Annotated in this window: 50 protein-coding genes (2 of these 50 running past the window's edge); 22 read left to right on the forward strand and 28 right to left on the reverse strand. The window is 73.2% G+C overall.

The window, feature by feature from the left end; genetic code table 11:
• On the reverse strand, positions 1 to 181 hold the beginning of the coding sequence (locus ABD208_RS11800) for a hypothetical protein (RefSeq protein ID WP_344102924.1). 518 nt of this gene lie to the left of the window's left edge; only the first 181 of its 699 coding nucleotides appear in the window; its start codon is at positions 179 to 181; its stop codon lies off the left edge, out of view.
• An 86-nt stretch (positions 182 to 267) separates the two neighbouring features.
• On the opposite strand from ABD208_RS11800, the gene ABD208_RS11805 reads away from it, so the two are divergent.
• From ABD208_RS11805 to ABD208_RS11815, 3 genes are all read left to right on the forward strand, one after another.
• Positions 268 to 1218 carry a DNA/RNA non-specific endonuclease gene (locus ABD208_RS11805; protein ID WP_425561101.1) on the forward strand — a complete coding sequence of 317 codons (951 nt, stop codon included), beginning with the start codon at positions 268 to 270 and terminating at the stop codon, positions 1216 to 1218.
• A 69-nt stretch (positions 1219 to 1287) separates the two neighbouring features.
• Positions 1288 to 3981: a phosphoenolpyruvate carboxylase gene (locus ABD208_RS11810; protein WP_344102928.1), complete on the forward strand. Its 2694-nt coding sequence runs from the start codon at positions 1288 to 1290 to the stop codon at positions 3979 to 3981.
• 82 nt (positions 3982 to 4063) lie between these two features.
• Positions 4064 to 4801 (forward strand): sirohydrochlorin chelatase, encoded by a 738-nt coding sequence (locus ABD208_RS11815; RefSeq protein ID WP_344102930.1) that lies wholly within the window; start codon positions 4064 to 4066, stop codon positions 4799 to 4801.
• Positions 4802 to 4916: 115 nt separating this feature from the next.
• Here the strand turns inward: ABD208_RS11815 and ABD208_RS11820 are convergent, their stop codons facing one another.
• Both ABD208_RS11820 and ABD208_RS11825 read right to left on the reverse strand, forming a co-directional pair.
• Entirely contained in the window at positions 4917 to 5687 is a 771-nt protein-coding gene (locus tag ABD208_RS11820; RefSeq protein ID WP_344102933.1) for a VOC family protein, read from the reverse strand.
• 159 nt (positions 5688 to 5846) lie between these two features.
• On the reverse strand, positions 5847 to 6767 hold the full coding sequence (locus tag ABD208_RS11825; protein WP_344102935.1) for a 5'-3' exonuclease: 921 nt from the start codon (positions 6765 to 6767) through the stop codon (positions 5847 to 5849).
• Between the two features lie 236 nt (positions 6768 to 7003).
• On the opposite strand from ABD208_RS11825, the gene ABD208_RS11830 reads away from it, so the two are divergent.
• Positions 7004 to 8107 (forward strand): glycoside hydrolase family 11 protein, encoded by a 1104-nt coding sequence (locus ABD208_RS11830; RefSeq protein ID WP_344102937.1) that lies wholly within the window; start codon positions 7004 to 7006, stop codon positions 8105 to 8107.
• A gap of 267 nt (positions 8108 to 8374) precedes the next feature.
• Positions 8375 to 9355: a glycoside hydrolase family 11 protein gene (locus tag ABD208_RS11835; RefSeq protein ID WP_344102939.1), complete on the forward strand. Its 981-nt coding sequence runs from the start codon at positions 8375 to 8377 to the stop codon at positions 9353 to 9355.
• A 72-nt stretch (positions 9356 to 9427) separates the two neighbouring features.
• Here the strand turns inward: ABD208_RS11835 and crcB are convergent, their stop codons facing one another.
• The 5 genes from crcB to ABD208_RS11860 all read right to left on the reverse strand — a co-directional run bounded on the left by crcB (position 9428) and on the right by ABD208_RS11860 (position 14408).
• A complete protein-coding gene (gene crcB, locus ABD208_RS11840; protein ID WP_344102941.1) occupies positions 9428 to 9814 on the reverse strand; it encodes a fluoride efflux transporter CrcB in 387 nt (128 codons plus the stop codon).
• Positions 9811 to 10341 carry a fluoride efflux transporter FluC gene (locus ABD208_RS11845; protein ID WP_344102945.1) on the reverse strand — a complete coding sequence of 177 codons (531 nt, stop codon included), beginning with the start codon at positions 10339 to 10341 and terminating at the stop codon, positions 9811 to 9813. The genes crcB and ABD208_RS11845 overlap by 4 nt, the downstream gene beginning before the upstream one ends.
• A 44-nt stretch (positions 10342 to 10385) precedes the next feature.
• On the reverse strand, positions 10386 to 10859 hold the full coding sequence (locus tag ABD208_RS11850) for a universal stress protein (RefSeq protein WP_344103246.1): 474 nt from the start codon (positions 10857 to 10859) through the stop codon (positions 10386 to 10388).
• 147 nt (positions 10860 to 11006) lie between these two features.
• Entirely contained in the window at positions 11007 to 12035 is a 1029-nt protein-coding gene (locus tag ABD208_RS11855) for a sigma-70 family RNA polymerase sigma factor (protein ID WP_344102947.1), read from the reverse strand.
• A 111-nt stretch (positions 12036 to 12146) separates the two neighbouring features.
• Positions 12147 to 14408, reverse strand: coding sequence for a SpoIIE family protein phosphatase (locus ABD208_RS11860; protein WP_344102949.1), 2262 nt, complete (start codon positions 14406 to 14408; stop codon positions 12147 to 12149).
• 204 nt (positions 14409 to 14612) lie between these two features.
• Here ABD208_RS11860 and ABD208_RS11865 point away from each other — a divergent pair, with 204 nt between their 5' ends.
• Complete coding sequence (locus tag ABD208_RS11865; protein ID WP_344102952.1) at positions 14613 to 15305, forward strand: hypothetical protein; 693 nt, start codon at positions 14613 to 14615, stop codon at positions 15303 to 15305.
• Between the two features lie 84 nt (positions 15306 to 15389).
• The gene (locus ABD208_RS11870) at positions 15390 to 17483 is read left to right on the forward strand and encodes a penicillin-binding transpeptidase domain-containing protein (protein ID WP_344102954.1); all 2094 of its coding nucleotides are present in this window, start codon (positions 15390 to 15392) and stop codon (positions 17481 to 17483) included.
• Between the two features lie 63 nt (positions 17484 to 17546).
• Here ABD208_RS11870 and ABD208_RS11875 read toward each other — a convergent pair whose 3' ends face one another.
• The 4 genes from ABD208_RS11875 to ABD208_RS11890 form a co-directional block, all read right to left on the reverse strand.
• A complete protein-coding gene (locus ABD208_RS11875; RefSeq protein WP_344102958.1) occupies positions 17547 to 17918 on the reverse strand; it encodes an SHOCT domain-containing protein in 372 nt (123 codons plus the stop codon).
• A gap of 169 nt (positions 17919 to 18087) precedes the next feature.
• Positions 18088 to 18759: a response regulator gene (locus ABD208_RS11880; RefSeq protein WP_344102960.1), complete on the reverse strand. Its 672-nt coding sequence runs from the start codon at positions 18757 to 18759 to the stop codon at positions 18088 to 18090.
• A complete protein-coding gene (locus ABD208_RS11885) occupies positions 18756 to 20459 on the reverse strand; it encodes a sensor histidine kinase (protein WP_344102962.1) in 1704 nt (567 codons plus the stop codon). The genes ABD208_RS11880 and ABD208_RS11885 overlap by 4 nt, the downstream gene beginning before the upstream one ends.
• Positions 20460 to 20713: 254 nt before the next feature.
• A complete protein-coding gene (locus tag ABD208_RS11890; protein WP_344102965.1) occupies positions 20714 to 22849 on the reverse strand; it encodes an NAD(+) synthase in 2136 nt (711 codons plus the stop codon).
• 250 nt (positions 22850 to 23099) lie between these two features.
• Here ABD208_RS11890 and ABD208_RS11895 point away from each other — a divergent pair, with 250 nt between their 5' ends.
• Together ABD208_RS11895 and ABD208_RS11900 are read left to right on the forward strand one after the other, a co-directional pair.
• Complete coding sequence (locus ABD208_RS11895) at positions 23100 to 23315, forward strand: helix-turn-helix domain-containing protein (protein WP_344102968.1); 216 nt, start codon at positions 23100 to 23102, stop codon at positions 23313 to 23315.
• 3 nt (positions 23316 to 23318) lie between these two features.
• A complete protein-coding gene (locus ABD208_RS11900; protein ID WP_344102970.1) occupies positions 23319 to 24677 on the forward strand; it encodes a HipA domain-containing protein in 1359 nt (452 codons plus the stop codon).
• Here the strand turns inward: ABD208_RS11900 and ABD208_RS11905 are convergent.
• A complete protein-coding gene (locus ABD208_RS11905; RefSeq protein ID WP_344102973.1) occupies positions 24672 to 26153 on the reverse strand; it encodes an MFS transporter in 1482 nt (493 codons plus the stop codon). The two genes, ABD208_RS11900 and ABD208_RS11905, sit on opposite strands and share 6 nt — an antisense overlap.
• A 351-nt stretch (positions 26154 to 26504) precedes the next feature.
• On the opposite strand from ABD208_RS11905, the gene ABD208_RS11910 reads away from it, so the two are divergent.
• Entirely contained in the window at positions 26505 to 27647 is a 1143-nt protein-coding gene (locus tag ABD208_RS11910) for a copper resistance CopC family protein (protein ID WP_344102976.1), read from the forward strand.
• 191 nt (positions 27648 to 27838) lie between these two features.
• On the forward strand, positions 27839 to 28120 hold the full coding sequence (locus ABD208_RS11915; RefSeq protein WP_123816084.1) for an HU family DNA-binding protein: 282 nt from the start codon (positions 27839 to 27841) through the stop codon (positions 28118 to 28120).
• A gap of 93 nt (positions 28121 to 28213) precedes the next feature.
• Here the strand turns inward: ABD208_RS11915 and ABD208_RS11920 are convergent, their stop codons facing one another.
• Genes ABD208_RS11920 through ABD208_RS11930 form a run of 3 tightly spaced genes read right to left on the reverse strand, consistent with a single transcriptional unit; the run spans position 28214 to position 33254 of the window.
• Positions 28214 to 30847 carry a lysylphosphatidylglycerol synthase domain-containing protein gene (locus tag ABD208_RS11920; protein WP_344102982.1) on the reverse strand — a complete coding sequence of 878 codons (2634 nt, stop codon included), beginning with the start codon at positions 30845 to 30847 and terminating at the stop codon, positions 28214 to 28216.
• Positions 30848 to 30905: 58 nt separating this feature from the next.
• Positions 30906 to 31694 carry a CPBP family intramembrane glutamic endopeptidase gene (locus tag ABD208_RS11925; RefSeq protein ID WP_344102985.1) on the reverse strand — a complete coding sequence of 263 codons (789 nt, stop codon included), beginning with the start codon at positions 31692 to 31694 and terminating at the stop codon, positions 30906 to 30908.
• Between the two features lie 39 nt (positions 31695 to 31733).
• The gene (locus tag ABD208_RS11930; RefSeq protein ID WP_344102987.1) at positions 31734 to 33254 is read right to left on the reverse strand and encodes a S10 family peptidase; all 1521 of its coding nucleotides are present in this window, start codon (positions 33252 to 33254) and stop codon (positions 31734 to 31736) included.
• An 88-nt stretch (positions 33255 to 33342) separates the two neighbouring features.
• On the opposite strand from ABD208_RS11930, the gene ABD208_RS11935 reads away from it, so the two are divergent.
• Genes ABD208_RS11935 through ABD208_RS11950 form a run of 4 tightly spaced genes read left to right on the forward strand, consistent with a single transcriptional unit; the run spans position 33343 to position 36026 of the window.
• Positions 33343 to 34029 (forward strand): hypothetical protein, encoded by a 687-nt coding sequence (locus ABD208_RS11935; protein ID WP_344102989.1) that lies wholly within the window; start codon positions 33343 to 33345, stop codon positions 34027 to 34029.
• On the forward strand, positions 34022 to 34327 hold the full coding sequence (locus ABD208_RS11940) for a transcriptional regulator (RefSeq protein ID WP_344102991.1): 306 nt from the start codon (positions 34022 to 34024) through the stop codon (positions 34325 to 34327). Before ABD208_RS11935 ends, ABD208_RS11940 begins: the two co-directional genes overlap by 8 nt.
• Positions 34324 to 35238 (forward strand): ABC transporter ATP-binding protein, encoded by a 915-nt coding sequence (locus tag ABD208_RS11945; protein WP_344102993.1) that lies wholly within the window; start codon positions 34324 to 34326, stop codon positions 35236 to 35238. Before ABD208_RS11940 ends, ABD208_RS11945 begins: the two co-directional genes overlap by 4 nt.
• Positions 35235 to 36026, forward strand: a complete 792-nt coding sequence (locus tag ABD208_RS11950; RefSeq protein WP_344102995.1) for an ABC transporter permease — start codon at positions 35235 to 35237, stop codon at positions 36024 to 36026. The genes ABD208_RS11945 and ABD208_RS11950 overlap by 4 nt, the downstream gene beginning before the upstream one ends.
• Before the next feature lie 177 nt (positions 36027 to 36203).
• Here the strand turns inward: ABD208_RS11950 and ABD208_RS11955 are convergent, their stop codons facing one another.
• The 3 genes from ABD208_RS11955 to ABD208_RS11965 all read right to left on the reverse strand — a co-directional run bounded on the left by ABD208_RS11955 (position 36204) and on the right by ABD208_RS11965 (position 39462).
• On the reverse strand, positions 36204 to 38645 hold the full coding sequence (locus ABD208_RS11955) for a heavy metal translocating P-type ATPase (protein WP_344102997.1): 2442 nt from the start codon (positions 38643 to 38645) through the stop codon (positions 36204 to 36206).
• Positions 38646 to 38671: 26 nt separating this feature from the next.
• Positions 38672 to 38980 (reverse strand): heavy-metal-associated domain-containing protein, encoded by a 309-nt coding sequence (locus tag ABD208_RS11960; protein WP_344102999.1) that lies wholly within the window; start codon positions 38978 to 38980, stop codon positions 38672 to 38674.
• Between the two features lie 101 nt (positions 38981 to 39081).
• Positions 39082 to 39462, reverse strand: a complete 381-nt coding sequence (locus ABD208_RS11965; RefSeq protein ID WP_344103002.1) for a metal-sensitive transcriptional regulator — start codon at positions 39460 to 39462, stop codon at positions 39082 to 39084.
• Between the two features lie 256 nt (positions 39463 to 39718).
• Between ABD208_RS11965 and ABD208_RS11970 the strand changes: the two genes are divergently transcribed.
• Positions 39719 to 42451 (forward strand): pectate lyase family protein, encoded by a 2733-nt coding sequence (locus ABD208_RS11970; RefSeq protein WP_486348041.1) that lies wholly within the window; start codon positions 39719 to 39721, stop codon positions 42449 to 42451.
• Between the two features lie 142 nt (positions 42452 to 42593).
• Here ABD208_RS11970 and ABD208_RS11975 read toward each other — a convergent pair whose 3' ends face one another.
• Positions 42594 to 42896, reverse strand: a complete 303-nt coding sequence (locus tag ABD208_RS11975; protein ID WP_344103007.1) for a helix-turn-helix domain-containing protein — start codon at positions 42894 to 42896, stop codon at positions 42594 to 42596.
• A 63-nt stretch (positions 42897 to 42959) separates the two neighbouring features.
• On the opposite strand from ABD208_RS11975, the gene map reads away from it, so the two are divergent.
• A complete protein-coding gene (gene map, locus ABD208_RS11980; protein ID WP_344103008.1) occupies positions 42960 to 43745 on the forward strand; it encodes a type I methionyl aminopeptidase in 786 nt (261 codons plus the stop codon).
• Between the two features lie 36 nt (positions 43746 to 43781).
• On the opposite strand, the gene ABD208_RS11985 is transcribed toward map, so the two are convergent.
• Complete coding sequence (locus tag ABD208_RS11985; RefSeq protein ID WP_344103248.1) at positions 43782 to 44591, reverse strand: NAD(P)H-binding protein; 810 nt, start codon at positions 44589 to 44591, stop codon at positions 43782 to 43784.
• Positions 44592 to 44684: 93 nt separating this feature from the next.
• On the opposite strand from ABD208_RS11985, the gene ABD208_RS11990 reads away from it, so the two are divergent.
• The gene (locus tag ABD208_RS11990) at positions 44685 to 45107 is read left to right on the forward strand and encodes a winged helix-turn-helix transcriptional regulator (RefSeq protein ID WP_344103010.1); all 423 of its coding nucleotides are present in this window, start codon (positions 44685 to 44687) and stop codon (positions 45105 to 45107) included.
• Between the two features lie 77 nt (positions 45108 to 45184).
• Positions 45185 to 45988, forward strand: coding sequence for a hypothetical protein (locus tag ABD208_RS11995; RefSeq protein WP_344103012.1), 804 nt, complete (start codon positions 45185 to 45187; stop codon positions 45986 to 45988).
• A 16-nt stretch (positions 45989 to 46004) separates the two neighbouring features.
• On the opposite strand, the gene ABD208_RS12000 is transcribed toward ABD208_RS11995, so the two are convergent.
• Positions 46005 to 46850, reverse strand: coding sequence for a LysR family transcriptional regulator (locus ABD208_RS12000; protein WP_344103015.1), 846 nt, complete (start codon positions 46848 to 46850; stop codon positions 46005 to 46007).
• Positions 46851 to 46943: 93 nt separating this feature from the next.
• On the opposite strand from ABD208_RS12000, the gene ABD208_RS12005 reads away from it, so the two are divergent.
• On the forward strand, positions 46944 to 47660 hold the full coding sequence (locus ABD208_RS12005) for an SDR family oxidoreductase (RefSeq protein WP_344103017.1): 717 nt from the start codon (positions 46944 to 46946) through the stop codon (positions 47658 to 47660).
• Between the two features lie 67 nt (positions 47661 to 47727).
• Here the strand turns inward: ABD208_RS12005 and hemL are convergent, their stop codons facing one another.
• The 5 genes from hemL to ABD208_RS12030 all read right to left on the reverse strand — a co-directional run bounded on the left by hemL (position 47728) and on the right by ABD208_RS12030 (position 53808).
• Positions 47728 to 49065 carry a glutamate-1-semialdehyde 2,1-aminomutase gene (hemL, locus tag ABD208_RS12010; protein ID WP_344103019.1) on the reverse strand — a complete coding sequence of 446 codons (1338 nt, stop codon included), beginning with the start codon at positions 49063 to 49065 and terminating at the stop codon, positions 47728 to 47730.
• 19 nt (positions 49066 to 49084) lie between these two features.
• Positions 49085 to 50095 carry a porphobilinogen synthase gene (hemB, locus tag ABD208_RS12015; RefSeq protein ID WP_344103022.1) on the reverse strand — a complete coding sequence of 337 codons (1011 nt, stop codon included), beginning with the start codon at positions 50093 to 50095 and terminating at the stop codon, positions 49085 to 49087.
• On the reverse strand, positions 50092 to 50967 hold the full coding sequence (locus tag ABD208_RS12020) for a uroporphyrinogen-III synthase (RefSeq protein ID WP_344103024.1): 876 nt from the start codon (positions 50965 to 50967) through the stop codon (positions 50092 to 50094). The genes hemB and ABD208_RS12020 overlap by 4 nt, the downstream gene beginning before the upstream one ends.
• Positions 50964 to 52067, reverse strand: coding sequence for a hydroxymethylbilane synthase (gene hemC / locus ABD208_RS12025; RefSeq protein ID WP_344103026.1), 1104 nt, complete (start codon positions 52065 to 52067; stop codon positions 50964 to 50966). The genes ABD208_RS12020 and hemC overlap by 4 nt, the downstream gene beginning before the upstream one ends.
• 145 nt (positions 52068 to 52212) lie before the next feature.
• The gene (locus ABD208_RS12030) at positions 52213 to 53808 is read right to left on the reverse strand and encodes a glutamyl-tRNA reductase (RefSeq protein WP_344103028.1); all 1596 of its coding nucleotides are present in this window, start codon (positions 53806 to 53808) and stop codon (positions 52213 to 52215) included.
• 49 nt (positions 53809 to 53857) lie between these two features.
• On the opposite strand from ABD208_RS12030, the gene hemE reads away from it, so the two are divergent.
• Positions 53858 to 54991, forward strand: a complete 1134-nt coding sequence (gene hemE / locus ABD208_RS12035; RefSeq protein ID WP_425561102.1) for a uroporphyrinogen decarboxylase — start codon at positions 53858 to 53860, stop codon at positions 54989 to 54991.
• Entirely contained in the window at positions 54988 to 56487 is a 1500-nt protein-coding gene (locus ABD208_RS12040; RefSeq protein WP_344103030.1) for a protoporphyrinogen/coproporphyrinogen oxidase, read from the forward strand. The genes hemE and ABD208_RS12040 overlap by 4 nt, the downstream gene beginning before the upstream one ends.
• A 192-nt stretch (positions 56488 to 56679) precedes the next feature.
• On the opposite strand, the gene ABD208_RS12045 is transcribed toward ABD208_RS12040, so the two are convergent.
• On the reverse strand, positions 56680 to 57027 hold the final stretch of the coding sequence (locus ABD208_RS12045; protein ID WP_344103032.1) for a cellulase family glycosylhydrolase. It continues 1101 nt past the right edge of the window; 348 of the gene's 1449 nt are visible here — the last part of the coding sequence; its start codon lies beyond the right edge, outside the window — the gene reads right to left on this strand; its stop codon occupies positions 56680 to 56682.

Here is a 57027-nt window from a genome sequence, read left to right on the forward strand (position 1 = left end):
CGCTCCGGAGCGCGGCGATGCCCGCATCGACGTCCGTCCCCTGCACGGTCCACCCGAACGTGTTGACCCAGTCGATCGCGCCGAGCACGAAGGCGATCACCAGCTCGGCCCCGAAGAGGGCCAGCGTGACCGGCCAGTTGTCCGGCCACCAGCACGTGAGCCAGCTCTCGTCGTCGTCCATCCGGAAGCCTCCCCACATATCGGGCCACATCAGATCGTGGATCCGCGCGAGGCGCAACCCCCTTCCGGCCGCTCCCGTCTGCTTGGATGCTGCCTGTGATCGGATACGACGCCGAGTTCATCGGTCCCGGCGAGCTCGCCGTGCCCCTGCCCGTTCCCGCCCAGGACACCCGGCGGCTCGACTACACGCACTTCACGGTGCTGCTGGACCCCGCCCGGCGCCTCGCCGCCGCCACGGCCTGTGCCATCGACGGCGGCAAGCTGGTCGACTTCCCCCGCACCGGCACCTGGCGTCTCGACGCCCGCGTCCCGGTCACGGAGCAGGCCGGCAACGCCCTCTACGAGAACAACTCCTTCGACCGCGGCCACCTCGTGCGCCGCCTCGACCCGGTCTGGGGCGACGCGGCCGCGGCCGGGCAGGCCAACGCCGACACCTTCACCTTCACGAACGCCGCCCCGCAGGTGGACGCGTTCAACCAGTCGAAGGACCTGTGGAACGGCCTGGAGGACCACGTCCTCGAGTACGCCGACGCCCACGACCACCGCATCGTCGTCCTGACCGGTCCCGTCCTCGAGGACGACGACCCGGTCTACCGCGGCGTCGGCATCCCGCGCATGTTCTGGAAGGTGGTCGCGTGGGCGTCGTCGTACGACGACGTCCCGGGGGACGACGACGTCCCGGCGGACCCGGCCGGCCCGCCGTCGTCCGGCCCGCGCCTCTACGCCGCCGCCTTCGTGCTCGACCAGACCCCCCTGCTCGACGAGGCCGAGCTCGCCCGGATCACCACGCAGGCGCTCGCCCGCGACCAGATCCCCCCGCTCGGTCCCTTCCGGACCTATCAGGTCCCCGTGGTCGACGTGGCGTCCCTCACATCGATCGACCTGGGCAACCTCCTCACCGCGGACGTGCTCGGCCTCCAGCCGGAACCGCAGCCGGACGCGGAACCGGGCGAGATCCTCATCCAGCGCGTCCCTCAGGCGCGCCGCTGGACCGAGCTGTCCGGAAGCGACCAGATCCACCTGCGGGCCGGATCGTGACCGATCGGAACCGTTCGTAGAACGGACGCAAAGTTCTCACCAACGCCGGATACCAATAGTCTCAGAGGCGTGAGCGACACAACCACCGCCCGCGGCTCGGCACCCCACGAGGTTCCCGACCCGCTGCGAGACGACGTCCGACTGCTCGGCCGCCTTCTCGGCGAGATCCTGCGCGAGGCCGGCGGGCAGGAACTGCTCGACGACGTGGAGCGCCTGCGTGAGCTGACCATCAGGGCCTACGGCAACGGCCACGACGGCGCGCTCGACGAGGCGTCGGCGCTGGTCGACGGCTTCACCCTGGAACGCGCCGAACAGGTCGCCCGGGCCTTCACCTGCTACTTCCACCTCGCCAACCTGGCCGAGGAGTTCCACCGCGTACGCGTGCTGCGCGCCCGCGAGGGTCAGACCACGAGCGGCCCCGCCGTCATGGAGGACACCCTCCCGGAGGCGTTCGCGCAGCTCACCGAGGAGGTCGGCCGGGACGAGGCGCTGCGCCGCCTCGACGAGCTCGAGTTCCGGCCGGTCCTGACCGCCCACCCGACCGAGGCCCGTCGTCGTGCCATCAGCGGCACGATCCGGCGTATCGCCGACCTGCTCGCCGAGCGCGACGCCGTGACGCTCGGCGGCGTCTCCCTCGTGGAGAACGAGCGCAAGCTGCTCGCCGAGATCGACACGATGTGGCGCACCTCCCCGATCCGGCAGTCCAAGCCGTCGGTGCTCGACGAGGTCAAGACGATCATGGGCGTCTTCGACGCCGTCATGGTCGACGTCTTCCCGGACGTGTACCGCCGTCTCGACGACTGGCTGCTGGCCGACGACGCCGGGCGGGTCGCGCCCGTGGCCAAGCCGTTCGTGCGGCTCGGCTCGTGGATCGGCGGCGACCGCGACGGCAACCCGAACGTGACCGCCGACGTGACGCGCCAGGCCGCGACGCTCGCCTCCGAGCACGCGCTCGCCGCCCTGGAGCGGGTCGCGACCGACGCCGGCCGCCGGCTGACCCTCGACGAGGCCGACACCGCGCCGTCGTCGGACCTGGTGAGCCTGCTGCAGCGGCAGAAGCAGCTGTCCGCCGAGCTCGCCGGCCGCGCCGCGGCGGCGTCGCCGCGCGAGCCGCACCGCGCGGCGGTGCTCGCGATCGCGGAGCGGATCGCCGCGACCCGCACGCGCAACGCCGACCTCGCCTACCGCGACGCCGAGGAGCTGGAGCAGGACCTGCGCATCGTGCAGGACTCGCTCGCGGCCGCCGGGGCGTCGCGTGCGGCGTACGGCGACCTGCAGCGGCTCGTGTGGCAGGTGCAGACGTTCGGCTTCCACCTCGCGGAGCTCGAGATCCGGCAGCACTCGCAGGTGCACGCCGCGGCGCTCGAGGAGATCCGGGAGAAGGGCGTCCGCGGGGCGCTCTCGGAGCGCACCGTCGAGGTACTGGACACGTTCCGCGCGCTCGGCGCGGTGCAGAAGCGGTTCGGGATCCGGGCGGCGCGGCGGTACATCGTGTCGTTCACGCAGGAGCCCGCGCACCTCGCCGCCGTCTACGAGCTGGCCTCGCTGGCCTTCGACCAGGCGGACGACGCGCCGGTGATCGACGCGATCCCGCTCTTCGAGACCTTCGCCGACCTGCAGAACTCCGTGGACATCCTGGAGTCGATGCTGGAGCTGCCCGTGGTGCAGAAGCGCCTGGCGGACAACGGGCGCCGGGTCGAGGTCATGCTCGGCTACTCGGACTCGTCGAAGGACGTCGGGCCGGTCTCGGCGACGCTCGCGACCGACCAGGCGCAGTCGCGGATCGCGGAGTGGGCGGCGCGGCACGACATCACGCTCACGCTGTTCCACGGCCGCGGCGGCGCGCTCGGCCGCGGCGGCGGCCCCGCGAACCGCGCGGTGCTCGCGCAGCCGCCGCACTCGGTGGACGGGCGGTTCAAGCTGACCGAGCAGGGCGAGGTCATCCTGGCCCGCTACGGCGACCCGACGATCGCCGCGCGGCACATCGAGCAGGTGGCGGCGGCGACGCTGCTCGCCTCGGCGCCGTCGGTGGAGAAGCGCAACGCCGACGCCGCGGCGGAGTTCACGGAGCTCGCCGTGCGGCTCGACGCCGCCTCGCGGACCCGGTTCCACGAGCTGGTCAAGGCCGAGGGGTTCCCGCAGTGGTTCGCGCAGGTGACGCCGCTGGAGGAGGTCGGCATGCTGCCGATCGGCTCCCGGCCCGCCAAGCGTGGCCTGTCCGTGAACTCGCTGGACGACCTGCGGGCGATCCCGTGGGTGTTCTCCTGGTCGCAGGCGCGGATCAACCTGGCCGGCTGGTACGGCCTGGGCACGGCGCTGCGCGAGTTCGGGGAGAGCGAGGGCGGGCTGGAGCGCCTGCGCGACGCACGCAGGCAGTGGCCGCTGTTCGCGACGCTGCTGGACAACGTCGAGATGTCGCTCGCCAAGACCGACGAGCGCATCGCGGAGATGTACCTGGCGCTGGGCGACCGTGACGACCTGGCGCGGCTCGTGCTGGAGGAGCTGCGGCTCACCCGCGAGTGGGTGCTGAAGATCTCGGGGCGGGCGTACCCGCTCGAGGGCCGGCGCGTGCTGGGCCGCGCGGTGCAGCTCCGCTCGCCGTACGTCGACGCGCTGAGCCTGCTCCAGGTCCGCGCCCTGCGCGGCCTGCGCACGGGCGCCGACGGCGCGTCGAAGGTGGACGAGAGCTACCGCGCCCGCCTGCAGCACCTGCTGCTCCTGACGGTCAACGGCGTCTCGGCCGGCCTGCAGAACACGGGCTGACCCGCTGTGGTCCGCGAGCTGGTGCGTCCTACGGGGCGCACCGGCTCGCCGTTTCTTGCGCGTGGTGAAGGGAAGGATCGGCATGGCGCCAGTACTGGTGGGGACGTCGCACGGGACCGACGACGTGGACGGGCAGGCGGCCGTGCGGGCCCTGTTCGACGGCGTGCGGGCCGCGCGGCCGGGGCTCGACGTGCGGGAGGCGTTCGTCGACGTCCAGCAGCCCGAGGTCGGTGACGTGCTCGCCGGGGCGGTGGGCGACGCCGGGAGCGCCGTCGTCGTGCCGCTGCTGCTGTCGACCGGGTATCACGTGCGGCACGACATCGCGCGGGCCGTGGCCGCGCACGACGGCGCCGCCGTCGCGGCGGAGCCGCTGGGGCCGGACGCGCGGCTGGTCGACCTGCTCGCGGACCGGTTGTCCGCGATCGACGACGGCGCCGGGCTGCGGGACGACGACGCCGTGGTGCTCGCCGCCGCCGGGTCCACCGTCGCCGCGGCGGCCGTCGCGGTCGAGGAAGTGGCCTCCGGCCTCGCCGAACGCCTGGGCCGCCCGGTCACGCCGTCGTACGGCGCCGGCGCGGAACCCCGCGTCCCGGCCGCGGTCGCGGCCGTCCGGGCGGGCGGTGCGACCGGCGCCGATGGTGCGACCGAGCGCGTCGTCGTCGCCTCCTACCTCCTTGCTCCGGGCTACTTCCACGACCGGGTGCTGGAGGCCGGGGCGGACGTCGTGAGCGCGCCCCTGGCGCCGTCGGGCCGCGCCGACGACCGCCTGGTGCGGATCGTTCTCGACCGGTACGACGCCGCGGCGTCGCGGCTCGGCTGAGCCGGGCCATGGCGGCGTCGCGCCGCCGCGTCATCAGGCCGTGGCGCTGGGGGTCGCACCGTCGCGTCAACATTGTGGCGCGGGTGAGCGCCGCCGCCGCGGCTCGGCCGAGACGTCAGTCGTTCACGCCGATGATGTTGAACGGGACGCCCGCCGGATCGACGGCGGTGCCCCAACGGCCGTACGGCGAGTCACGCGGTTCCTCCGCCACGGCGCCGCCGAGCGTCTTGACCCGCTCGAACGAGGCGTCGACGTCGTCCGAGCCGAAGTACACGCGCCAGGTGCCCGGGGCTTCCGCCGGGAGGGTCGCCGCGGCGTCGTAGATGCCCGCGACGGCGTCCCGGTCCTTGCCGAGCGTGGTGTATCGCATCTCCGGCGTGTCCATCATGACGTGCGCGTCCCAGAGGGCTGCCTCGGTGTAGAAGGCGACCGAGGCGTCGTAGTCCTTGGCCATGAGCTCGTACCACGCGGGGGCGCCGGCCTCCATGACCAGCTCGGTGCCGGTGTGCCGTGCGGCCTCCCAGAAGCCGACGCCGGCCCCGGCGGGGTCGATCACGAAGGTGAAGCGGCCCAGGTCACCGACGGGGTGCACCGGGAACAGCGCCGTCGCCCCGGCGGCGGTGGCGCGGGCGAGGGCGGCGTCGACGTCGCTCGTCTTGAGGTAGACACCCCACATCGCGGGCTGCTCGGGTGACTGCAGGGGCATGCTGCCGGCGATGGCCGCGCCGTTCTTGGTGAACGTGCCGTAGCCCCCGAACTCCGCCGAACCCTCGGTGTGCTCCCAGCCGAACAGCTCGCCGTAGAACGAGACCGCAGCGGGGACGTCCGGGGTGTTCAGGTCGATCCAGATCGGCGCGCCCTCGGGCAGGGCCGGTGTTGCGGGCATGGTCGGCTCCCTCGTCGTGGTGTCTCTTGGTACCCGGAACCACTCTCGCACAGGTGTTCGATCGCTGCTACTCGTGGTTCGGCGCGGCCCTTCCTGCAGCGCTGCACGCGTGGGGTTCCCACCTGTCCCGCGAGCTCAGGCCCGCGATCCGCGGTGCGCTCAGCTTGCCCAGCCGAGGGCGTCGTGGACGCGTTTCACGCTGGACTGCAGGCCCCAGCGGGCGGTCAGGGCGGTGAGGGCGCCGGGGTCGGCGGGGGCCGCCGGGAGCTTGTCGTCGAACTCCGGGAGCGGGGCCTCCCGGGCGACCTGGACGACGAGCGGTGCGACCTCGAGGTAGGCGGCCGCTTCCAGGAGGCGCTTGCGCTGGGTCGCGGTGAGGCCCTTGTCGGCCGCGTCGTCGCGCGCGCGCAGGATCCCGGCGAGGTCGCCGTAGCGTTCCAGCAGCTTCGCCGCCGTCTTCTCGCCGATCCCCGGCACGCCCGGCAGGCCGTCCGAGGGGTCGCCGCGGAGGGTCGCCATGTCGGCGTAGGCCTGGCCCGTCGGCACGGCGTACCTCTCGGCGAGCTTCGCCTGGTCGATGACGTCCGGGTCGCGGACGCCGCGCGCCGGGTAGAGCACGCGGACGGCGGCGTCGTCGTCGACGAGCTGGAACAGGTCCCGGTCGCCGGTGACGATGTCGACGCCGCCGGCCGGCTCGCGGGCGGTGAGGGTGCCGATGACGTCGTCGGCCTCGTAGCCCGGTACGCCCACGCGCGCGATGCCGATCGCGGCCAGCACCTCGGCGATCACCGGGACCTGCGGCGCCAGCGTGTCCGGGATCTCCTCGGTGCCGGCGGCCTCGTCGGCGACGCGGTGGGCCTTGTAGGACGGGATGGCCGTGACGCGGAAGGCCGGGCGCCAGTCGTCGTCCCAGCAGGCCACCATCCGGTCCGGGCCGTGCTCGGTGATCAGCCACGCGATGGTGTCGAGCAGGCCCCGCACGGCGTTGACGGGCTCGCCCTGCGGGGAGCGGAGGGAGTCGGGCACGCCGAAGTACGCCCGGAAGTAGAGGGACGCGGTATCGAGGAGCATCAGGCTCATGGAGTCAGACTGCCACTGCTCTCTGACATCGACGACGGGTGAGGCGGAGGGTGAGGGCCGAGGAACGAGGCGCCCGCCGAAGGGCAGTGCACGGCGCCGTAAACGGTTCCGCCAGCTTGTTAAACGTTTTACATCTAGCCTGCCATGTTAAGTCAGCGGTAAAACTAACCCGGGGACCAGCCGCTCCTGTCTTGGGTCCCCTCCGCCTGACGTCTGCTGACAAAGGAGTGCGCAGCATGTCTAAAACGATTTCCAAGAGGAGCCGGGCAGCTCGGCTGCTCGGAGCCGCCGCCGCTGCGGTGGCGCTCGTCGTCACCGCGGCCAACCCGGCCGCCGCCATCGACACCAACCAGGAGGGCACCCACAACGGGTTCTTCTACTCCTTCTGGACCGACACCCCCGGCACCGCGTCGATGAACCTCGGCTCGGGCGGCAACTACTCCATGAACTGGGGCAGCGGGAACAACAACGTGGTGGGCGGGAAGGGCTGGAACCCGGGCACCAACACCCGCAAGATCAACTACTCGGCGAGCTACAACCCGAACGGGAACTCGTACCTCACCCTGTACGGCTGGACCCGTAACCCGCTGGTCGAGTACTACGTGGTCGAGTCGTACGGCACCTGGAAGCCCCCGGGCGGCACCCCGGTCGGCACCGTCTCGTCGGACGGCGGGACCTACGAGATCTACCGCACCCAGCGCGTCAACCAGCCCTCGATCGACGGCACCAGGACGTTCTACCAGTACTGGAGCGTCCGGACCTCGAAGCGCACCAGCGGCACGATCACCTTCGCGAACCACGTCAACGCGTGGGCCTCGAAGGGCTACAACCTGGGCAACCACTACTACCAGATCATGGCGACCGAGGGCTATCAGTCCTCCGGCTCCTCGAACGTCACGGTCAGCGACGGTGGCAGCAGCGGCGGAGGCGGCACCGACCCGACGCCGAACCCGACGGGCGGGACCGGCGACGTCACCCGCCTGCAGAATGCCCAGCACGGCACCTGCCTCGACCTGCCGAACGGCAACACCGCGAGCGGCACGCAGCTCCAGACCTATGCCTGCGCGCAGAACGACAACCAGCGGTTCACGTTCGGCTCGGACGGGTCGCTCACCGTGAAGGGTAAATGCGTCAATGCCCCGAGCGGCAGCAATGGCACCCGCGTGCAGATCAACGACTGCAACGGCGCCGGCAGCCAGAAGTGGACGCGTAGTTCCGGCGGCGAGATCCGCAACCAGCAGTACGGCGTCTGCATTGACATCTACAGCAACAGCAATGGCGCGCCCGTTCAGCTGTACAGCTGCTCGGGTGGTAACAACCAGAAGTGGAACCGTGTCTGACGGATTCTCGGCCCGGATCGCGGGCTGAGGCGAGGGCGGGGCACCGAGACGGCCGGTGTCCCGCCCTTCGCGTACGCGGGGCCGCACACGCCGCTGCCTTTCATTAAACGATTGAAAGGGCTTGAATCCGCCGATTCCGCCGCGCAGGCTCCTCGGTGCGGGAGCAGGTTTCCCGCATCCGACACAACCTTGCACGAGGGAGTGCGCAGCATGCTGAAATCGTTTTCACACACCAGATCCGCCCCGAGACGGCGTCGTCGTCTCGGCATGGCACTCGCGAGCGCGGGCGCCGCGCTCGCGCTGGTCGTGACCGCGGCCAATCCCGCGGCCGCCATCGACACCAACCAGGAGGGCACCCACAACGGGTACTTCTTCTCCTTCTGGACCGACACCCAGGGCTCGGTCTCGATGGACCTGGGCTCCGGCGGCAGCTACTCCACCCGCTGGAGCAACACGAACAACTTCGTGGCCGGCAAGGGCTGGAACCCCGGCACGAACAACCGCGTCGTCAACTACTCGTCGAGCTACAACCCCAGCGGCAACTCGTACCTCACGCTGTACGGCTGGACGCGCAGCCCGCTGATCGAGTACTACGTCGTCGAGGCGTGGGGCTCGTGGCGCCCGCCGGGCGCGACGTCGATGGGCACGGTGACGTCCGACGGCGGCACCTACGACATCTACCGCACCCAGCGCGTCCAGCAGCCGTCCATCGACGGGATCCAGACGTTCTACCAGTACTGGAGCGTCCGCACGAGCAAGAAGACCAGCGGCACGATCACGTTCCAGAACCACGTGAACGCCTGGGCCCAGAAGGGCATGAACCTGGGCAACCACTACTACCAGATCATGGCCACCGAGGGTTACCAGTCGAGCGGTTCGTCGAGCGTGACGGTCAGCTCCGGCTCGGGGAACAACAACCCGAGCACGACGCCGACGGCGACCTCGAGCCCGAGCACCTCGCAGCCGCCGGTGAGCGGCAGTTGTTCCGCGAGCCTGCGGGTCGTCAACACGTGGGGCGGGGGCTACCAGGCCGACGTCACCGTGACCGCCGGATCCGGCGGCCTCAACGGCTGGCGCACCACGCTCCCCTCGGGCGTGACCGTCACCCAGGTGTGGAACGGCACCCTGAGCGGCAACACGGTGTCCAACGTGAGCTGGAACGGCAATCTTGGTGCGGGCCAGTCGACGAGCTACGGCTTCGTCGGTTCCGGCTCCCCGCCGTCCGCCAGCTCGATCACCTGCGGCTGACACCTGCGGCTGCTTTCGCCGGCCCGCGCGAGGCGGACCTTCCGTGCGCGGAAGGCCCGCCTCGCGCCGGGGTCAGGTTAGGAGGGCTGCGAGGGCCAGGCCGGCTGTGACCGCCAGGAGGGTCGTCGCGAGGGTGGCCAGGGTGCTGGTCAGGGCCGTGCGGAGGCGGTTCGAGCGGGCCAGGCGGACGGTCTCGACCATGGCGGTCGAGAAGGTGGTGAAGCCCCCGCACAGGCCCGTCGCCAGCGCCAGGCGCCAGGGCTCGACGGCCGGCGACGGGCCGCCGCCCGACAGCACGACGCCCGCGATCACGCCGATGAGCAGCGAGCCCAGGACGTTCACCGTGAACGTGCCCCAGGGGAAGGCGCCGTGGTGCCGGGTGCGGATCACGCCGTCGAGCACGAAGCGGGCCGCCGCGCCGATCGCCCCGCCCGCGGCGACGAGGAGGAAGCCGGTCATCCGTGGCCCCCTGCCGGTGCGGGCGGCATGGACCGGGCCCGGGCCCGCCGCAGGTACGCGACCCCGGTGCGGTCCCCGAGCACGACACCGGCGACGCAGCAGGCCACCCCGGCGACGAGCGTCACCAGCAGGTACCCGGCGGCGACCGCGGCGGCGCCGCCGGACAGCAGCTGCTGACCCTCCAGCGCCAGCGCCGAGTACGTGGTGAACCCGCCGAGGAATCCCGTGCCGCCCGCGAGCCGCACGTTCCGCCGGCGGGGCGTCTCGCGGCCGAGCCGCGCGAGCATCTCCAGGCCGAACCCGAGCGCGAACGCTCCCAGCAGGTTGACCGTGAGCGTGGCCAGGGGCCATCCACCCGTCGCCGCGGCGTCCGGGAGCAGGAGCTCGACGCCGTACCGTCCGGCGGACCCGAGGGCGCCGCCCGCGGCCACCAGCCCGATCAGCCCGGGCCGCAGGTGCGCGGGCATGCCGCGGCGGCCCGCCTCGGGGGCGGGCGCGGGGGCAGGTTCGGGGCGTGAGCCGTTCATCGTGGTCCACGATGCCGCATGCGACCCCGTCCGCGCCGTGACGCTCATCGTTCGTCCTCGGCGTCGTCCACGAGGGCGGCCTCCGGCAGGACGACGACGGGGCGGCGCTGCCCGTGGATCAGGTGGCCCGCGACCGTGCCTCCCACCATGCTCGTCGCCCACCCGCGCAGCCCGCCGCGGCGTGCGCCGATCACGATCATGGCGGCACCGACTTCGTCGGCGATCCGGGTCAGCTCACGGGACGGCTCGCCGGCGCCGCGCACCGCCGTCCAGGGCAGGCCGACGTCGGCCATGGACCGGTTCAGGCCCGCGAGGACATCGGCGGCGTAGTTGTCGTCGGTCACGACGATGTCCGGGTCGACCGAGACCGAGAACCCGTTCGGCTCGGTCACCGCGGTCTCGTCGACCCACACGCAGACGAGCTCGACGAGCGATCCGCCCAGGCTCTGCACGAGGGACGCCGCACGCCGAGCGAGGTCCGGTTGCCGGTGGTCCACGCCGACCACGACGGATCTCATCGTCACGCCATGAGATTACCCAGGTATGTGAGCCACGTCACCAAGGCGCGACCATCGGACCTTCGGTATTCCTGCTGACGCCCTGGCGCTCGGCTGCGGGCGAGCGCTCGTTCCTCGCCCTCACCCTCCGCCGGGCCCTGCGTCGGGTCAGTCGAGGTGACCGGGCAGGCCGAACAGCGGGAACAGCCGCTCCGGCGAGCGGAACGTGGTGATGCCCGTGACCTTCTCGCCGTCGTCCTCCAGGACCGCGAGACCCCACGGGAACCAGCCGCCGTCCGGATCCGGCCGGTACTGGCCGTAGGCGAGGGAGCCGTTGGCGCGGACCGGCACGCAGCGCGAGCCGCGGCAGCCGGAGCCGACGCCGAGCATCCACTCCTGGATGTGCTCCACACCCTGCAGCCACATGGCGTACGGCGGCATGTTCATCACGGCGTCCTCGCGCAGCAGCGCGCTCAGGGCCGTCATGTCGTACCGCTCGAACGCGTCGATGTACCGCTCCAGCAGGGCGCTCTCCGCCTCGGTGGGCTCGGTGCGCGGGGTGACGCTCGCCTCGTCGAGGTGCAGGTCGCGTTCCGCCAGTGTGGCGCGCGCCCGCTGCAGCGCGCTGTTCACCGAGGGGACCGAGGTCTCCAGCAGGTCGGCGACCTCCTGGGCCGGCCAGCGCAGCACCTCGCGCAGCACCAGGACCGCCCGCTGCTTCGCCGGCAGGGTCTGGAGCGCGGCGACGAAGGCCAGGCGCACGGACTCGCGCGCGACCGCGGTGTCCGCGGGGTCCCCCGGGCCGGGCAGCACCCGGTCGTCCGGGACGGGCTCGATCCAGCGCTCCTCGGGCAGCTCGGCGGCGAGGCTCTCCACCACCGGCTCCGACGCGGCTCCCAGCCCCATCGGCCGCTCCCGCTTGGCCCGCGCGGAGCCGAGCATGTCGAGGCAGACGTTGCCCGCGATCCGGTACAGCCAGGTCCGCAGGGACGAGCGTCCCTCGAAGCGGTCGTAGGAGCGCCAGGCGCGCAGCAGCGTCTCCTGAACGGCGTCCTCGGCGTCGAACGCGCCGCCGAGCATGCGGTAGCAGTATCCCGTCAGCTCCCGGCGGTGCTGCTCGAGTGCCGTGGTGAGCTCGGGGTCGATCTCTTGCGTGCCGGCCTCGGAGCCGGGTGAGATGCCAGCCGTCTGTGTCATGTGACACACGCTACGCCGGGTGTCTGACACTCGGTTTTCCCGGGGCCGCAGGCCCTCGTCGTACCCGGGCTCGCCCCCGTCCGGTGCGCTCCCGCGCCTATCCGGAGGGCGTCAGCGATCGATCTCGAACCACACGGTCTTGCCCGTCTCGGCGCCGTCGGCCGCGAACGGGTCGACGCCCCAGCGCGACGCCAGCCGCTCCAGCAGCTGCACCCCGCGCCCGCTGAACTCCCGCAGGCCCGGGTCCCTGACCTGCGGCCGCGCGGTCGAGGCGTCCCGCACTCCGATCCGCACGCGCTCGGGGCCGACGTCGATCGAGGCCACGATCGGCGCCTTCCCGTGGTCCAGGGCGTTGGTCAGGATCTCCGACGCGAGCAGGCTGACGGTGCGGCGCTGCGAGAGCGGGACCCCGTTGGTCTCGAGCATGTCGTCGATCCACAGCCGGGTCGGGGCGAGGTCCAGGACGCCGTCCTCGATCTCGCGCCGGGCGCGGGCGGTCCCCGTCCCGCGGCAGCCGCCCGCCGGGACGCGCACGCGCACGGCCAGCACCGCGACGTCGTCGTGCTGCTCCTGGCTGATCAGGCGGCGGACGAGCGTGATCGGGAGCGCCGCCGTCGCGGTCTCGGAGAGCGCGCCGAGCGCCTTCTCGAGCTCGGTCAGGGCCTCGTCCTGCGACGAGGAGTGCTGGTCGGTCAGCCCGTCGGTGTACAGCAGCAGGGTCTCGCCGGGCTCCAGCATCGTGGCGTGGTCGGTCCGTGGCGCGGTGGGGACGACGCCGAGCATCATGTCCGTGCGCTCGTCGAGCCGCTCCACCGCGCCGTCGTGCCGCAGCACGAGCGGCGGGGGGTGCCCCGCGCTGGACCACGTCATCTTGTACGCGCCGGAGCCGTCCGGGATGCGGTCCAGCCGCACCAGCACGCCGGTGCCCGAGGCCTTCAGCCCCAGCCCGTCGTTGGCCTTGTCGAGCAGGCGCAGCAGTTCCGACGGCGCCGCGTCGTGACTCCAGGCCAGGGCGCGCAGCAGGGAGCGGAGCTGGCCCATGGTGGCCGCGGCCCGCATGTCGTGCCCGGTCACGTCGCCGACCATGAAGACCGACGTGTCGTCGTCCAGGCACACGGCGTCGTACCAGTCGCCGCCCACCTGGTCGGAGCGCGTGGCCGGGGAGTACGTGCAGGCCAGGTCCAGATGGGCGATCTGCGGCAGCCGGCTGAGCATGGAGCGCTGCAGGGTCGTCGCGGCCCGCCGGCGCTCCTCGAGCAGCCACGCGCGCTCGAGCGCGTCGCCCGCGTACTGGGCCAGCGCCGCGCCGAGCGCGAACATGTCATGGGCGTTGCGGCGCTGCCGCTCCCAGACGAAGGCCACGACGCCGACGACGCCGCCCGGCCGGATCCCGAACGCGGTGCCGCTCGGCGAGAGCACCGGGAAGAACGCGCGCGCCCCCATCTCGTGGTTCGCGTACGACACCGTCTCGGGGAACCGCGCCACCACCTCCTCGTGGGACGAGAAGTACAGCGGCCGGCCGGTGCGCGCGACCTCGCAGATGGGGCGGTTCTCCGACAGGTCGGCATGCCGCGCCGCGGCGGGGAAGCCGGGTTCGGCGTGGGCCAGCGACGTGTAGGTGATGCCCCGGCGGTCGGTGTCGATCAGGGCGAGCCCGCAGTAGTGGGCGCCGATCCCGGTGATGCCGATGTCGGCGATGACGGCGTCGACGTCGTGAAGGGACTGCGCGCCGGCGAACGCCTCGCTCAGCGACAGGAGGAACCTGCTGCGCCGGTTCGCCCGGACCGCCGCGTGCTGCACGCGGCGGGCGCGCTCGCGTTCCGCCTGGAGGCGAGCCTCGGCGCTGCAGGCGGCGGCCAGATCCTCCAGGGTGGCGAGGGCGTCGTCGGACCACGTGCGCGGCCGGCCGTCCACCGCGACGAGCGCCCCGATGGGGCGCCCGCGCAGGTCGTGCACGGGGAATCCCACGTAGGCGACGACGCCGAGGCGCCGCACGGCGGAGTCGGCGGGAAAGGCCCGGGAAGCGGCGATCCCGGGGGCCGCCGCCGGCGGGTCCGTGCGGAGATCGCCGACGACGACGGGCGCGTCGGCGTCGATCACGGGCCGGACCAGTTCGGCGCGGAGCCGGGCGGTGCCCTCCGGCGGCTCCGTACCGGCCGCGTCGCGCGCGGCGCCCGGCCAGGAGGTACCGCCCGCGTCCTCGGGCACGACGACGTCGTCGAACACGTCGTCGGACAGGATGACCACGACGGCCGCGGGCACGTCGAGGTGACGGCGCACGAGCCGGGCGAACCTGTCGAACGCCTCGTCGGCGTCAGGGCTCCCGAGGCCGACGTGCGCCAGGTCGTTCACAGCCTGGAGGTCCGTCGGCATCTTCCCAGTATCACGGGAAACATCCGGTCTCGCCCGCCGACGGCGAAGAACGTCTCGCCCGAGCGCAGGCCGGGCGCGCGGGAAGTCATACCCGACCGGTCGGCGAAAACCTTCACAAGCTGACCTGCCTTTGTGTAGGTATTGCGATCTGCGTCACACCGCGCGCACACTGGACGAAGTATCGAACCACAGTGGGGGTGGATCGTGACCAGTGCAGCAGCCTTCGACATCCTGCCCATGCTCGGCAGGGGCAAGCACAGGAACCCGAAGAAGGGCGCCTGCTTCATGGAACTGGCGTCGTTCCTCGCGGGAGAGAGGTGGAGCGACCACCCGTCGTGCACCCACCCGCTCGTGGCCATGCTGGCCAGGGCGGTGAACGACCTGACCGCGGACCGCGCGCGCCCGCAGCTCGCCCTGCTGATCCCGTCGGTGATCGGCCTGACGAGCGACGACCCGCGCTGGGACGTGCGGATCGCCCTGCGCGCCGCGCAGACGGCGCTGCCGATCTCGCCGGCCGACAGGCAGCAGACGCTCGCCGTCGCCGTCTACGGTGCCGAGCGCATGCTCGACGTCCTCGACGACCGCCCGGCCGGGACCCTCGCGCCCGAGTCGGTCGCCGCGCTCGCCACGGTGCCCAAGACGGCGGCCTGGGCGGAGCGGTTCTGCGCGGGCACCACCGTGCGGCCCAAGCGCTTCGTGCGGGACGCCGCCCCGAGCGTCGTCTCGACGGCGGTGCAGGGCATCTCCGAGGCGTTCGTGCCCGACGTCGACGCCCGCCTCCGCAAGCTCCTGCAGGACACCATCGAGGACGCGCGAGCCTGGGCGGGGATGGCCGGCGGCGGGGAGCTGAACCCCGACGAGTGGCGCGGAGTCGTCAAGGAGGTTCCCGCGGGGTGAAATCCGCGGTGCGGGTCACGGTTTCCCCGTGAACCTTCGGTGAGGACGCATGACCTGGGCAACGGGCTGAACTAGCCTCGAGTCGTGCAGCCCGAAACCGGACCCAGTGCCGTCCCGCCGCCCGTCGGGCAGCGGCCGCCCTCGCGGCCGCCGATGGTTCCGCCGCCGCCCGGAGGTGGCGTGGCGGGCGGCGGTTCCCGGCGGCGGGGCCTCACGGTGCTGATCGTCGTCGCGGTGGTGCTCCTCGCGGCCGCCGCGGTCGCGGTGGGCTGGTACCTGCTCCGCGTGCCGCCGATCCCGCCGCAGGACGAGGCCGCCGAGCGGTTCGGCACGGCCCTGCGGACGGGCTCCTTCGGCGAGATCCCGGTGTTCACCGAGACCTCGGCGGACCCCGCCGAGCAGCACGAGGCCGTGTTCGCCGGGCTGAAGGAGGTCACCGAGGACGTCGACGTCGTCGTCGAGTCCACGACGCCCGTCAAGGAGAACGACGACGGCACGGCGACCTTCACCGCCGTCTACGCCTGGTCCTGGCCGCTGGCCGACGGCGTGAGCTGGGACTACACCACCGAGGTCGCGTTCGCGTACCCCGGGCCGGAGGGGCGTGAGCCGGGCGAGTGGCGCGCCACCTGGTCGCCGGCGGTGTTCGCCCCGGAGCTGGAGGCGGGGGAACGGCTCGCGGTGGAACGCGTCGCGGCCGAGCGCGGCGAGATCCTGGGCGCGGGCGGCGAGACGATCGTCGAGGAGCGGAACGTCTACACGGTGGGCGTGGACAAGTCGCGCGTCGAGGAAGGCCGGTGGGACTGGACGGCCCGCAGGCTGGCCCAGCTCCTCGACTTCGACGAGGCGGCGCGGGACGACCTCGTCGCGCGTACCGAGGCGGCTGGGAACTCGGCGTTCGTCCAGGCGATCGTGATCCGCGAGAACGACGAGAACTTCGACGTCGACGCCCTTATCGCGACGCCCGGCGTGCTGCTCGTCCCCGGGAAGCGCGCGCTCGCCCCCACGGCGGACTTCGCGCGGCCGATCCTCGGCACCACCGGCGAGGCCACAGCCGAGATCATCGAGAAGTCCGAGGGCAGGATCGCCGCGGGGGACATCGTCGGCGTCTCCGGCATCCACGCCGCCTACGACGAGCAGCTCGCCGGGACGCCGGGCCTGCGCGTCACCGCGAAGGATCCCGACGCGGGCGGCGAGAGCCGCGAGCTCTGGTCCCAGGAGGCGGAGCCCGGCGATCCGGTGGAGCTGACCCTCGACGTCGAGCTGCAGGAGGCCGCCGAGAAGGTGCTGGTCGACGCCGGCGAGAAGTCCCCGAGCGCGATCGTCGCCGTGGACGGACGGACCGGCGGGGTGCTCGCCGCGGCCTCCGGGCCGGGCAGCCAGGGCTACAACACCGCCATGCTCGGCCAGTACCCGCCCGGCTCGACGTTCAAGGTCGCGTCCGCGCTCGGCATGCTGCGCAACGGCCTGACGCCGGACAGCACCGTGGAGTGCCCCGAGCGCATCGTGGTGGGCAAGGAGTTCGACAACGTCGACGGGTATCCCGCCGGCGCGCTCGGCAAGGTGCCGTTCCGCACCGCGTTCGCGCACTCCTGCAACACCGCGATGGTGGGCCAGCACGAGCGCGTCCCGCAGCAGGATCTGCACGACGCCGCCGCGTCGCTGGGGCTGGGGCTCGAGCCGTCGCGGCTCGGAGCCGCGGGTTACCTCGGCGACGTGCCCGCCGAGGCGCTGCACGAGGGCGACCACGCGGCGACGTTCATCGGCCAGGCGCGCGTGCTCGCCTCGCCGCTCGGCATGGCGACCGTCGCGGCGAGCGTCGCGGGCGGCCGGACGGTCAGCCCGGTGCTCGTGTCCGACGCCGGCGGCGCGGGCGACAAGAAGGCCGACGGCGAGCAGGCCGACGCCGACGCGAAGGGCACCCTGACCGAGCAGGAGGCGGCCACCCTCCGCGAACTCATGAAGGGTGTCGTCACCGAGGGCTCGGCCCGGGAGGCGCTCGCGGGCGTGCCCGGCGTCGACGGCGCGAAGACCGGCAGCGCCGAGGGCAACGGGGGAAAGACGAACACCTGGATGATCGCGGTCAAGGGCGACGTCGGCGTGGCGGTCTTCGTCGAGGACGGCGACTTCGGCTCCACGACGGCGGGCCCGATCATGGCCGACTTCCTGAAGTCCTTCTGACCGTCCCGGCGTGGTGGTGCCCCCGGTCGCGCGACCGGAGGCACCACCACGCGGACTCGGGGACTACCCGGCGTCGGCGGCCGGAGGGGTGGAGGAACGCAGGACGTCGAGGCGGCTGCGGTACTCCGTCTCGTCGATCTCGCCGCGGGCGTAGCGCTCGCCGAGGATGGCGACCGGGTTCGGGCCGGCGGTGGCGTGGTGGGCCCACGGCGGCCCGTTGCGGAACCGGCGCCGTGCGCCGCGGGCGACGAGGAACACGATCGCGACGGCGAGCAGGAACCACAGGATCGGGAAGACGATGAACCAGCCGGGACCACCGCCCCAGCCGTCGTGCGGCATGTGGGCCGCGACCTGAGCGAGGGTGTGCGTGTGCATGTCGGACTCCTTGGACGACGCGACCCGACGACGAGCCGCGAACCACGATGCGATCCGCACCGGCGGCAGGATCCCCGGCCGCACCCCCCACCCTCGCGCCGGACCCTTCGGCAGTCGTCACCCTGCTGTGCCGACTACCCCGGCACCGGGGTAGTGGTCGTTCGGAAGGCGAGAAGTCGGTCGCCCGGGCGGCCGACCGCACGGACATCGGGCCGACCGCCCCCCTTTTCTACGGAGCCGCGGTCCAGCCTGGCCGGATCAGGCCGGATTCGTACGCGAGCACCACCAGCTGGGCGCGGTCGCGCGCCGCCAGCTTGGTCAGCACGCGCGAGACGTGCGTCTTCACCGTGGACTCCGAGAGGTAGAGCTTCCGGGCGATCTCCTCGTTGGCCAGCCCTCCTGCGACCTCGACGAGGATCCCCCGTTCGCGCGGCGTGAGGTCCGCCAGCCCGGGCGGCACCACCACCTCCCGCGCCGCGCTCGCCACGCGCGCGAGCAGCCGCCGCGTCACGCTCGGCGACAGCAGCCCCTCCCCCGACGCCGCGACCCGCACGGCCCGCACCAGTTCCGCCGGCTCGGTGTCCTTCACCAGGAACCCCGCGGCGCCCGCGCGGATCGCCTCGGTGACGTACTCGTCGAGCTCGAACGTCGTCACGACGACCACGTGTACTCCGCTCGCCCGGGGCTCCGCCGCGATCCGCCGGGTCGCGGCCAGCCCGTCCGTCCCGGGCATCCGGATGTCCATGAGGACGACGTCGGGCAGGTGCTCCAGAGTGAGCGAGACGGCGTCGTCGCCGGTCGCGGCCTCGGCCACGACGCGCATGTCCGGTTCGGAGTCGACGAGGGCGCGGAATCCGCCCCGGACGAGCGCCTGGTCGTCGGCGAGCAGGACGTCGATCATTCGGGTTCCTCCGGACGTTCGGTCGTTCGATCAGGATGCCCGACGCCGCCGCCGTCGTCGGACACGGACGTGCCGGACGGGAACCGGCCTGGCCGGGGCGCGCCGTCCGGGGTCCGGCCGGGTTCGGGCTCGCCGGACGCGGGCGGGCTGGGCTCGGACGTACCGGAGGGGGACCGGCCAGGCTCGGACGTGCCGGACGAGGCCCGGCCGGCTGCCGGGGTACCTGCCGTGGAGCCGGTTGGCATGGGTTCACTCGGCTCTGCCCAGGGCGGCCGGTCCGGGCCGGGGAGCGGGAACGTCGCACGGACGAGCCAGCCGGCGTCGTCCGGTCCCGTGCGGAGCGTGCCGCCGAGGGCCTCGACGCGTTCCCGCATGCCGCGCAGGCCGTAGCCGGCTCGGTGGCCGGGGGTGGCCGCACCGCCGTCGTCGGACACGACGACGACGCACGACGCACCCTCCCGGCGCACCGAGACGGCCACGCGCGTCGCGCCGGAGGCGTGGCGCCGGATGTTCGTCAGGGATTCCTGAACCACCCGGTGGATCGCCCCGGCGACGCGCTCGGGGATACCGGGGGCGTCGACGTCGAGCGTCACGGCGAGGCCCTCGGCGCGGGTCTGCGCCACGAGGCGGTCGAGCCCCGAGAGATCCCAGGTGACGGCGAGGGGCGCGGAGAGGTCGGGGGACGACGACGGCGGGTGCGGCCCGGGCAGCTCCGCGGCCTGCGGTGCGCCCGGCGATCGGGTCGTGTCGGGCGATCGGGTCGCGTCCGGCGGCGCGGGATCCGGGGCCTCCGCGCGCACGATGCCGAGGACGGTGCGGACCTCAGCGAGGGCGTCGCGGCTGGTGTCGCGGATGTTGGTGAGGGCGATGCGGGCCTGTTCCGGGTCCCGGCCGAGGAGATGGAGGCCGACGCCCGCCTGGACGTTGATGCCGGACAGGGAGTGGGCGAGCACGTCGTGCAGTTCGCGGGCGATGCGCAGGCGCTCGGCGGTGACGGCGGTGCGCTCGCGTTCGGCGGCGGTCTCCCGGGCCGCCGCGCGGGCGGCGACCCGGCGGGTCACGCGGTCCCGCATGGCGCCCGCCATCAGGAGCGTGACCGCGGTCCAGGCCGTGCCCGCGCCGAGGCCGGTGAGCGAGAGGCCGACGTCGGGGGGCCCGGGGGAGCCTCCGGCGCCGCCTCCGGGTTCCCGGTGCTGCGGGCCCCAGCCGTTCCGCGGGCCGCCCCAGCCGCGATCGGCCCAGCCGCGATCGGCCCAGCCGGGATCGGCCCAGACCGGCGGTTCGAGCATGCCGGCCGTGACGACGACGCCGAGCAGCAGGGCCGCGCCCGCCCAGGCGAGCACGCGTGCGCGGCGCGGGGGCCCGCACAGGATCACGGCGGCGAGCAGCACGACTGGTGCGGCGATCGCCGGGCCCCAGGGCCGGCCCGTCAGGAGGAAGACGAAGGTCGCGCCCGCCGAGGCGACGACGGCGGCGGCGGGACGGCCGGGCAGCAGGAACACGAGGGCCAACGGCGTGACGAGGAGCAACGCGACGCCGGCCAGGCCGATCTCGCGTGCCTCGGGCTGCCCGAACGACGCGCCGGCGCTCCCGGCCAGGGTCACCACGAAGAGCGCGACCGCGACGAAGACGCGTCCGCGGGTCCGCCCGAGCGGTCCCCGCTCCGGCCCTCCCCACGGGCCCCACTGGTCGAGCGACATGCTCGCCACGCTAGCGGGACCGGGCACGTGCCGCGTCCCCCTGCGGTGCCGTGTGTACCGGCACCCTGGTCGCACGCCGGCCCGGCAGGCCGGAACGCCGGCGGCCCGGCGCCGGAACGGCGGTCCGGCAGGCCGGAACGGCGGACGCACGCCGGCTTGTCCGGCCGGAACCGTGCCCGCCTGCAGCGACGCCGGTCGCGCCCGACGGCGTCGGGCCGCGATCCAGGCCGCGCCCGCGCAGGTCCCGGACCGCCTCAGCTCGCCGGGACGTCGCGGTGCAGTTCCGCGAGCCAGGTCGTCGCCTTCGCGTCGGACGGCATCCGCCAGTCCCCGCGCGGCGACAGCGTGCCGCCGGCCAGGACCTTCGGCCCGTTCGGGATCGCCGACCGCTTGAACTGGTTCGCGAAGAACCGCTTCAGGAACAGCTCGAGCCAGCGCCGGATCGTCGCCAGGTCGTAGGCGGCCCGGTCCGCGTCGCGGTAGCCGGGCGGCCAGGCGCCGGCGTCCAGGTCGTGCCAGGCGTGCCAGGCGAGGAAGGCGATGCGGCTCGGCCGCAGGCCGTAGCGCAGCAGCCAGTAGAGCGTGAAGTCCTGCAGCGCGTACGGGCCGACGGACGCCTCCGTGGACTGCGGCTTCTCGCCGTCGCGCGCCGGGATCAGCTCCGGCGAGATCTCCTGCTCCAGGATCTCGGCGAGCACCGTGTTGGTCACCGAGCCGGCCGAGCCGAGCTGCTCCGTGTCGATCGCCCACCGGATCAGGTGCTGGATCAGGGTCTTCGGCACGCCGGTGTTCACCGCGTAGTGCGACATCTGGTCGCCGACCCCGTAGGTCGCCCAGCCGAGCGCCAGCTCCGACAGGTCCCCCGTGCCCAGCACGATCCCGCCGCGGTGGTTCGCGAGGCGGAACAGGTAGTCGGTGCGCAGGCCCGCCTGGACGTTCTCGAAGGTCACGTCGTACTGCGCGCTGCCGCCGGAGTACGGGTGGTCCAGATCCTTGAGCATCTGCTCCGCGGCGGGCCTGATGTCGAGCTCCTCGAACGTCACGCCCAGCGACGTCGACAGCCGCGTCGCCCGCTCCTTCGTCTCCTTCGACGTCGCGAACCCCGGCATCGTGAACGCGTGGATGTCGCTGCGCGGCCGCCCGAGCCGGTCCATCGCCTTGGCGGCCACGACGAGCGCGTGCGTCGAGTCGAGCCCGCCCGACACCCCGAGGATCACCTTCGGCGACCCGATCGCCGTCAGTCGTCGTTCCAGCCCGCTGACCTGGATGTTGTACGCCTCGTAGCAGTCCTGCGCGAGCCGTTCGGCGTCGTCGGGCACGAACGGGAACCGGTCGACGCGCCGCCGCAGGCCGATGTCGCCGGACGGCGGATTCACGTGAAACGCGATCTCGCGGAAGGTGTCCGACGACGCGGCGCCGCGCGCCGTGGCCGCCGAGCCGTGCCCGCCGGCTGCGCCGTTTCCGCCGGCCGCGCCACGGCCGTCGTCGGACAGGATCCCGAGCGACGTGGCGTTGTCGTCGAACGTGCCCTGGCGCAGGCGTTCCTGGCGGAGGCGGTCGAGGTCGACGTCGACGACGGTGCGGCGCGGGCCGTCGGGGAAGCGTTCCGTCTCGCCGAGCAGGTCGCCGCCCTCGTAGACCATGGTCTGGCCGTCCCAGGAGAGGTCCGTGGTGGACTCGCCCTGGCCCGCCGCCGTGTAGACGTAGGCCGCGTTGCAGCGCGCGCTCGCGCTGCGCACCAGCAGGCGCCGATCCTCGGCGCGCGCCACGGTGATGGGGCTGGCGCTGAGGTTGAGCAGGACGGTCGCGCCGGCGAGGGCCGCGCGGGCCGACGGCGGGACGGGCACCCACATGTCCTCGCACACCTCGACGTGCACGGCCAGGCCGGGGACGTCGTCGGCCCGGAAGATCAGGTCCGTGCCGAGCGGGACGTCCTCGCCGAGCAGCCGGATGCTGTCGCCCCGCACCTCGCTGCCCGGCGCGAAGTGGCGCTTCTCGTAGAACTCCCGGTAGTTCGGCAGGAAGGACTTGGGCGCGACGCCGAGGATCCGCCCGCGATGCACGACGACGGCGCAGTTCAGCAGCCGGTTCCCGGACAGCAGCGGCGTCCCGACGACGAGCACCGGGGTGAGCTCGGCGCTCGCGGCGACCAGCGCGCGCAGGGCCTCCAGCACGCCGTCGAGCAGCGTGTCCTGCAGGAGCAGGTCGTCGATCGCGTACCCGCTCAGGCACAGCTCGGGGAACACCGCGACAGCGACGCCCTCGGCGTGACACGCCCGCGCCTGCTCCAGCACGGACGCCACGTTGGCGCCCGGATCCGCGGGCGTCACGGGAACGGTGCATGCCGCGACCCGAGCAAACCCCTGGGCATACGCGTTGTAGAAGTCCACGCTCCGAGTCTAGGTTCGCGAGGTCAGGGACCTTCGATCAGGGGTTCCTGTGCCAGGTGACGGAAACGTTCCATCGGCCCGGTGTCACGGTGCGTGCCGAACAGGGTCCACGGGATACCCGCCGACCTGCGGATGTGACTGCTACATCACATCCGGGAATGTGCCTCACGAGTCACATTCGCAGATGTGCGCTAGAATCCACATTGGCAGATGTGACCCAGGAGTCACATCGCACGCTCAGGAGGCCGCCATGCAGGTGCAGACATTGGTGGATATCGGTGCGCTGGTGCGTGGCGCCCGGGAGGATGCCGGACTGACTCAAGCCGAACTCGCCCGGCGGGCGCGTGTCTCACGTGAGTGGCTGGTGCGCTTCGAGGCCGGCCGCACCAACCCGCAGCTCCCGCGGATCCTGGCGGTACTGGCGCAGCTTGATCTCGTACTCGAAGTCGTCAAGGAGGAGGGGTGAGCAATGCCTGACAAGCAGCTCGACGTCTACATGGACGGCCTACGCGCCGGCGCCGTGGTCATGACGGGGGCAGGCGCATTGTCGTTCTTCTACGACGACGACTATCGATCGAGACCCGATACCTCGCCGCTCTCCCTGTCGATGCCCAAGGCGATCTCCCGTCACAAGCAGCGCGCCGTCCGACCCTTTCTTCAAGGTCTGCTGCCCGACAACGACCAGGCGCTCGGTGCCATGGCGGCCACCCATCAGGTCTCGGCACGTTCACCGTTCGCCATCCTCCAGCACGTGGGCCACGACGTCGCGGGAGCCCTCCAGTTCATCGAACCGGGAGGCGAGAGCGAGGATGCGGTAGCCGATCGCAAGGCGGTCACACCGATGAGTGACGAGGAGGTGGCCGACGACCTGCGCTCTGTCATCGATGCGTACCGCACTGGTCGGCCTGTGCCCGCCGGTGGTCCGCTGAGGATGAGCCTGGCCGGCGCGCAGCCGAAGATCGCTCTGGTTCGTACTGCGGACGGGGCCTGGGCCCGTCCGCAGCGGGGAGCGCCGACGACCCACATTCTCAAGCCCGAGTACTCCACCGCACGCTACCTGGCCGACGAGCGATTCCCTGACATGACGGTCGTGGAGATGTACAGCCTCGCCGTGACGCGGCACGCCGGGATACCTGCGCCCGACGCCAGGTACTGGCGGTCACCGGACGGAGACCTGCGTGCCCTCGTTCTCGAGAGGTACGACCGGCATGTCGGAGATGACGGGCTGATCCACCGCGATCACCAGGAGGATCTCTGTCAGGCGCTCTCGGTTCCACCGGAGAAGAAGTACCAGCACAATGACGGAGGGCCCGGTGTCGGCCAGATCGGCGAGCTGTTCGGGCGAGCTGTTGCGGTGGGTGAGGTCCGACAGCTGGCCACCGACTTCCTGGCGTTGCTCACACTCAATATCGCACTGGTCAACACTGACGCGCACGCCAAGAATTACTCGCTGATGCTGCGCGGGAAGTCGGTGTCCCTTGCCCCTGCCTACGATGTTCTGTCGATCGCGCTCTACGTGGATCGCGACGACCCGCGAAGCCCGTTGTACTTCCCGATGCGGATCGGGAACACGTATGCGCTCAGGGGCATCATTCCGTCGGCGATCGCGGCCGAAGGGGTTCGCCTCGGTCTGCCCGGGGACGAAGCGCGTGACGTCGTCGATTCCGTGCTCGCGCGCGTTCCCGCGGCCCTGGAGCTGGCGCGCGAGGATGTCGCCGAGGTACCAGATGGCAAGGCCATCGCGGACAGGATCATGACGAACCTGCGCAAGATCTCACCGCTGTACGTCGACGATGCCCCGATCATGCTCACCAGTGCGCGGCTATGACACCGGTTCGCGTGACGCGACGTCGTCGGGCATACGCCCTCGGGTGAACAGGGCGAATGCCGCGGGGAGCAGGAGGATCGCTCCGGCGATGTTGACGGCCTGGAAGCCGCCGAAGGCGAGGACCGGGCCGGCCAGGGCCGCGGCGGCCGCGCCCGCGTAGTTCATCAGGGCGTCGGTGGCGCCCTGGAGGGGGAGCTTGAACCTGGGGTCGCTGACGTCGGCCAGCAGGGCCGACGCGGAGATGAGGCAGGCTGACCAGCCGAGACCCAGCAGGATCAGGGCGGCGGCCGTGACCACGGTCGCGGCGGGGTCGGGAGTTGCCGTGGCGTGGTGTTCGGCGTGGGTGGCGGCGTCGGACGCCATGACGGCGGCCGTGAAGCCGAGGGCGACCGCGGACGTCTGCAGGGCGAGGCCGAGGACGGCGGTGCGGGCCGCGCCCCAGGTGTCGGCGAGCCAGCCGAACAGCGGGCTGAGGGCGAACATGCCCAGGACGTGCAGGCTGATGACGATCCCGACCAGTTCCAGGGACATCCCGCCGTGCTGCATGTGGAGCGGCGTCATCACCATGACCATGATCATCACGGTGTGAGCGGTGGCCGTGGTCACGACGGCGAACCGGGCCCGGCCGTGGGTCCATGCCCAGGCGAGGGCGCCTATCGCGGTGGCCGGGCGTTCGTCCGGTGCAGGAGCGCCGTCCGCCGGCGAGAGCGCGGGATCATTGGCCGAGGCAGCCGAGGCAGCCGAGGCAGCCGGGGCAGCCGAGGCAGCCGGGGCAGCCGAGGCAGCCGGGGCAGCCGGGGCCGGCGAGGGGTCGCCGGAGGTTGCTGCCCCGGGTTCGTCCTCCTGGCCCGTGGCGTCCGCCGTGCTCGCCGGGCGGGCCGGGTCGCGATAGGCGAGGACGACGACCAGGCCCGCCAGCACGTAGGCGACCACCGAGAAGAGATAGGGGCCGGAAAGCGCCGGCAGGTCGAGCGCGTGGCCCAGTGCCTCGCCCGGGGCCGCGAGGTTCGGGCCCGCCACCGATCCGATCGTCGTCGCCCAGATCACGAGCGACATGGTGCGGGCGCGTGTCGCCGCCGAGGCGTTCTCCGCGCCGGCGTAGCGCGACTGCAGGTTGGCGGCGCTGGCCACCCCGTACAGCGCCATCGCGACCAGGAAGAGCACGGGCTGGTCCAGGATCGCCGCACCGACGATCAGCACCGCGCCGAGGACCGCCAGCCCGTAGCCCCAGGTCAACGCGAGGCGGCGCCCGCGACGGGCCGCGACCCCCGCCAGCGGGATGGCCGTGACGGCGGCGCCCAACACACCGGCGGCCTGGGCGAGCCCGCCCATCGCGGTCCCCCCGAGACGCTCCGCGAGGAGCGCGCCGACCGCCGCCCCCGACGCGACGCCGACCCCGCCCAGCAGGTTGCTCACGACGAGCACCGCCACGTTCCGGAGGCGGTGCGGGTTCGGGCCAGGAGCATGCTGGGTCATCGGGGTCACTTTCGGTCGGCAGGTCTCCATGAACGGTAGACGGGGACTCTGACATCGACGAAGGGCGCCGCGGAAGGTACGGGCCGAGGGACTCGCTGTCGACGGCACGTGCAGCGCAGGGTGGGGACCGAGGAACGAGGTTCCCGCCCGGAGCGGAACGTGACGGAGACGGCGCGAAAACACGGCACGTGCCTGGAGCGGAACCCGAGGAGATGTCAGCGACAGGTACTGACATGAACTCATCCCGGAGCTCCGGGGGTTCTGGGGTTCTGGGGTCCGGCCGGGACTCGTGGGCAACGCAACAAGGCGGTTCCGGCCGGGTGTTCAGAGTGCCGGAGTAGGGTGCGGACCATGGCTGATGTCGTCGCGAGGGCCCGGGTGCGGGTCGCCGTTCGTCCGGATCCTGTTCGTCGGGTCGCCGCTCTTGCCGGGGTGATGCTGGCCGCGATGCTGGCGTTCGCCGCGGTGTTCCTCGTGGTGCCGTCCGCCGCGGCGCACGACGCGCTGCTGTCGAGCGAGCCCGCCGACGGGGCAGAGGTCGAGGAACTGCCCGGTGAGATCGTGCTGACGTTCTCCGGGGAGCCCCTGGAGAGCGGCGCCGAGGTCGTCCTGACGGGGGACGACGGCGAGAAGACCGGCCTCAAGGGCCTGACGGCCGCCGGCGCCGTGCTGACGGCGCCCGTTCCGGCCGGCCTGCCCGCCGGGGCCTACGACGTCGCCTGGCACATCGTGTCCGGCGACGGGCACCCGCTGGAGGGCGCGTTCTCGTTCACCGTCGAGGAGTCTCCGGCAGAGAAGGCGGCCGACGTCACCGCGGAGGACGAGACCGGCCGGACGGACCCCGACACCACCGACGAGCCGGAGGCCGCGGAGGACGTCGCGACCGACGCGTCCGCCGCGACGACCGCGGACACCTCGGCCGAGGACACCGCGGCCGACGCCGCCGCTGCCGACGAGGCCCCGGCCTCCGACCCGATCGACGCCACGACACCGGATCTCGGCGGCATCCCCACCCCCGTCGTGCTGGCGGTCGCCGGGATCGCCACGGTCGCGGTCGTGCTCGCCGTCGTCGTGGGCATGCGCCGCAAGCTGAACGCGGACGAGGACATGCGGAGCCGCGGCTACGGCGGCGGCACCTCGGGCGCCGCCGGTTACGTCGCGTCCGACGCCGGGGCGGGCGAGGGTATCGACGACGACGAGAAGGACGGCGAGCGCGACGGCTCCGGCGACGCCGGTGACGGCCCGGGACCTGACGGCAGCTCCGGCCGGTCCGGCAGCGAGACCGGTCCCGGATCCTCGTCCGGCGGCAGCTCGGATTCCTCGGGCGGCAGCTCAGGCTCCTCCGGCTCGAGCGGTTCCTCGGGCTCCTCCGGTTCCGGAGGCGGCTTCTTCTCCAGTTTCTTCGGCGGGGGCGACGGCGGAGGCGGCTGGGGCGGCGGTGACGGCGGCTCGTCCGGCGGGGGTGGCGACGGCGGCGGAGGCGGCGGATCCTGACGACCGCCACGAACAGGTGTCCGATTCGCCGCATGAACGCCAGCGGACCTTCACGGAACCGTGGATGAGGTCTTCGTCACGTGACGACTCGCGGAAGAAATACCGTTCTTCGCGAATTTCTGCTGATCTGCTGGCATGATCGGACATCGACGTCGGCGTGACCGCCGACCTCGTCCGAAGAAGGGAACCGCATGTCGCTCAACAAGACCGAGCTCGTCTCGGCCATCGCGTCCAAGTCCGGCCTCACGAAGGCCGACGCCGACAAGGCGCTGGACGCCTTCCAGGAGGTGCTGATCGAGTCGCTCGGCAAGGGCGAGGCCGTCAAGGTGACCGGCCTGTTCTCCGCCGAGCGTGTCGAGCGCGCCGCCCGGACCGGTCGCAACCCGCGTACCGGTGAGGAGATCCAGATCCCCGCGAACTTCGGTGTGAAGATCAGCGCCGGATCGCTCCTCAAGAAGGCCGTCGCCAAGTGATGCGACGCTGACGTGGTCAGCGAAAGAGGCCCGGCACACCCCAGGGGTGCCGGGCCTCAGGCATGCGGGCCGCCCCCCGGCCCCGCCACATCCTTACAGGTCCCCCTGCCGCTCCAGCCGCTTCATCGCGAGCCACCCCACCGGGATCCGTCCCCAGTAGGTGACCGCCCGGTACAGCAGCGCGCCGGACACCGCCAGCGCCGGTGAGAGCCCCGCGGCGGCCAGCCCGGCCGTCAGGGCGCCCTCCACGCCGCCCAGGCCGCCGGGTGTCGGCAGCAGCGCTCCCAGCGCGTTCCCGACCAGGTACACCAGCGCGATGTCGACCAGGGGCAGGGACTCCCCGATCGCCCGCAGGCAGGCGTCGAACGTGAGCGCGTACCCCACGGTCATCACGAGGCTCCCGGCCACGCCCACCGCGAGCCGCCCGGGGTGCGACAGCATCGCCGCGAGCCGCGGCCACACCTGCTTGACCCGCGGCACCACGAACTCCAGCGCCTTGTTCCGCACCTTCGGCACCAGCAGCATCGCCACCACCGCGACGGCCAGGGCGCCCAGCACGATCAGCACGGGTGCGGAGGGCAGCTCGACCAGCACGCCCTCCCCGCTGAACACCGACATCACGAGCAGGAGCAGCACCGTCACCACGAACTGCGACACCTGCACCAGCGCGACGGTCGCCACGCCCATCGAGACGCTCACGCCCTTCTGGGTCAGCAGGCGCAGGTTGAGCGCCGCGGGCCCGATCCCCGCCGGGGCCGCGAGCGCCACGAACGACCCGGCGGCCTGGGTCAGGGTCGCCCGCCACAGCGACACCTTCACGGGCGAGAACGCCGCGAGGGTCAGCGCCGCGCCGAACCAGGTGATGACGGCGTAGGCGTAGGCGCCCGCGAGCCACCAGGGGTTGGCGTCGCGGACGGCGCCGGCGATCTGCTCGAAGCTGATCGTGCCGACCACCACGGCCACGGCCACGATGGTCAGGCTGAGCATGATGATGGTGCGGGCCCCGAACCGCGTGATGCGCTGCGGCTGGACGTCGGCCTCGGGCAGGTGCTCGACGATGGCGTCGCGCAGCCGGCCGATGAGTCCCTTGCGGGCGCGCACGGCCTCGCGCGTCGGCCGGGGCAGCGCGATCGACTGGATCAGCGGCCCGATGGCCGCGATCTCCTCCTCGGGCAGGGCCCGCACGGCGGAGGCGACCGCGCGTCGCGCGCCGACCTTGAGCGACAGCACGCCGAGCAGCTGGACGACGTCGAGCCGCCGGGACAGGGGCGTGGACGCGATGTCGCCCTGTTCCCAGGCGGTGAGCCAGACGTGGGGCGCGCCGTCGTCGTCCCGGTGCACGAGCAGGACGTCGGGGGTGAGCGCGCGGTGGGTCAGGCCGGCGCCGTGCGCGCGGCCGAGCTGGTCCCAGGCCTCGGCGAGGATGTCGTCGCCGACGTCGTCGTCGGGGATCTCCGCGAGGGGGCGCGCCCCGGCGGGGTGCTCCAGGACGAGGGCGACGGAGTCGTCGGCCTCGCCGATGCCGTGCAGCCGGGGGGTGCGGACCCCGGCGGCGGCCGCGGCGTACGAGAGCAGGGCGTGCCGTTCGGCCACGGCCTTGAGGGAGATCGCGGCGCGGCCCTCGATGCCGCGCATCCGCAGGGCGCGCCACAGCCGGGTCAGGGTGCCGACGACCTGCCGGTCGCCGTCGAGCACGACGACGTCGCGGCGGACGCCGTCGTCGGCGGTCATGGCGTAGACGCGGGTGTCGCCGGTGCGGGCGAGGGCGAGCGTGGCGACGTCGGTCACCCGCTCGTCGGGGCCAGGATCTGCGCGGTCGTCACGGTCGTGACCGTCGTCAGGGCCGACGCCGTCGTCGGCCCGATCACCGTCGCGGTCGCCGTCGGCGTCGTCGGACACGTCCCGGACGCGGATGAGCGACACCGGGCGGAAGCCCGCGCGCCGGACCGCGGCGACGAGGTCCGGGCCGTAGGCCCGTTCGCTGCGGATGCCGGAGATGTACTGCACGGCCTGCCCGACGGTCCGGCCGAGGAACAGCGCGACGAGCACGCCGGGCAGCGACACGCGGCCGGTGACGAGCACGATCAGCAGGGCGAGGAACATCAGGTTCCAGGTCCAGCGCACGGTACGACGGCGCGTGGCGGGCCCGGCGACGGTCAGCAGCGCGGTGAGGGCGACGGCGTAGGTGGGGATGGTGAGCTCGAAGCCCCGGCCGAGCACCCACACGGACAGGCCGCGCACCAGCTCGTCGCTGCCCAGGTGCCGGATGCTCAGGCCGAACAGGATGCCGATGACGAGGCCGCCCACGCACGCGACGATCGACTCCACGACCTGCCGCCCGTGCCGCCGGACGCCGAGTTCCGTGAGCACGGCCAGCGGCCCGACCACGGCGAGCACGCCCTGCAGCACGACCACGGGGATGAACAGGATCTGCGCGACGAGGTCGTTGAACGAGCGCACGTCCTGCGTGACGCCCTCGGTGGTGCCGTGCGCGACGACGGACATCACCAGGACGAGGACGACGCCGAGCGCGTTGCCCACCAGCCCCAGCAGGTCCCGCGGATGCCGGACGCGCCGGGCCGGGGTGTCCACGACGCGGACCATGCCGTCGTCCGCCGCGGCCGTGCCCGGCCGGGCCGGTCCGGTGTCCGGGCCGTACCTGGCTCCCGCCGGGCCGGGCTCGGCGTGGCCGCCGGGGCCGGCGGCCCGTTCGGTCACGTCGGGCATGTCTCGGAGTCTATGGCGCGGCCCTGGACGACGGCCGGAGAACACGTCAAGGTGCTGGTCACACGATGCCGAGCGCCGCCCGCCATTCCGCCGGGACGAGGGCGTACCCGACGAACGCCACGACGTCGAGAAGGGTGTGCGCGACGACGAGGGGAACCACCCGGCTCCGCCCCCGGCGGGACGTGTAGAACCAGGAGAACACCACCCCCATGACCACGTTCCCCAGGAACGGCCCGGGCCCCTGGTACAGGTGGTAGCTCCCGCGCAGCAGGGAGCTCGTCACGATGAACCGCACCCGGCTCCAGCCCAGGTCCCGGCACCCGCGCTCGGCGAGGTAGGCCACCGCGATGACCTCCTCCAGCACCCCGTTCTGCAGTGCCGCCAGCAGCAGCACCGGGACCGTCCACCAGTGGTCGTCGAGCGCGCTGGCCCGCACCTCCACCGTGATGCCGAGCGCCCGCCCGAGCGCGTAGAACGCGAGCCCGGGAATGCCGATCACCGCGGCGAGGCCGAAGCCCCAGGCGAGGTCCCGCGCCGGTCGCGCCCGGTCCAGCCCGATCCGGGCGAGCGCGTCCCGGCCGTGCGAGCTCAGCAGGTACAGCGCGAGCGCGACCGGGACGAGCGCGAACCCGATCCCCAGGAGCTGGTACGTCAGGTCCAGCCAGGGCCGTTCCGTCCGGCTCGCGTTGAGGGTGGCGGTCTGCTGGGCGAGCGGGGTGCCCGCGGTGAGGCGCGCGGCGATGTTCACGACCGCGTAGACGGCGGCCTTGCCGAGACTCAGCCCCAGCACGATCCAGATCTCGGCCCCGATCCGCCGCCGGCTCTCCACGTCAGTCACGCGCCCCATTCTCACCCGGGCCGGGGCCCGCCCCGGCCCGGGTGCGGGTCAGCGGTTCGACGCCCGCTCCACGAACGCCGCCAGGTCCGCCGACTGCGCCAGCCGCGACTCCTCGTCCACGTACATCATGTGGCCGGCCGGATACGTCCGGGTCTCGATGCGCTCGCGGTCCGCACGGGGGATGGTGAGCGCGTCGAGGCTGTACTCGATCGCCTCGACGGGCACGCCGCCGTCGTACCGCCCCATCGCCACGTGCACCCGCAGGTGCGGGTTCGCGATCATGGCGGCCGCCAGCTTGTCCGCGACGTCGATCGCGCGGCCCTCGAACTCCTTGTACGACCAGGGGTGCACCTTCGGCGTCAGCACCTCGTACACGGCGTCCTGGGCGTACTCCAGCTCGCCGCGCAGGTAGTGGTGCAGCGCCGCCGCGTACGGGCCGGTGATCGCGTCGATGAACGGATCCGCGGGCATCTGCTCGTGCAGGTAGTGGTCGGCCGGCCGGGTGTACCGGGTGTCGAGCCGCCCGGTCACGAGCCGCCGGTCGCGCTGCAGCTCGGCGTACACGCGCGTGTGCTCCAGACGGAGGTTGGCGCGGTCCACGTAGTCCTCCGTCAGCCCCGAGATCGCGGCGACCCGCGCGACGGCGGCCGCGCGGGCGGCGTCGTCCAGCGCCTGGCCGCGGGCCAGGACGGCGCGGTACTCGTCCGCGTAGCCGCGCGCCTCGGCGACCACCTCGGCCAGCGGCCGGTCCCCGTGCAGCCCGTGGTAGTGCGCCGTGGCGGCGTACACCGGCAGGAACAGGGGGTTCGGCAGGTCCGATCCCTCGGCGTGGTAGAGCGTCTCCATGTTCAGGGCGGGCGCGATGAGCATCACCCCGTTCAGGTACATCCCGAACCGCCGCTGCAGGTACTCCGCGAGCGCCGCGCCCCGCGTCCCGCCGTACGACTCCCCGACGATGAACTTCGGGCTCATCCACCGGTCGTGGCGCGAGGTCCACAGCCGGATCACCTCGCCCACGGACTCGAGGTCCCCCGTGAACCCGTGGTAGGGCCCCGCCTTCTCGCCCTCGGCGGCCCGCGAGTACCCGGTCGACACCGGGTCGATGAACACCAGGTCGCTCACCCGCAGCAGCGTCTCGGGGTTGTCGAGCAGACCGTACGGGGGTGGCGTCAGGTGCCCGACGTCGCCCGAGTCCACGCGCCGCGGCCCGAGCAGCCCGAGATGCAGCCACACGCTGGAGGATCCCGGCCCGCCGTTGAACGCGAAGGTGACCGGGCGCCGGGTGACGTCGGCGTCGTCCAGCGTGTAGTAGGTCAGGGACATCTCGGCCCGGGGCTTGCGCCCGTCGTAGGTGTCGTCCTTGGTGATCTCCTCGTGGAGCACGATCCGCCCGGTCGTGGCCGTGTAGGCGAGCTCGCCGCCGGGCGTGCGCAGGGTGTGCCGGGTGGTGACGAGGTCGTCGCGCGGGGCGGTCCGCGCGCTGGTGTTCCCGCCCGGTGCCGACGCTGGCGCGCCGCCGTCCTGGGCCGCGGGGGTGCTGGTGGTCTCGGGTTCCGGAGTGTCGCTCACCCGAGGGAAAGTACCCCACTTGTCTCAATCCGCTTAGTGTGGCAGAGTAGTTTGCAATACAAACCACAACCCCAGGAGGGCACCGCCGATGTCAACGGACCACGGCACGCCGTCGGACAGCCGAGGCGTGGAGAGCAGGGACGACGGCGCGGAGCTCGACGCCGCCGCCCGGCTACGGCTGATCGACGAGCAGCAGCGCCGCGCGCGCAGCGGGCTCGACCCGGACTCCCGGCTGCTGTACGGGGCGTGGGGCGTCGCCTGGCTCGCCGGATACCTCGCGATGTGGTTCACCTCCCGCGACGGCAGCGACCCGGCCGCCTGGGCGGGATGGACCCTGGCCGGGCTGATCGTCGCCGCGATGGTGCTGACCATGGTCCACTCGATCGGGCGGTCGAGGGGGACCCGCGGCGTGTCGTCGCGCACCGGGGCGATGTACGGCTGGGGCTGGTTCCTCGGCTTCGTGACGATGTGGGCCGTCCTCAACGGCATGATCCGTGCCGGGCTGACCGACGGCGCGGTGATCGCCGTGGCCGCCAACGGGATCGCCTGCCTCATCGTGGGGCTCATGTACCTGGGCGGCGGGATGGTCTTCCAGGACACCGGGCTCTATGTGCTCGGCGTCTGGATGCTGCTCACGGCGGCCGTCGCGACGCTCGTCGGGCTGCCCGGGACCAACCTGGTCATGGCGCTCATGGGCGGCGGCGGGTTCCTGGTGGCCGGGGCGGTGACCGCCGTCGTCGTCCACCCGCGGCGCCAGGCGGGCGCGCATGCCTGAGGAGTCCCTCGACACCGTCATCCATGCGCCCGCGCGCCTGCGGATCGTGGCGACGCTCGCCACCCTCGGTCCCGGCGACGAGATCGCCTTCCCCCGGCTGCGCGCGCTGCTCGACATGACCGCCGGGAACCTCTCGACGCACCTGCGCAAGCTCGAGGACGCCGGGTACGTCGCGGTCACCAAGACCCACGAGGGGCGCACCCCCGTCACCTACCTCAAGCTCACCGACAGCGGACGCGCCGCGTTCCGCGCCTACCAGGCCGCCCTGGCCGACCTGCTGAAAGGAGCCGGAACATGAACGACCACCACGACGCCGTCGTCCGCGTCACGAACGTGCGGCGCACGTTCGGGGAGGTCGTCGCGCTCGACGGCGTCTCGCTGGACGTCGGGCCGGGCGAGCTCGTCGGGCTGCTCGGGCCGAACGGCGCCGGGAAATCCACGCTGCTGTCCCTGATCAGCGGGCTGCGCCGGCCCGACTCCGGGACCGTGCGGCTGCTCGGGCAGGATCCGGCGGACCCCAGCGCCCGGATCGCGCTCGGCATGACGCCGCAGGAGACCGGGCTGCCCGCCACGCTCCGGGTCGGCGAGGTCGTGGACTTCGTGGGCGGGCACTACCCCGACGCCGTGCCGACGGCGGAGCTGCTCGGCCGCTTCGGGCTGGACGACCTGGCCCGGCGGCAGACCGGGTCGCTGTCCGGCGGGCAGAAGCGGCGGCTCGCCGTGGCGCTCGCGATGGTGGGACGGCCGCGCGTCGTGCTGCTCGACGAGCCCACCACCGGCCTCGACGTCGCCGGGCGCGGCGTGCTGTGGGACGCGATCCGCGAGTACCACCGCTCGGGCGTGACCGTGCTGCTCACCTCGCACTACCTCGAGGAGATCCAGGCGCTCGCGGAACGGGTGGTCGTGGTCGACCACGGCCACGTGCTGGCCGATGACAGCCTCGGCGCGATCCTCCGCCGCGTCGGCGCGAACCGCGTCGAGTACACCGGGGCCGACGGCGTCCGGCGGGAACACGTCGTCGCCGACTCCGACGCCTTCGTCCGGGAGCTGGTGGCCTCCGGCGAGGAGTTCTCCGGGCTGGAGATCCGGCACGCCTCGCTGGAGGAGGCGTTCACCAAGCTCACGAGCGAGGCGGGCGGGGCGGGCACGACGCCGCCGTCGTCGGACGCCACGCGACCGCAGGCGCTGACCGAAGGAGCGAACCGATGAGCGCGACGACGATCCCGGCCGGGCAGGCGCGGACCCGCCCCTTCCTGACCCTGTCCTGGCTGCATTTCAGGTACCAGTTCCTGGAGACCGTGCGGATCCCCGTCGCGGTGCTGGGGAACACGGTGTTCCCGGCGCTGTCGATGGTGTTCTTCGTGGTGCCGCAGCAGCAGGTGGCCGGCAACCCGGAGTTCGCCACGATCGCCGTGGCCGGGCTGGGGATGTTCGCCGTCGTCTCGGCGAGCCTGTTCACGCACGGCCTCGGCGTCGCCGAGGACCGGCAGCTCCCGTTCTACCCGTACCTGCGCTCGCTGCCCACGGGGCCCGGGCCGCAGATGGTGGGCCGCGTCCTGAACGGCGCGGTGTTCGCGCTGTTCGGCCTGATCCCGCTGATCGTCGTCGCCGCGCTGTTCACGGAGGCGACGGCGACGCCGGGCCGGCTGCTCGCGGGCGTCGTCACGATCCTCGCGACCGCTGTGCCGTTCGTCCTGTTCGGCCTGGGAATCGGCTACGCCCTCTCGGCCAAGGCTGCCCTCCCGGTGGTCCAGCTGATCCTCTTCCCGATGGCGTTCGCGGGCGGCCTGTTCCTGCCCGCGGAACTCTTCCCGGACTGGCTGGACGGTCTCTCGCAGGCGTTGCCCACGCGGGCGGGCCGGGACCTGCTGGTCCAGGCGCTGACCGGGAACGAGGCGTACCGGCTGGCCGTCCCGGTGCTGCTGGGCTGGACGGTGGCGTTCGCGGCTCTCACGGTCTGGTCCTACCGGCGCGACGAGGGGCGCAAGTTCCGCTGACCTGGGTCTCGTCGACGGGCGGCCCGGCGCCAGACGGACGACGGCGTGGTGGACCACGAGGTTGCCGTCCGCAGCCACGAGGTTGTGTCGCATCGCCCCAGGACGGGCGAACAGCATCCTCGTGGCGCGGACAGCAACCTCGTGGTCAACCACGCCGTCGTTGTCAGGGCGTCGTTGTCAGGCCGCTCGGCGGAGGCGGAGGCTGTTGGCCACCACCAGGATCGAGCTCGCCGCCATGGCCGCGCCGGCGATCATCGGGTTGAGCAGGCCGCTCGCCGCGAGCGGGATGGCGGCGACGTTGTAGGCGAAGGCCCAGAACAGGTTCTGCTTGATGATGCGCAGGGTCTGGCGGGAGAGCCGGACCGCGGTGGGCGCCGCGCGGAGGTCACCACGGACGAGGGTGATGTCGCTGGCCTCCATCGCCACATCCGTGCCGGTCCCCATGGCCAGGCCGAGATCCGCGGTGGCGAGGGCGGCGGCGTCGTTCACGCCGTCGCCGACCATCGCCACCGTGCCGCCCTCGGCCTTCAGCCTGGCCACGACCGCGGCCTTCTCGTCGGGCAGCACCCGGGCGATCACGTCGTCGTCGCCGATCCCGACGGCGCGCGCGGCATGCCGCGCCGCGCCCTCGTTGTCGCCGGTCAGGAGGATCGGCCGCAGGCCGAGCTCCTTGAGCTCGGCGATCGCGGCCGACGACGTCGGCTTGGCCGGGTCCCGCAGCACGAGCGCGCCGCGGGCGGTGCCGTCCAGGGAGACGACGACGGCGGTCGCGCCGGAGTCCTCGGCCCGCGCGACGGCGTCCGAGACCTCGGCGGGGACCGTGACGCCCTGGCCCTCCAGCCAGGAGATCCGCCCGACGGCGACCCGCCGGGTGTTCAGCCCGAGGCCGTCCGACCCCAGCCCGGAGTGCGACCTGCGGACCAGGCCCTCGACCCCGCCGCCCGGGTGGGCGACGAACTGGCTGACCTCCAGCCCTGACTCCGCGGGTTCGGCGACGGGCCGGGCGGCGGCGATCGCCTGGGCGATCGGGTGCTCGCTGAGGGCCTCGACCGCGGCCGCGTGGCGGAGCACCTCGTCCTCGCCCGGGCCGGAGGGGGCCTCGACCGATTCCAGGGTCATCCGGCCCTGCGTGACCGTGCCGGTCTTGTCCAGGACGACCGTGTCGATGCGGCGGGTCTGCTCCAGGATCTCCGGGCCGCGGATGAGGATGCCCAGCTGGGCGCCGCGGCCCGTGCCGACCAGGATCGCCGTCGGCGTCGCGAGGCCCAGGGCGCACGGGCAGGCGATGATCAGCACCGCGACCGCCGCCGTGAACGCCGCGTTCGGGTCCTGGGTCACCAGCAGCCAGCCCACCAGGGTCAGCAGGGCGATGACCAGCACCACCGGCACGAACACGGCCGAGATCCGGTCCGCGAGCCGCGCCACGGGGGCCTTGCCCGTCTGGGCCTGGCTCACCAGCCGCCCGATCCGCGCGAGCGTCGTCTCCTCACCGACTCGCGTGGCCCGCACGAGCAGGTGCCCGGACGTGTTCACCGTGCCGCCGACGACGGCGTCGCCCGCCGCCACGTCCACCGGGACCGGCTCGCCGGTGACCAGGGACGTGTCGATCGCCGAGGTGCCCTCGACCACCGTGCCGTCCGTGGCGACCGTCGCGCCCGGCCGGACGGTGAAGACGTCCCCGGTCAGGAGCTCCGACACCGGGACCGGCGTGGTGCGCCAGCGCCCGTCGCCGGACCGCAGCGGCGTGCCGTCCGGGCCGACGTCGACGCGCTCGGCGTCCTTCGCGCCGAGCGCGAGGAGCGCGCGCAGCGCGTCGCCGGCCGTGCGCTTGCTGCGCCACTCGGTGTAGCGCCCGGCGAGCAGGAACGTCGTCACGACGGCCGCGACCTCGAAGTAGAGCTCGGGGCCTTCGCCCATCGCGCCGCCGCCCGCGGGCCCGCCGACGGCGTCGGCCACGAGCACCCACAGCGACCAGAGCGTCGCCGCGATCACGCCGAGCGACACGAGCGTGTCCATGGTGGACGCGCCGTGCCGCGCGGCGCGCGCCGCCGCGGCGTGGAACGGCCACGCGGCCCACGTCGCGACCGGCAGCGCGAGCGCCGCGATGACCCACGCCTGACCGGCGAAGTCGATCGCCGGAACCATCGACAGCACGAGCACGGGAACGGTCAGCACCACCGCGACCCGCAGCCGCCTGCGCAGATCGGCCCCGCGGTACTCGGTGTGCTGGTGCCCGCCGCCGTGCGCGTCGTGTGCCTCGTGCGCGCCCGGCTCCTGCGCCGCGGTGCCGTGCCCGCCGTGCGCGTCGTCGTGCGATCGGCCGCCCGAGCCCGCGTCGTTCCCGGCCTCCGCCGCCTGCGCACGCCGCCGCGACCGGGTCACCCGCGCGCCGTAGCCCGCCGAGCGCACCGCCGCGATCAGCGCCTCGTCGTCCACGTCGGCGGACAGCCGCACGTGCGCGGACTCCAGCGGCAGGTTGACCGTCGCCTCGACGCCGTCGACCTTGTTGAGCTTGCGCTCCACCCGCGCCACGCACGAGGCGCAGGTCATTCCCTCCACGGCGAGTTCCACCTCGCCGGCCGTCCCGGTGTGTGTCTCGTGCCCTGCGTGGGTGGTCATCGGAAACCTCTCGCTCGGAATGTGCTCTACTGGCCGACGATCGGCAGCATGTGCGTCGCCTGCCGGGCCGGCGCCTGGGCGCTCGACTCCGCGGCGACCGCGTTCTCCAGCACCTCGACGCTCGCGACCGCGTACCCGGCCTCGGCGACGGCGTCCCGCAGCGGTGCCTCGGCCAGCGGCAGCGCCGAGATCACCGACACCTTCGAGGTGCTCCCGGCGTGCAGCTCGACGGACACGTCCTGCACGCCCTCGACGGACGTCAGCTCGCTCGTCACGGACGAGGCGCAGTGCCCGCAGGTCATCCCGGTCACGTTCAGGGTGGTCACGGTGGTCATCTCAGGTCTCCTTCATCGGGGTTGACTACTGGGGTCCGGTGGTTCGTGCCCGACGCCGCCCGCCTGCCCGCGCACGGCGGCCGACGACGGCGCGGGGCGGGCTACATCCGTACGAGCCGGCCGATCGCCTCGGTCGCCTCGCGGACCTTGGCGGTGGCGTCGTCGTCGGACATCCGGGCGGCGTCCACGACGCAGTGGCCGAGGTGGTCCTCGACGAGCGCGAGGCTCACCGCCTGCAGGGCCTTGGTCACCGCGGCGACCTGGGTCAGGACGTCGATGCAGTAGGCGTCCTTGTCGATCATCTTGGCGATGCCGCGCACCTGGCCCTCGATCCGGCTCATCCGCCGCAGGTACGCCTCCTTGTCGGACGCGTAGCCGTGCGGGCCGTCGTGCTCGCCGCCGAGGCCGTCGTGATGGCCCTCGTGTGCCGCGTGGTGGTCGTGGCCGGCGCCGTGACCCCCGTGCCTGTTGTGCTCGCTCATGTGATCACCATACCCCTCAGGGGTACCAACTCCGCAAGTCTCTGGGATGTTCCCGGGCAGTCGGCACCGCCATAAACGTTAAGAAACCGCAGGTGGGGGGCCAATTTTCGCCCAGGGCTTGGCGCGGGGTCCGAGAAACCGGTATCTTGCGGAAAGCGGTATCCGCCGTCGGTCACGGCGACCGGCGGCCGTGGCCGGCACTTTGCGGCGCGGCGCCGCGCAGTCCCACACTTCAACGATGAACGTGAGGAAGACGATGAGACGACCGAGAGCAATCATCGCGGGGGTCGCCACCGCGACCCTTGCGGCCACCCTCGGCTTGGTGGCCACTCAGTTCATGCCCGAGGCGCAGGCCGTCGGAAACGCGACCGGCTTCGCGACGCAGAACGGCGGCACGACCGGTGGTGCCGGCGGCGCGACCGTGAAGGCGACCAGCGGTACCCAGATCCACCAGGCCCTGTGCTCGCGCGCCAGCAGCAGCACCCCGATCACCATCCAGGTCGAGGGCACGATCAACCACGGCAACACGAGCGACGTCGACGGCAACAGCTGCAACACCACCTCCGGTGTCATCGAGCTGCGCGACATCAGCAACGTGACCATCCTCGGCGTCGGCGGCGGCGCGGTGTTCGACCAGATCGGCATCCACATCCGTGAGGCCGAGAACATCATCATCCAGAACGTCACGGTCAGGAACGTCAAGAAGTCGGGCTCCCCGACCTCGAACGGCGGCGACGCCATCGGCATGGAGTCGAACGTCAGCAACGTCTGGGTGGACCACGTCGACCTGATCGCCTCCGGCGGCGAGTCCGAGGGCTACGACGGCCTCTTCGACATGAAGGCCGGCACCAAGTACGTGACCCTCTCGTACAGCACCCTGAGCAACTCCGGCCGTGGCGGCCTGGTCGGCTCGGGCGACAGCGACACGTCGAACGGCCCGATCACGTTCCACCACAACCTGTACCGGAACATCGACTCGCGCGCCCCGCTGCTGCGTGCCGCGACGGCGCACACGTACAACAACCACTTCAACGGCATCAACGAGTCCGGCATCAACTCCCGGCTCGGCGCCAAGGTGAAGGTGGAGAACAACTACTTCCAGAACGCCCTCAACCCGCTCGGCACGTTCTACACCGACGCGCGGGGCTACTGGGAGGTCTCCGGCAACATCTGGGACAACGTCACCTGGGGCACCGAGGACTACCCGGCCGGCCCGAACCCGACGTCGACCACCACGGTCAGCATCCCGTACTCGTACTCGATGGACCGTGCGGAGTGCATCCCGGCGCTGCTCGCCAAGACGGCCGGCTCGCACACGAACCTCGCGGTCTCGGACGGCAGCTGCTCGCCGACCCAGCCGACCGCCACGCCGACGTCGAACCCCACCACGAGCCCGACGTCGAACCCGACCACCTCGCCGACCCCGGACCCCACGCCCACCGGCGGCACGCCGTCGGGGACGAACCTGAGCATCGGCGCGGGCGCGGACGGCTCGAGCAAGCTCGACGGCACCAGCTACGGCAACGTGATCGACGGCAACATGAGCACCTACTGGTCGCCGACCGGCACCACCGGCCGAATCTCGGTCAAGTGGAGCAGCGCGAAGACCGTCGGCGCGATCAGCATCCGTGAGGCCGCGGGCGCGTCGGGCCGCATCGGCTCGTGGAAGGTCGTCAACTACGGCACCGGCGCGACCCTCGCGTCGGGCAGCGGTGCGGGCGTCATCACGTTCACGCCGGTGTCGCTGAGCAAGATCAGCTTCGACGTCGTGAGCGCGTCGAGCACGCCGCGGATCGCGGAGTTCGAGACCTACGCGAGCGCCACGGGCGGCGGCAACCCGACGCCGACCCCCACGCCGACGTCGGACCCGACCACCTCCCCGACCCCGACCACCGAGCCGACGGCTCCGGCCGCGGACGCGCTGTACGTCGCTCCGGGCGGCTCCGACGGCGCGGCCGGGACCATCTCGGCCCCGACCACGCTGGCCTCGGCCGTCTCCCGCATCACCCCGGGCGGCACGATCTACCTGCGCGGCGGCACGTACAACCTGTCCTCGACGGTGGACATCACCAGGGACGGCCTGTCGGGCAACCGCACGGAGCTGCACGCCTACGGCAGCGAGAAGCCGGTGCTGAACTTCTCGGCGCAGGCTCTGAGCACCTCGAACCGCGGCCTCGCGATCGGCGCCGACTGGTGGCACCTCAAGGGCATCACGGTCGAGCGCGCGGGTGACAACGGCATCCTGCTCGGTGGCAGCAACAACATCGTCGAGCGCGTCGTGACCCGCTACAACCGCGACTCCGGCCTGCAGCTCTCGCGGTACACCGCGGGCGCCCCGAGCTCGGAGTGGCCGGCCAACAACCTCGTGGTGAGCTCCGTGTCGCACGACAACGCGGACCCCGACGGCGAGGACGCGGACGGCTTCGCCCCGAAGCTCACGGTCGGTTCCGGCAACGTGTTCCGCAACACCGTGTCGCACAACAACATCGACGACGGCTGGGACCTGTACACGAAGTCCGACACCGGCCCGATCGGCGTCGTCACCATCGAGGACTCGCTGGCCTTCGAGAACGGCACGCTCTCCAACGGCGGGCAGGCCGGCGCGGGTGACCGCAACGGCTACAAGCTCGGCGGCGAGGGCATCAAGGTGAACCACGTCGTGCGCCGCAGCATCGCGTTCGACAACGGCAAGCACGGGTTCACGTACAACTCGAACCCGGGCTCCATCACCGTCGCGAGCAACCTGAGCATCGGCAGCAGCGAGCGGAACTTCCAGTTCGACGCCGGTTCGCACGTGTTCAGCAACAACACCTCGTGCAACGGCGGGTCGAGCGACCGGACCGTCGGCAGCGACGCGGGCGGCAACCAGTGGTTCTCGGGCTCGAACGGCTCGCGCTGCTCGCAGTACTCGGGCTCGCTGGCCTGGAGCTTCGACGCCAGCGGCAAGCTCGTGGTGACCATCGGCGGCACGACCGTCAACCTGTCCTGACCGCACCCCCCCGCACCCCGCCGTCGTCGGCCGTGATCCAGCTCCGGCCGACGACGGCGGTACCAACCTCCTGACACGGGGCAGGCCCTCCGTCCCCGAGCACCGGCTCGGGGACGGAGGGCCTGTCCCGTGTCCGGGCCGGCTAGCTGGATGCGACCAGCGCGGCGCCGTCGGGGCGGCCGGCCGGCCGCGCCTCCTCCCAGGGCTCGTTGACCTCGCGCCAGATCTCGTCGAGCGAGAGCCCGAGCACCGCGGCGATGCCGGCGACGGTGGGAAAGGCCGGCGTGGCGACGCGCCCGGACTCGATCTTCCGCAGCGTCTCGGGCGACACGCCGGCGTCCAGCGCGACCTCGAGCATGGAGCGGTTCCCCCGCGCGCGACGGAGGAGTGCGCCGAGGCGTTCCCCGCGCCGGACCTCGTCGGGCGTGAGCGGCAGTCTGACCATGACGCCGATTCTAATCCCGGTATAGTATTACCGGGATAGTTATTGGATGACAGAAAGCTTCCCATGATCGAGATCCTGAGCCCGGCCCAGCTCGCGCGCGCGAGAGTGACCGGACGCCTCGTCGGCGACATCCTGCACACGCTCAAGGCCCGGTGCCAGGCCGGCACGAACCTGCTCGAGATCGACCGGTGGGCGAAGGGGATGATCCTCGACGCCGGGGCGACGTCCTGCTACGTCGACTACGCGCCGTCCTTCGGCCGCGGGCCGTTCGGCCACTACATCTGCACGGGCGTCAACGACGCGGTCCTCCACGGCAGGCCGCACGACCACCGGCTCGCGGACGGCGACCTGCTGACCCTCGACCTCGCGGTCGTCAAGGGCGGCGTGGCCGCCGACGCCGCCATCAGCTTCGTCGTCGGCAGCAGGCGCGCCCCGGCGGACGTGGCCATGATCGCCGCCACCGAGCAGGCGCTCGACGCCGCGATCGCGGAGGCCCGGCCCGGCGCGCGCGTCGGCGACCTCTCCCACGCGATCGAGCGGGTGCTGTCCGCGGCCGGTTATCCGGTCAACACGGAGTTCGGCGGGCACGGCATCGGCTCGACCATGCACCAGGACCCGCACGTGGCCAACGCCGGCAGGCCCGGCCGCGGCTTCATGCTGCGGCCGGGCCTGATGCTCGCGCTCGAGCCGTGGGTCATGGCGGGCACGGACCGCCTCGTCACCGACGCCGACGGGTGGACCCTGCGGAGCGCGACCGGAAGCCGCACCGCCCACAGCGAGCACACGATCGCGATCACCGACGACGGCGCCGAGATCCTCACCCTCCCCGGAGCCCCCGGCCTTCGGTGAGGTCCAGGGCGCCGGCGCTTCGCGGGGCTTCCGGCGCTACCGGGAATCCGGGCGCATCGCGGCCGCGGTGTCCGCCGCGACGGCGACCGCGTCCGTGATCGGGCGGCCCAGCAGGTCCGCGAGGTCGCCGCTCGTGCCGCGCAGGAGCCCGTGACGGACGTTGGTCGCGAGCGAGGCGAGATAGGCCGGCTCGAAGGGCAGCAGGCCGCCGTCGGCGAGCAGCCGGTCGCGGTACTCGCCGAGGCCGAGCGTGCGATGCGCGACACCGAGCCTTCCCGCGACGTCGGCAGCGGTGATCGGCGCCCCGACGAGGTCGTAGCTCCTGCCGGCGTGGGCCTCGGGCTTGCCGGCCACGACGGCTGCCGCGGCAGCCAGGTCGTGCCGCGCGACCGCGGAGAGCGCGCCGTCGCCGAAGGCGGACTCCAGGCCGGTGCCGGACCAGAGCAGGAGCGCGCCGAAGAGCTCGGCGTAGAGCCCGTTGCGCAGGATCGTCCAGTCGAGGCCGCTGGCCTCGATCGCCCGCTCGGTGACGCGGTGCGCGAGCGCGAAGGCGAGATGATCCCCGGCGGTCGTCAGGCTGGTGTAGACGACGTGACCGACGCCGTCGCGTCGTGCTGCCTCGAGAGCGGCCAGGTGGCGGGCGGTGACCCGGTCGTCCTCGGCGTATCCGGCCGAGACGAGGACGAGGGTCGAGACGCCCGTCAGGTCGAGGGACCCGGGGTCGTCGAAGTCGATGCGGCGCTGCCCCTCGGCGGGCTTCCGGGTCCCGCCCACGGCGGGCACCCCCAGATCGGCCAGCTCCTGGAGGACGAGTGCGGCGAGCTGTCCGTTCGCGCCGGTCACCATGATCGTCACGGTTCGATCTCCTGTCGTGGTTCTCTTCGGTAACTACGCTGGAATCCTCGCCCGCGCACCACCGGCCCACAAGGAGGCAGTTTCATGTCAGTGACGCACACCGAGGTAACCGCAGGGCCCGCCGACCTGGACCCCTGCGGGCAGGCGGGGTACCCGGACTGCGGGATCCGCGACGTCCTCGACCGGGTCGGCGACAAGTGGTCCGTTCTCGTGATCGTCGAGCTCGCGAACGGTGCCCGGCGCTTCCGGGAGCTCCAGCGCGCCGTCGACGGGATCTCGCAGCGGATGCTGACCCTGACCGTGCGCCGGCTGGAGCGCGACGGCCTGGTCCTCCGGACCGTCTACCCGACCGTGCCCGCCCAGGTCGACTACCGCCTCACCGAGACCGGCGCCAGCCTGACCCACCTCGTCAAGGCGCTGGCCGACTGGTCGCTCGGGCACCGGGACGGCATCGCCCGTGCGCGCCAGGCCTACGACGCGCGGCATCCCGGCAACGAGATCCGCTGACCGCCCGACGACTTGACGCCGAGCGGGCCGGTCCCCGATCCTGAAAAACTTTCTTCCGCACGATGGATCGAGGTCACATGTCCCTGCCGCCCGAGCACGCCGCCACCGTCGACCGGCTCGTCGCCTCCGTCTCGGCCGATCCCCGCTTCGACGGCCTGGCCGCCGGGGGATCACTTCTCACCGGCGGCGTCGACGAGTTCTCCGACCTGGACCTCGTGGTCGTGGTCGCGGAGGCGCACCACCGCGACGTGATGGGAGCGCGGGCCGGCATCGCCGCGGGGTGGGGCCGGCTGCTCGCGGCCTTCACGGGCGAGCACGTCGGGGAGCCCCGGCTCCTGATCTGCCTGTTCGACGATCCGCTCCTGCACGTGGACCTGAAGTTCGTGACCGCCGCCGAGCTCGCCGTACGGATCGAGGATCCGCTGGTCCTGTGGGAGCGGGACGACGTCGTCACGCGCCGCCTCCGCGAGACCTCCGCGGCTCCCCTCGTGGCGGACCCGCAGTGGATCGAGGACCGGTTCTGGATCTGGGTGCACTACGCGGCGACGAAGCTCGGGCGCGGGGAACTGTTCGAGACGCTCGACTTCCTGGCGTTCCTCCGCGCCACCGCGCTGGTGCCCCTCGCCCTGCACCTGCGAGGGCTCGAGCCGCGGGGGGTGCGGCGCGCCGAGGTCCTCGTGCCCGAGCTCGTGCCGGCGCTGGGCGCGACGGTCGCCGGGCACGACGCCCGCGAGTGCGCGGCGGCGGTCGGGCGGGCGATCCGCCTGTACCGCGACCTGCGGGACCAGCTCCCGGAGCCGCTGCGCCGAGGTGCGGAGGCCGAGGCCGCGGCGGTTCGTTACCTCGAGGGGGTCGTCGCCCGCGGCGCGGCCGGTCGCTGACCGCGGGCAACGGGGGTCACCCGGAGGCGACGCGGGCCAGCGCCATGATCGCCGGCGAACGCGTGCCGGCCGGCCACGCGAGGACGGTCGTGATGCGCGGTGCGTCCGTGACGGGTACGGCGGCGTGCTCGGGCCACTGCCAGGCGCGGCTGGACGCCGGGATGACGAGCAGGGTCTTCCCCAGCGCCACGAGCTGGGCGATCTGTGACTGCGTGCGCACCTCCGGCCCGGGCCCGCCGGGATAGGTGCCGTCCAGCCGGGGCCACCTGGCCATCGGCAGCCCGGCGACGTCCCGCACGTCGGCGAGCGTGACCTCGTCGCGCCGGGCGAGCGGGTGGGCCGCGGGAACGACCGCGACCTGGCCCTCGGTGAACAGCTCCGCCGTGTCGAACCCCGCAAGGTCGTCGACGGGTCGGTGCATGATCGCCACGTCGGCGGCCCCGGAGCGCAGCAGGCCGGCCTGCTCGCCGACCTCGCACAGCCGCACCTCCAGCGGCCCGATCGCGGGTTCGTCCGCGACGGCGTCGAGCAGCTGCCGCAGCAGCTCGTGCGACGCGCCGGCCTTCGTGGCGAGCACCAGCGGCTGCCGCGAGGTCCCGGCGCGCCGGGTTCGTTTCGTGGCGGCCGAGATCGCGTCCAGCACCGTCCGTGCCTCGCCGAGCAGCACCGTGCCCGCGTCGGTGAGCGTCACGCCTCGGCTGCCCCGCTCCAGGAGCTGGACCCCGAGCCGGCGTTCGAGCTGCCGGACGGCCCGTGACAACGGGGGCTGGGCGATCCCGAGGCGCTCGGCGGCGCGCCGGAAGTGCAGTTCCTCCGCAACGGCGACGAAGTAGCGCAGCTCGCGGGTCTCCAGGTCGGGCACGGGTCCAGGCTACCCCCGTGATACCCGCCGGGTATCACCGCGGACCGGATCGGTCTTGGACGCCGACGCCGGCCGCGGCCGACACTCGATGTCATGAACGAGAAGAAGACCGCGCTGGTGACCGGCGCGAACAAGGGCATCGGTTTCGCCGTGGCCGAAGGCCTGGGCGAGCTCGGCTTCACCGTCGCGGTGGGGGCCCGGGACGAGGCCCGTCGCACCGAGGCCGTCGGCCGCCTGCGGGCGGCGGGCGTGGACGCGTTCGGCGTCGCCCTCGACGTCACCTCCGACGACAGCGCGGCGCGGGCGGCCGAGGCGATCGAGCAGCGAACGGGTCGTCTCGACGTCCTGGTCAACAACGCCGGCATCGGCGGCAGCTACCTGAACGGCGAGCAGGATCCGACCACCCTCGACCTCGACGTCCTGCGTACGGTGCTGGACACCAACGTCTTCGGCGTGGTGCGCGTGACCAACGCGATGCTCCCGCTCCTGCACCGGTCGCCCGCGCCGCGCGTCGTCAACGCCTCCAGCAACATGGGCTCCCTGACCCTGCAGACCGGACCGCAGCTGGCCGCCTACGCGCCGTCCAAGACCATGCTCAACAGCATCACCGCCCAGTACAGCCGCAGGCTCGCCGGCACCGGCGTCATCGTCAACGCCTACTGCCCCGGCTACGTCGCGACCGACTTCACCGGCCACGCCTCGGACCGCACCCCCGAGCAGGGCGCCGCCGTCGCGATCAGGCTCGCGACCCTTCCCGACGACGGGCCGCGCGGCGGTTTCTTCGACGACGACGGCGTCGTGCCGTGGTGACCGGCGTGCGGATCACGCCTGCGGCCCGGCCTCACGGTCCCGCCGCGGCCGGGCCGCGGGACAGCCTCTAGGCCGGCGTGGCCGCGGCGGCCGCCCGGGCCGCCGCGGGCAGGGCCTCCAGGACGCGGTTCACCGCGGCGTCGTCGTGCGCCGCGGAGACGAACCAGGCCTCGAAGACCGACGGCGGGAGCGTCACCCCGGCCTCCAGCATCGCGTGGAAGAACGCCGTGTAGCGGTAGGTCTCCTGGGCCTGCGCCTGGCGGTAGTCGCGGACGCCGGACGACGCCGCCAGCGGGCCGAAGAACACGCTGAACAGGGAGCCCGCCCGCTGCACCACGTGCTCGACGCCGGCCCGCGAGAACGCCTCGCCCACCGCGTCGGCCAGCGCGTTCGCGGTCCGGTCCACCTGCGCGTACACGGCGTCGTCGGCGAGGCGCAGCGTCGTGAGGCCCGCCGCCACCGCGACCGGGTTCCCGGACAGCGTGCCCGCCTGGTACACCGGGCCGAGCGGTGCGAGGTGGTCCATGATCGCCGCCGGCCCGCCGAGCGCGGCCACCGGCATGCCGCCGCCGATCACCTTGCCGAAGGTGAACAGGTCCGGGACGTAGCCGGCGCCGCCGTCGGCCTGGATCCGGGCGTTCTCCAGCCCCCACCAGCCGGACGGGCCGACGCGGAACCCCGTCAGCACCTCGTCCAGCACGAACAGGGCCCCGTGCTCGCGCGTGATGCGCCGCAGGCCCTCGTTGAAGCCCTCGTGCGGGGGGACCACGCCCATGTTCGCCGGGCTCGCCTCCGTGATGACCGCGGCGATCCGCGAGCCGTGCTGCGTGAACGCGGCCTCCACGGCGGCGAGGTCGTTGTACGGGAGCACCAGGGTCTCGGCCGCCGCGGTCTCGGTGACGCCGGCGGACCCCGGCATCGCGAGGGTCGCGACGCCGGAGCCCGCCTCGGCCAGGAGCGCGTCGACGTGGCCGTGGTAGCAGCCCGCGAACTTCACGACCAGCGGCCGGCCCGTGACGCCGCGGGCCAGGCGGATCGCCGTCATGGTGGCCTCGGTGCCGGTGGAGACGAGGCGGACGCGCTCGGCGGCGGGGACGCGCCGTCGTACCTCTTCCGCGAGATCGACCTCCGCGACGGTCGGGGCGCCGAACGAGAGGCCGCGGGACGCGGCCTCCTGCACGGCCGCGACGACGTCGGGATGCGCGTGCCCGAGCAGCGCCGGGCCCCACGAGCACACCAGGTCCACGTACTCGCGCCCCGCCACGTCGGTGACGTAGGCGCCGCGCGCCGACGCGAGGAACCGCGGGTCCCCGCCCACGCTGCGGTACGCCCGCACCGGCGAGCTCACCCCGCCGGGGATGACCTGCTGCGCCCGGAGGAAGGCGTCGTTGTTCGGATCGCTCACGGGAGTCCTTGTCTGTGGGTCAGCGGAGCCAGGACGCGATGTCCAGGGCGTAGTAGGTCAGGATCAGGTCGGCCCCCGCGCGGCGGATCGCCGTGACCGACTCCAGCGCGGCGGCGCGCCGGTCGATCCAGCCGTTCGCGGCGGCCGCCTCGATCATCGAGTACTCGCCCGACACCTGGTACGCCGCCACCGGCACGTCGCTGCGGTCCGCGACCGCGCGCAGGATGTCCAGGTACGAGCCCGCGGGCTTCACCATGACCATGTCCGCGCCCTCGGCCAGGTCGAGGTCCGCCTCGCGCAGGCCCTCGCGGGCGTTGGCCGGGTCCATCTGGTAGGTACGGCGGTCGCCCTCGAGCTGCGAGTCGACGGCGTCGCGGAACGGCCCGTAGAACGCGCTCGCGTACTTGGCGCTGTAGGCGAGGATCACCGTGTCCTCGAAGCCGGCCTCGTCCAGCGCCTCGCGGATCATCGCGACCTGGCCGTCCATCATGCCGCTCGGCGCGACGACGTCGGCCCCCGCGCGCGCCTGCGCGACGGCCATACGGGCGTACCGGTCGAGCGTGGCGTCGTTGTCGACGCGGCCGGCGGAGTCCAGCACGCCGCAGTGGCCGTGGTCGGTGAACTCGTCGAGGCAGGTGTCGGCCATGACGACGAGCGAAGGACGGGGCCCGGAGCTGTCAGGACGGGCCTCGGCCACGGCGTGCCGGGCGATCCGGATCGCGCGCTGCAGGATTCCGTTCTCGGCGTCGCCCTGGCTGCCCGTGGCGTCGCGCCGCTCGGGGATGCCGAACAGCATGACCCCGCCGAGACCGGCGTCGGCCGCCTCCGCGACGGCCTTGCCGAGCGTCTCCTCGGTGTGCTGCACCTGCCCCGGCATCGACGGGATCGGGCTCGGCTCGAGCAGGCCCTCCTTGACGAAGAGCGGCAGGACCAGGTCGGCGGGATGCAGGCGCGTCTCGGCGACGAGGCGCCGCAGGGCGGGCGTGCCGCGCAGGCGGCGCGGCCGGTAGACGATCCCGGATTGACTCACGATCTCTCCTTCGAATCTGTGCTGGCGTTCGTGCGTGTGACGGCGTCGGCGACGGCGCTCGCCAGCGCCTCGTCCGTGGGCCGCGCCGCGACGGCGGCGACGTCGTGCCCGGCCCGCCGCGCCGCCGCCGCGGACGGCTCGCCGATCGCGACGACCCGCTGCGGCCCGAGCTGCGCCGCGATCTCCCGCGCGGCCGACCCGGAGGCGACGACGACGACGTCGTACCCGGCCGTACGCGCGTGCCCGACGACGCCGGGCGGCAGCGCGCGGGACACGGTCCGGTAGGCGACGACGACGTCGGGGGCCCACCCCTTGGCGCGCAGGCCGTCGGGGAGCGTCGGCGCCGCGAGGTCCCCGAGGGGGACGAGCACACGGGTGGACGACGCGGCGAGGGCGTCCGGATCTCCCGCGGCGGGAGCCGCGGCCGACCCCAGGGCCGATCCCGTGGCCGGACCGGCGTCCGGACTCCGCGTGGCCGATCCCGTGGCCGGGAACGACTCGACCAGCCCCGCTGCTGTCATGCGCCGGGCGGGGACGATGTCGGCGACGAGACCGTGCGCCTCGATCGACCGCCGGGTCGCGGGCCCGACACAGGCCCAGCGGGTCGCGGATCGCTCGACCGGTGCCGGGCCGAGCAGCGCGTCGACCGCGTTCACGCTGGTGACGGCCACCCAGGCGTAGTCGCCTCGGCTCAGGGAAGCCCGGGCCCGTGCCAGCTCGGCCCGCTGCCCGGCGTCGATCACCGGCGCCCGTTCGATCACCGGGGCGGCGACCGCCTCGATGCCCGCCTCGCGCAGGAGAACGATCAGGGGCGTCGCCCGGTCGTCGCCGCGGGCGATCAGCACCGTCGGGGCAGGCAACTGCGTGGTCATTTCCCGGGGGCGGGGTGCGCGGGGCCGGCGGGCGGCGTCGGACCTGACGCGACCGCGACCGGGCCGCCCAGCGGCGCGAGGCGATCCGCGCCGAGCGCGAGCAGGGTCTCCGCCATGCGGACGCCCAGGTCGCGGGCGATCTCGTCCAGGCCGGGGTCGGCGCAGGCGCGGTCGCCCGCCGCGAACGGGCCGAGATCGGCGCTCGCCGTCCGTTCCATCCGGCCCGCGCCGCTGACCGCGGCGACGACCGACCGCAGGTGGAGCGCGCCGTCGGACACCACCGCGTACGCGCCGACCGGCGCGGCGCAGCCCGCCTCCAGCCGCGCCAGCACGGAGCGCTCTGCCAGGACGGACAGGCGCGTGGCGGGGTGGTCGAGGGTGGAGAGGGCATCGGCGAGGTCCGCGACGGGGATCCGCCCGGAGGCATCGGGGACGACGTCGGCCGTGCGGACCTCGACGGCCAGCGCGCCCTGCCCGGGGGCGGGCGCCATCGTCTCGACGGGGATGTACTCGCTGATCACGTCGGTGCGGTCGATGCGCTTGAGGCCGGCGACGGCGAGCACCACGGCGTCCAGGTCGGCCTCCGCGCCGAGCGCCCGGTCCAGCCGCGTGCCGACGTTGCCGCGGATGTCCACGACCTCGACGTCGGGCCGCGCGGCGCGCACCTGCGCGGCCCGGCGGGGCGATCCGGTGCCGATGCGGGCGCCGGTCGGCAGGGTGTCGAGCGTCAGTCCGTCGCGCGCGCACAGCGCGTCGCGCGCGTCCTCGCGTTCCGGGCTGACGTAGGTGAGGCCGGGGTGCGGTGCGACGGGCAGGTCCTTGAGGGAGTGGACGGCGACGTCGCACCGTCCGTCCAGCAGCGCCTCCCGCAGCGCGGCCACGAAGACGCCGGTCCCGCCGAGGGTCGCGAGCGACGCCCGGTTGACGTCCCCCTCGGTCCGGATCCGGACCAGTTCCACCGGCCTGCCCGTCAGCTCCTCGATCCGCCGCGCGATCGTCCCGCTCTGCGTCATCGCGAGCGTACTGCCGCGGGTCCCGAGCCGGATCGGCGCGGGGGAGGCGGCGGGCGGGGTGCTGACGTCGGACGGTTTCGAGGTCACCAACCCAGTGTCCACCCTCCACCCCCGGGACACGAAAATCCGGACCGTGAAACCGGCGAATCTCACACCACGGCACTCAGGCGGATATCCGTGATCCGTCCCACCGGACGGGCCCAGGTGGCCGCACGTCAGGGCCCCGGCCCGGTCAGTTGGTGGGGTGGTGGGCCGTGTCGGCGCCGGCGGCGCGGGTGATCGACTCCGCGCTGGCGATGAGGGCCGCTTCCTGGGCCTTCGCGCGGGCCCGTGCCGAGGCGCGCACCGCGACGATCTTTGGGTGCAGGTCCGTGTGGACGCGGCGGCGGATGTCGCGGGTCAGGGCCTCGATCTCGTCCGACGACGGCGCGGGGGCGCCCGACGCCGCCCGCTCGGCGGTCAGCCGGGTGACCGCGGCGTCCGCCTCCGCGCACACCGTCGCCTCGGCCTCGTCGAACAGCGCGACCACGGCGGCGTCCGCCTCGCGGCCCAGGCGCGTGTCCTCGAACGTGTCCACCGCGGCGTCCACCATGTCCTGCGCCTGCCGGACCACGTCGACCGCGATCGCGGGGGCGTGCGCCTTCAGGGTGGCCAGGTCGTAGAGGAGCACGCCCTCGACGTCGGCCACCCGCGGGTCGACGTCCCGGTGCAGCGCGAGGTCCAGGATGACCAGGGCGTCCGGCTCCGGCTCGTCCCCGGCACGGTCCGCGAGGCGCTCCCGGGCGCGCACGACGGCGGCCGCGTCGAGCACATGACCCAGGCTGGCCTCGGGCGCGGGGCGGTCGTCGGACGACGGCCCCGGTTCGTCCCCGCCGGCCCCGGCGAAGAGGGCTCCGGCAGACCCGGCGGTGAGGGTTCCCGCGGCCCCGGTGGCGGGAGCTCCGGCGGCCTCGGTGGCGAGGGTTCCGGCGGCCCCGGTCGAGGGAGCTCCCGCGGGCCCGGACGCCCGGTGCGCGGCGGCGTCGTCCGCGGCCGGCGTCGCCGGCGGGACGACCGCGCGGCCGCGTGCGCCGCTGCAGGAGACCACGAGATCGGCGTCGGCGAGCGCCTCGACCAGGTCGTCGACCGGCTCGACGTCGTGCGACTCGGCGAACGTGCCGGCCCTGCCGGAGCGCGAGTACACGCGGATGTCCTCGCAGCCGCGGGCGCGCAGCGCCGCGACCGACGCGCCGGCGTACGAGCCCGTGCCGATGAGGATCGCGCGCACGTTGTCCCAGCGCGGCAGCGCACCCTCCTCGGCGAGGTCGAGCGCGAGCGACACGACCGACCGGCCCGCGCCGCCCAGCTCGGTGCGCGTCCCCACCTGCTTCGACGTGCGCGACGCCGTCTGGAACAGCAGCTCGAGCGTCTTCGACGTCGTCTCCTGCTCGCGGGCGACGGCGAGCGACCGCTTGACCTGGCCGGCGATCTCGCGCTCGCCCACCACCATCGAGTCGAGGCCCGCGGCGACGGCGAACAGGTGCGCGCTCACCTCCGGCCCGGTGCGGACCGTGAACGAGTCGACCGCGGCCTGCGTCGTCACGCCAGACTCCCCCGCGACCAGCTCGGCGACGTGCCGGGTCGCGTGCCGCACGGAGTCGCCGTCCAGCGGGGCGTCGACGTCGAGGTACAGCTCGAAGCGGTTGCAGGTGGAGATCACCACCGCGCCCACCACCGGCCGGCACGTGCGTACGACGGTACGTCCCACCGACGCGGATCCCATGGAGAGGCGTTCCAGCGCATCCAGGTCGAGTTCGCGGTGGGAGGCGGTGAGGGAGAGGAGGACCACAGTCCTCAAACTTTATGGGTTGACGCCCGGCAAGCAATAATCGGTAAGCGTGAACCTCGCCACCTTCGTGCCCGCCGGTACCGCATCGTCCGACGACGGCCGGGCGGGTGCGCTCCCGGCCGGTCACCCCCTGTCCGACGGGCGCACCAGCGCCGCCCCGCTGATCCGGGCGCTGCGTGGTGACCGGCCGGAACACCTGCCGGTGTGGTTCATGCGGCAGGCGGGGCGCTCCCTGCCGGAGTACCGCGAGGCGCGGCAGGGGACCGAGATGCTGGAGGCGTGCCTCCGGCCGGAGCTCGCGTCCGAGATCACGCTGCAGCCCGTGCGGCGGCACGGGGTGGACGCCGGGATCTTCTTCAGCGACATCGTCGTGCCGCTGAAACTGGCCGGGGTCGGCGTGGAGATCGCCTCGGGGGTGGGCCCGGTGATGGATCAGCCCTACCGGACGGTGTCGGACGTGGACCGGCTCGTCGAGCTGTCCGTGGACGACGACGCCCTGGCGCCGATCCGTGAGGCCGTGGCCCTGACCGTGGCCGAGCTGGGGACGACGCCCCTGATCGGGTTCGGCGGCGCGCCGTTCACGCTCGCCGCGTACCTGGTGGAGGGGCGGCCGTCGCGGGACCACCTCGCCGCGCGCACCATGATGCACGCCGCGCCCGAGACCTGGGGCCGGCTACTGGCCTGGACCGCCGACCTGACCGGGGCGTTCCTGCGGGCGCAGGTCACCGCGGGGGCGTCGGCGGTGCAGCTGTTCGACTCGTGGGCCGGGTCGCTGTCGCTGACCGACTACCGGGAGCGGGTGGCGGGGGCATCGGCCCGGGCGCTGTCGCACGTCGCGGGGACGGGCGTGCCGGGGATCCACTTCGGGACCGGGACCGGGCACCTGCTCGGGGCGATGCGGGACGTGCTGGTCGCTGCGGGGATCTCGGACCACACGGTCGGGATCGACTACCGGACGCCCCTGGACGAGGCGGCGCGGCTGCTGCCCGGCGTGCCGCTGCAGGGCAACGTGGACCCGGCGCTGCTGGGCGCGCCGTGGCCGGTGCTGGAGGCGCACGTCCGCGACGTGGCGGCCCGCGGGGCGGAGGCTCCCGGCCACGTGCTGAACCTCGGGCACGGCGTCCCGCCGGAGACGGACCCGGCGGTGCTGACCCGCGTGGTGGAGCTGGCGCACTCGCTGTGACCGTGGAGGCCGTCGTCGTCGGCGGGGGGATCGGCGGGCTGGTCGCCGGCTGGGAGCTGGCCGGGCGCGGGCTCGACGTCGTCGTGCTGGAAGCCGGCGAGCGGCCCGGCGGGCCTGTGCGCGGTGGGGCGTTCTCCTCGCTTCCCGGGGTCCCCCTCGATCTGGGCGCCGAATCCTTCGCGGTGCGCGGCGGCGTCGTCGAACGACTCGCCGGAGAACTCGGCCTGCCGGTGGAACCGCCCGCCGGGCTCGGTGCCTGGGGATACGCGGCCGGGCGGGCGTTCCCGCTGCCCGCCGCCGGAATCCTGGGGATCCCATCGCGGCCGTGGGCGGCCGACGTGCGGCGGGCCGTCGGGTGGCCCGGCGTGCTGCGCGGCAGCCTCGACCGCCTGCTGCCGCGGCGGTTCACGTCGTTCGACGACGTCGGCGCGCTGGTGCGCTCGCGGATGGGCGGCCGGATCACGGACCGGCTGGTCGCGGCGGTCGCGGCGGGGGTCCACTCCGCGCCGCTCGGCCGGCTGGACGTCGATGCCGTGGCTCCTGGCCTGCGCCGGGCCTTCGAGGAGACGGGCTCGCTGTCGCGGGCGGTGGCCCGGCTGCGGGCCGCGGCGCCGCCCGGGTCGGCGGTCAAGGGAATCGACGGCGGGGTTCATGCGCTGGTGACGGCTCTGGCCGGGCGCCTGGACGTCCGCACCGGTCACCGGGTCACGGGCATCGAACGGCTCGGCGACGAGTGGCGGGTGGCGACGGAGCGCGGCGAGTTCCGGGGGAGCCGGCTCGTGGTCGCGACCGCGGCAGCGGCGGGCCTGCTGGAGATCGGCGGCGCACCGGTTCCCGAGCGCGGCGCCGACATCTGGCTGGCGACCCTCCTGCTGGACGCGCCCGAGCTCGACGCCGCCCCGCGAGGCACAGGAATGCTCGTCGCCGCGACCGACGAGCCGGCCGGGCGTCGTCGGACATCCGGTGAAGCCTCAGGTGACGACCGGCGTCACGCCTCCGGCGAGATCCGGCCCGCGGGGCGTCGTCGGGCAGGGGATGAAGCGCGAGGCGACGACCGGCGTCACCCATCCGGCGAGGCCTGGCCGGCCGGGCGTCGTCGCGCAGTGGTGCGGGCCAAGGCGCTGACCCACGCCAGCGCGAAGTGGCCGTGGCTCGCGCGCCGGCTGCGGGACGCGGCCGGACCGGGCACGCACGTGGTGCGGCTCAGCTACGGCAGGATCGGCGAGGCCACGGCCGAACCCACCCGGGAGGAGGCGATCCAGGACGCCTCGGCGTTGCTGGGCGTCGACCTCACCGGCCGTGCCCGCGACTTCCTCACCCAGCACTGGGACGGATCCCTCCCCCCGCCCACACCCGCCTACCGCGCCCGGGTCCGCGAGTTCACGGAACGCGCCGGCGCGATCCCCGGCCTCGCGGTCACCGGCGGCTGGATCGCGGGTACGGGCCTGGCGGCAGTCGTCGCCCACGCTCGCCAGGCAGCGGCCCAGCTCCCGTGAAGACGATCCGGGATGGGCCCTCACCCCTCAAACCCCGATTGGGTCGCGAGTCAGTAGAACCTTGAGCCCCCAGGAGCGGCTTTCAAATGGATTCGAACTGCTACTGACACCCCGTCAGCGCGGGGAAATGGGCCGCCGCCCCGGGTAGGCCCGGGGCGGCGGTTGGTGCGGTGGTGTTGCCGGCGAGCCAGGTCAGCTGGTCGGGAAGTTGTCCGCCGTCACGATGCGGCTGCGGACGAACTGGCCGGACTCGCTGAGCTGCGAGGTGCCGTAGTTGCCGCCCGCGCAGGTGCCGGAGCGGAACGCGCCGCTGCCCTCGTTCGCGTCGGAGTAGGTCCAGTTCACGTGGCTGATCTTCAGCGAGTCGAGCAGGTCGAGCCACGCCGTGGAGCTCTGGATGTCGACGGCGCCGCCGCCGGTCGCGCTCACGGTGCCCCACTCGGTGACGAACAGCGGCAGCTTGGCGGCCGCGGCCCGCACCTCGGAGCGGTAGTTGTCCTTGTGCGACGCCGCGTAGAAGTGGAACGTGTACATGATGTT

Origin of the sequence: Myceligenerans crystallogenes (genome assembly GCF_039529775.1) — a bacterium.
Taxonomy (GTDB): domain Bacteria; phylum Actinomycetota; class Actinomycetes; order Actinomycetales; family Cellulomonadaceae; genus Myceligenerans; species Myceligenerans crystallogenes.

Bases quoted from the DNA above. Each gene is read 5' to 3' on its own strand.
- ABD208_RS11850 (WP_344103246.1), bottom strand. From the start codon at position 10,859: ATGAGATCCGTCGTGGTCGGCGTGGACCACCGGCAACCGGACCTCGCT.
- ABD208_RS11905 (WP_344102973.1), bottom strand. From the start codon at position 26,153: ATGACCCAGCATGCTCCTGGCCCGAACCCGCACCGCCTCCGGAACGTG.
- ABD208_RS11955 (WP_344102997.1), bottom strand. From the start codon at position 38,645: ATGACCACCCACGCAGGGCACGAGACACACACCGGGACGGCCGGCGAG.
- ABD208_RS11925 (WP_344102985.1), bottom strand. From the start codon at position 31,694: ATGGGGCGCGTGACTGACGTGGAGAGCCGGCGGCGGATCGGGGCCGAG.
- crcB (WP_344102941.1), bottom strand. From the start codon at position 9,814: ATGACCGGCTTCCTCCTCGTCGCCGCGGGCGGGGCGATCGGCGCGGCG.
- ABD208_RS11885 (WP_344102962.1), bottom strand. From the start codon at position 20,459: ATGTCGCTCGACCAGTGGGGCCCGTGGGGAGGGCCGGAGCGGGGACCG.
- ABD208_RS11805 (WP_425561101.1), top strand. From the start codon at position 268: ATGCTGCCTGTGATCGGATACGACGCCGAGTTCATCGGTCCCGGCGAG.
- ABD208_RS11950 (WP_344102995.1), top strand. From the start codon at position 35,235: ATGAGCGCGACGACGATCCCGGCCGGGCAGGCGCGGACCCGCCCCTTC.
- ABD208_RS11935 (WP_344102989.1), top strand. From the start codon at position 33,343: ATGTCAACGGACCACGGCACGCCGTCGGACAGCCGAGGCGTGGAGAGC.
- ABD208_RS11915 (WP_123816084.1), top strand. From the start codon at position 27,839: ATGTCGCTCAACAAGACCGAGCTCGTCTCGGCCATCGCGTCCAAGTCC.
- ABD208_RS11830 (WP_344102937.1), top strand. From the start codon at position 7,004: ATGTCTAAAACGATTTCCAAGAGGAGCCGGGCAGCTCGGCTGCTCGGA.
- ABD208_RS11995 (WP_344103012.1), top strand. From the start codon at position 45,185: ATGTCCCTGCCGCCCGAGCACGCCGCCACCGTCGACCGGCTCGTCGCC.
- map (WP_344103008.1), top strand. From the start codon at position 42,960: ATGATCGAGATCCTGAGCCCGGCCCAGCTCGCGCGCGCGAGAGTGACC.
- ABD208_RS11845 (WP_344102945.1), bottom strand. From the start codon at position 10,341: ATGAACGGCTCACGCCCCGAACCTGCCCCCGCGCCCGCCCCCGAGGCG.
- ABD208_RS11860 (WP_344102949.1), bottom strand. From the start codon at position 14,408: ATGCCGACGGACCTCCAGGCTGTGAACGACCTGGCGCACGTCGGCCTC.
- ABD208_RS11945 (WP_344102993.1), top strand. From the start codon at position 34,324: ATGAACGACCACCACGACGCCGTCGTCCGCGTCACGAACGTGCGGCGC.
- ABD208_RS11855 (WP_344102947.1), bottom strand. From the start codon at position 12,035: ATGACACAGACGGCTGGCATCTCACCCGGCTCCGAGGCCGGCACGCAA.
- ABD208_RS11910 (WP_344102976.1), top strand. From the start codon at position 26,505: ATGGCTGATGTCGTCGCGAGGGCCCGGGTGCGGGTCGCCGTTCGTCCG.
- ABD208_RS11895 (WP_344102968.1), top strand. From the start codon at position 23,100: ATGCAGGTGCAGACATTGGTGGATATCGGTGCGCTGGTGCGTGGCGCC.
- ABD208_RS11990 (WP_344103010.1), top strand. From the start codon at position 44,685: ATGTCAGTGACGCACACCGAGGTAACCGCAGGGCCCGCCGACCTGGAC.
- ABD208_RS11985 (WP_344103248.1), bottom strand. From the start codon at position 44,591: ATGGTGACCGGCGCGAACGGACAGCTCGCCGCACTCGTCCTCCAGGAG.
- ABD208_RS11900 (WP_344102970.1), top strand. From the start codon at position 23,319: ATGCCTGACAAGCAGCTCGACGTCTACATGGACGGCCTACGCGCCGGC.
- ABD208_RS11835 (WP_344102939.1), top strand. From the start codon at position 8,375: ATGGCACTCGCGAGCGCGGGCGCCGCGCTCGCGCTGGTCGTGACCGCG.
- ABD208_RS11815 (WP_344102930.1), top strand. From the start codon at position 4,064: ATGGCGCCAGTACTGGTGGGGACGTCGCACGGGACCGACGACGTGGAC.
- ABD208_RS11965 (WP_344103002.1), bottom strand. From the start codon at position 39,462: ATGAGCGAGCACAACAGGCACGGGGGTCACGGCGCCGGCCACGACCAC.
- ABD208_RS12020 (WP_344103024.1), bottom strand. From the start codon at position 50,967: ATGACCACGCAGTTGCCTGCCCCGACGGTGCTGATCGCCCGCGGCGAC.
- ABD208_RS11940 (WP_344102991.1), top strand. From the start codon at position 34,022: ATGCCTGAGGAGTCCCTCGACACCGTCATCCATGCGCCCGCGCGCCTG.
- ABD208_RS11920 (WP_344102982.1), bottom strand. From the start codon at position 30,847: ATGCCCGACGTGACCGAACGGGCCGCCGGCCCCGGCGGCCACGCCGAG.
- ABD208_RS11970 (WP_486348041.1), top strand. From the start codon at position 39,719: ATGAGACGACCGAGAGCAATCATCGCGGGGGTCGCCACCGCGACCCTT.
- ABD208_RS11825 (WP_344102935.1), bottom strand. From the start codon at position 6,767: ATGAGCCTGATGCTCCTCGATACCGCGTCCCTCTACTTCCGGGCGTAC.
- ABD208_RS11960 (WP_344102999.1), bottom strand. From the start codon at position 38,980: ATGACCACCGTGACCACCCTGAACGTGACCGGGATGACCTGCGGGCAC.
- ABD208_RS11820 (WP_344102933.1), bottom strand. From the start codon at position 5,687: ATGCCCGCAACACCGGCCCTGCCCGAGGGCGCGCCGATCTGGATCGAC.
- ABD208_RS11880 (WP_344102960.1), bottom strand. From the start codon at position 18,759: ATGATCGACGTCCTGCTCGCCGACGACCAGGCGCTCGTCCGGGGCGGA.
- ABD208_RS11975 (WP_344103007.1), bottom strand. From the start codon at position 42,896: ATGGTCAGACTGCCGCTCACGCCCGACGAGGTCCGGCGCGGGGAACGC.
- ABD208_RS12005 (WP_344103017.1), top strand. From the start codon at position 46,944: ATGAACGAGAAGAAGACCGCGCTGGTGACCGGCGCGAACAAGGGCATC.